Origin of the sequence: Streptomyces sp. NPDC049970, from assembly GCF_040660235.1 — a bacterium.
Lineage (GTDB): Bacteria > Actinomycetota > Actinomycetes > Streptomycetales > Streptomycetaceae > Streptomyces.
Genome location: NZ_JBFALP010000021.1, coordinates 1 through 57,459 on the forward strand (window position 1 = coordinate 1; position 57,459 = coordinate 57,459).

At 71.9% G+C, this 57,459-nt stretch carries 48 protein-coding genes (1 of these 48 only partly in view); 17 read left to right on the forward strand and 31 right to left on the reverse strand.

All coding sequences use genetic code 11. The annotated features are described in order from the left end of the window. Nucleotides 1–832 (reverse strand): acyl-CoA dehydrogenase family protein (locus AB0I83_RS27190; RefSeq protein ID WP_363306495.1); only part of this gene is annotated, 832 nt, incomplete at its 3' end. A gap of 89 nt (nt 833–921) precedes the next feature. On the opposite strand from AB0I83_RS27190, the gene AB0I83_RS27195 reads away from it, so the two are divergent. Further along, a complete protein-coding gene (locus AB0I83_RS27195) occupies nt 922–1,569 on the forward strand; it encodes a TetR/AcrR family transcriptional regulator (RefSeq protein WP_363306496.1) in 648 nt (215 codons plus the stop codon). A gap of 41 nt (nt 1,570–1,610) precedes the next feature. On the opposite strand, the gene AB0I83_RS27200 is transcribed toward AB0I83_RS27195, so the two are convergent. From AB0I83_RS27200 to AB0I83_RS27225, 6 genes are all read right to left on the reverse strand, one after another. Continuing rightward, complete coding sequence (locus tag AB0I83_RS27200) at nt 1,611–2,690, reverse strand: Zn-dependent alcohol dehydrogenase (protein WP_363306497.1); 1,080 nt, start codon at nt 2,688–2,690, stop codon at nt 1,611–1,613. Nucleotides 2,691–2,721: 31 nt separating this feature from the next. After that, a complete protein-coding gene (locus AB0I83_RS27205; RefSeq protein ID WP_356536075.1) occupies nt 2,722–4,116 on the reverse strand; it encodes an aldehyde dehydrogenase family protein in 1,395 nt (464 codons plus the stop codon). 274 nt (nt 4,117–4,390) lie between these two features. Next, nucleotides 4,391–5,638, reverse strand: a complete 1,248-nt coding sequence (locus AB0I83_RS27210) for an MFS transporter (RefSeq protein WP_363306498.1) — start codon at nt 5,636–5,638, stop codon at nt 4,391–4,393. Further along, complete coding sequence (locus AB0I83_RS27215) at nt 5,638–7,068, reverse strand: citrate:proton symporter (RefSeq protein ID WP_363306499.1); 1,431 nt, start codon at nt 7,066–7,068, stop codon at nt 5,638–5,640. The genes AB0I83_RS27210 and AB0I83_RS27215 overlap by 1 nt, the downstream gene beginning before the upstream one ends. 121 nt (nt 7,069–7,189) lie before the next feature. Continuing rightward, complete coding sequence (locus AB0I83_RS27220) at nt 7,190–9,370, reverse strand: molybdopterin oxidoreductase family protein (protein ID WP_363306500.1); 2,181 nt, start codon at nt 9,368–9,370, stop codon at nt 7,190–7,192. 376 nt (nt 9,371–9,746) lie between these two features. Next, nucleotides 9,747–10,337 (reverse strand): TetR/AcrR family transcriptional regulator, encoded by a 591-nt coding sequence (locus tag AB0I83_RS27225; RefSeq protein ID WP_356536071.1) that lies wholly within the window; start codon nt 10,335–10,337, stop codon nt 9,747–9,749. A 159-nt stretch (nt 10,338–10,496) separates the two neighbouring features. Between AB0I83_RS27225 and hmgA the strand changes: the two genes are divergently transcribed. From hmgA to AB0I83_RS27245, 4 genes are all read left to right on the forward strand, one after another. Further along, nucleotides 10,497–11,816, forward strand: coding sequence for a homogentisate 1,2-dioxygenase (gene hmgA / locus AB0I83_RS27230; protein ID WP_363306554.1), 1,320 nt, complete (start codon nt 10,497–10,499; stop codon nt 11,814–11,816). A 43-nt stretch (nt 11,817–11,859) separates the two neighbouring features. Continuing rightward, nucleotides 11,860–12,636, forward strand: coding sequence for a GntR family transcriptional regulator (locus AB0I83_RS27235; protein WP_363306501.1), 777 nt, complete (start codon nt 11,860–11,862; stop codon nt 12,634–12,636). A gap of 67 nt (nt 12,637–12,703) precedes the next feature. Next, nucleotides 12,704–13,933, forward strand: a complete 1,230-nt coding sequence (locus tag AB0I83_RS27240; RefSeq protein ID WP_363306502.1) for a type ISP restriction/modification enzyme — start codon at nt 12,704–12,706, stop codon at nt 13,931–13,933. A 73-nt stretch (nt 13,934–14,006) separates the two neighbouring features. Beyond that, nucleotides 14,007–15,242: a CaiB/BaiF CoA-transferase family protein gene (locus tag AB0I83_RS27245; RefSeq protein ID WP_363306503.1), complete on the forward strand. Its 1,236-nt coding sequence runs from the start codon at nt 14,007–14,009 to the stop codon at nt 15,240–15,242. Nucleotides 15,243–15,252: 10 nt separating this feature from the next. On the opposite strand, the gene AB0I83_RS27250 is transcribed toward AB0I83_RS27245, so the two are convergent. After that, the gene (locus AB0I83_RS27250) at nt 15,253–15,516 is read right to left on the reverse strand and encodes a hypothetical protein (protein WP_031099622.1); all 264 of its coding nucleotides are present in this window, start codon (nt 15,514–15,516) and stop codon (nt 15,253–15,255) included. Nucleotides 15,517–15,833: 317 nt separating this feature from the next. Beyond that, a complete protein-coding gene (locus AB0I83_RS27255) occupies nt 15,834–16,640 on the reverse strand; it encodes an SGNH/GDSL hydrolase family protein (protein ID WP_363306504.1) in 807 nt (268 codons plus the stop codon). A gap of 296 nt (nt 16,641–16,936) precedes the next feature. Between AB0I83_RS27255 and AB0I83_RS27260 the strand changes: the two genes are divergently transcribed. After that, nucleotides 16,937–18,031, forward strand: coding sequence for a DUF5925 domain-containing protein (locus tag AB0I83_RS27260; RefSeq protein ID WP_356536066.1), 1,095 nt, complete (start codon nt 16,937–16,939; stop codon nt 18,029–18,031). Between the two features lie 19 nt (nt 18,032–18,050). Here AB0I83_RS27260 and AB0I83_RS27265 read toward each other — a convergent pair whose 3' ends face one another. After that, nucleotides 18,051–18,425, reverse strand: coding sequence for a GntR family transcriptional regulator (locus AB0I83_RS27265; protein WP_363306505.1), 375 nt, complete (start codon nt 18,423–18,425; stop codon nt 18,051–18,053). A gap of 93 nt (nt 18,426–18,518) precedes the next feature. Here AB0I83_RS27265 and AB0I83_RS27270 point away from each other — a divergent pair, with 93 nt between their 5' ends. Next, nucleotides 18,519–19,439, forward strand: a complete 921-nt coding sequence (locus tag AB0I83_RS27270) for a GNAT family N-acetyltransferase (RefSeq protein WP_363306506.1) — start codon at nt 18,519–18,521, stop codon at nt 19,437–19,439. Then, nucleotides 19,420–19,989, forward strand: coding sequence for a DUF402 domain-containing protein (locus AB0I83_RS27275; RefSeq protein ID WP_363306507.1), 570 nt, complete (start codon nt 19,420–19,422; stop codon nt 19,987–19,989). The genes AB0I83_RS27270 and AB0I83_RS27275 overlap by 20 nt, the downstream gene beginning before the upstream one ends. A gap of 47 nt (nt 19,990–20,036) precedes the next feature. Here the strand turns inward: AB0I83_RS27275 and AB0I83_RS27280 are convergent, their stop codons facing one another. The 4 genes from AB0I83_RS27280 to AB0I83_RS27295 form a co-directional block, all read right to left on the reverse strand. Beyond that, on the reverse strand, nt 20,037–21,515 hold the full coding sequence (locus AB0I83_RS27280) for a methyltransferase domain-containing protein (RefSeq protein WP_363306508.1): 1,479 nt from the start codon (nt 21,513–21,515) through the stop codon (nt 20,037–20,039). A gap of 34 nt (nt 21,516–21,549) precedes the next feature. Beyond that, on the reverse strand, nt 21,550–23,037 hold the full coding sequence (locus AB0I83_RS27285) for a tripartite tricarboxylate transporter permease (protein ID WP_363306509.1): 1,488 nt from the start codon (nt 23,035–23,037) through the stop codon (nt 21,550–21,552). A 3-nt stretch (nt 23,038–23,040) separates the two neighbouring features. After that, nucleotides 23,041–23,586 (reverse strand): tripartite tricarboxylate transporter TctB family protein, encoded by a 546-nt coding sequence (locus AB0I83_RS27290; protein ID WP_356536079.1) that lies wholly within the window; start codon nt 23,584–23,586, stop codon nt 23,041–23,043. Between the two features lie 86 nt (nt 23,587–23,672). Beyond that, on the reverse strand, nt 23,673–24,656 hold the full coding sequence (locus tag AB0I83_RS27295) for a tripartite tricarboxylate transporter substrate binding protein (protein WP_356843506.1): 984 nt from the start codon (nt 24,654–24,656) through the stop codon (nt 23,673–23,675). 90 nt (nt 24,657–24,746) lie between these two features. Between AB0I83_RS27295 and AB0I83_RS27300 the strand changes: the two genes are divergently transcribed. The 3 genes from AB0I83_RS27300 (at nt 24,747) to AB0I83_RS27310 (ending at nt 28,366) form a co-directional block, all read left to right on the forward strand. Beyond that, complete coding sequence (locus tag AB0I83_RS27300) at nt 24,747–25,487, forward strand: response regulator (RefSeq protein ID WP_363306510.1); 741 nt, start codon at nt 24,747–24,749, stop codon at nt 25,485–25,487. Between the two features lie 128 nt (nt 25,488–25,615). Then, nucleotides 25,616–27,190: an alkaline phosphatase D family protein gene (locus AB0I83_RS27305; RefSeq protein WP_356843502.1), complete on the forward strand. Its 1,575-nt coding sequence runs from the start codon at nt 25,616–25,618 to the stop codon at nt 27,188–27,190. 153 nt (nt 27,191–27,343) lie between these two features. After that, a complete protein-coding gene (locus AB0I83_RS27310) occupies nt 27,344–28,366 on the forward strand; it encodes a lytic polysaccharide monooxygenase (RefSeq protein WP_363306511.1) in 1,023 nt (340 codons plus the stop codon). Nucleotides 28,367–28,409: 43 nt separating this feature from the next. Here the strand turns inward: AB0I83_RS27310 and AB0I83_RS27315 are convergent, their stop codons facing one another. The 3 genes from AB0I83_RS27315 to AB0I83_RS27325 form a co-directional block, all read right to left on the reverse strand. Further along, nucleotides 28,410–29,294, reverse strand: a complete 885-nt coding sequence (locus AB0I83_RS27315) for an alpha/beta fold hydrolase (protein WP_363306512.1) — start codon at nt 29,292–29,294, stop codon at nt 28,410–28,412. Nucleotides 29,295–29,592: 298 nt separating this feature from the next. Beyond that, on the reverse strand, nt 29,593–30,591 hold the full coding sequence (locus AB0I83_RS27320; RefSeq protein WP_363306513.1) for a hypothetical protein: 999 nt from the start codon (nt 30,589–30,591) through the stop codon (nt 29,593–29,595). After that, complete coding sequence (locus AB0I83_RS27325) at nt 30,588–34,169, reverse strand: DNA polymerase III subunit alpha (protein WP_363306514.1); 3,582 nt, start codon at nt 34,167–34,169, stop codon at nt 30,588–30,590. The genes AB0I83_RS27320 and AB0I83_RS27325 overlap by 4 nt, the downstream gene beginning before the upstream one ends. A gap of 105 nt (nt 34,170–34,274) precedes the next feature. Between AB0I83_RS27325 and AB0I83_RS27330 the strand changes: the two genes are divergently transcribed. The 4 genes from AB0I83_RS27330 to AB0I83_RS27345 all read left to right on the forward strand — a co-directional run bounded on the left by AB0I83_RS27330 (nt 34,275) and on the right by AB0I83_RS27345 (nt 37,451). Continuing rightward, complete coding sequence (locus tag AB0I83_RS27330; protein ID WP_363306515.1) at nt 34,275–35,330, forward strand: DUF3533 domain-containing protein; 1,056 nt, start codon at nt 34,275–34,277, stop codon at nt 35,328–35,330. A gap of 304 nt (nt 35,331–35,634) precedes the next feature. Continuing rightward, on the forward strand, nt 35,635–36,135 hold the full coding sequence (locus AB0I83_RS27335; RefSeq protein WP_363306516.1) for a phospholipase: 501 nt from the start codon (nt 35,635–35,637) through the stop codon (nt 36,133–36,135). A 252-nt stretch (nt 36,136–36,387) separates the two neighbouring features. Beyond that, nucleotides 36,388–37,248 carry a helix-turn-helix transcriptional regulator gene (locus AB0I83_RS27340; protein WP_356843495.1) on the forward strand — a complete coding sequence of 287 codons (861 nt, stop codon included), beginning with the start codon at nt 36,388–36,390 and terminating at the stop codon, nt 37,246–37,248. Then, nucleotides 37,245–37,451, forward strand: coding sequence for a DUF397 domain-containing protein (locus AB0I83_RS27345; protein WP_363306517.1), 207 nt, complete (start codon nt 37,245–37,247; stop codon nt 37,449–37,451). Before AB0I83_RS27340 ends, AB0I83_RS27345 begins: the two co-directional genes overlap by 4 nt. Before the next feature lie 76 nt (nt 37,452–37,527). Here the strand turns inward: AB0I83_RS27345 and AB0I83_RS27350 are convergent, their stop codons facing one another. Continuing rightward, a complete protein-coding gene (locus AB0I83_RS27350) occupies nt 37,528–38,706 on the reverse strand; it encodes a S1 family peptidase (protein WP_363306518.1) in 1,179 nt (392 codons plus the stop codon). 330 nt (nt 38,707–39,036) lie between these two features. Between AB0I83_RS27350 and AB0I83_RS27355 the strand changes: the two genes are divergently transcribed. Next, nucleotides 39,037–39,936 (forward strand): alpha/beta fold hydrolase, encoded by a 900-nt coding sequence (locus AB0I83_RS27355; RefSeq protein ID WP_363306519.1) that lies wholly within the window; start codon nt 39,037–39,039, stop codon nt 39,934–39,936. Between the two features lie 71 nt (nt 39,937–40,007). On the opposite strand, the gene fxsT is transcribed toward AB0I83_RS27355, so the two are convergent. The 5 genes from fxsT to AB0I83_RS27380 form a co-directional block, all read right to left on the reverse strand. Next, entirely contained in the window at nt 40,008–43,943 is a 3,936-nt protein-coding gene (gene fxsT / locus AB0I83_RS27360; RefSeq protein ID WP_363306520.1) for an FxSxx-COOH system tetratricopeptide repeat protein, read from the reverse strand. Continuing rightward, nucleotides 43,940–45,286, reverse strand: a complete 1,347-nt coding sequence (gene fsxC, locus AB0I83_RS27365) for an FxsC protein (protein WP_363306522.1) — start codon at nt 45,284–45,286, stop codon at nt 43,940–43,942. The genes fxsT and fsxC overlap by 4 nt, the downstream gene beginning before the upstream one ends. Before the next feature lie 131 nt (nt 45,287–45,417). Further along, a complete protein-coding gene (gene fxsB / locus AB0I83_RS27370; RefSeq protein WP_363306523.1) occupies nt 45,418–47,679 on the reverse strand; it encodes a radical SAM/SPASM protein FxsB, inactivated metallohydrolase extension form in 2,262 nt (753 codons plus the stop codon). Nucleotides 47,680–47,707: 28 nt separating this feature from the next. After that, complete coding sequence (gene fxsA / locus AB0I83_RS27375) at nt 47,708–47,875, reverse strand: FxSxx-COOH cyclophane-containing RiPP peptide (RefSeq protein ID WP_356536044.1); 168 nt, start codon at nt 47,873–47,875, stop codon at nt 47,708–47,710. Between the two features lie 450 nt (nt 47,876–48,325). Beyond that, nucleotides 48,326–49,036: a hypothetical protein gene (locus AB0I83_RS27380; RefSeq protein WP_356536043.1), complete on the reverse strand. Its 711-nt coding sequence runs from the start codon at nt 49,034–49,036 to the stop codon at nt 48,326–48,328. A gap of 307 nt (nt 49,037–49,343) precedes the next feature. Here AB0I83_RS27380 and AB0I83_RS27385 point away from each other — a divergent pair, with 307 nt between their 5' ends. Beyond that, a complete protein-coding gene (locus tag AB0I83_RS27385; protein ID WP_356536042.1) occupies nt 49,344–50,273 on the forward strand; it encodes a DUF4231 domain-containing protein in 930 nt (309 codons plus the stop codon). Between the two features lie 107 nt (nt 50,274–50,380). Here the strand turns inward: AB0I83_RS27385 and AB0I83_RS27390 are convergent, their stop codons facing one another. From AB0I83_RS27390 to AB0I83_RS27425, 8 genes are all read right to left on the reverse strand, one after another. Next, complete coding sequence (locus AB0I83_RS27390; protein ID WP_356536041.1) at nt 50,381–50,860, reverse strand: hypothetical protein; 480 nt, start codon at nt 50,858–50,860, stop codon at nt 50,381–50,383. A gap of 183 nt (nt 50,861–51,043) precedes the next feature. After that, a complete protein-coding gene (locus tag AB0I83_RS27395) occupies nt 51,044–51,946 on the reverse strand; it encodes a S1 family peptidase (protein ID WP_363306524.1) in 903 nt (300 codons plus the stop codon). A 311-nt stretch (nt 51,947–52,257) separates the two neighbouring features. Next, entirely contained in the window at nt 52,258–53,064 is an 807-nt protein-coding gene (locus tag AB0I83_RS27400) for a DUF1684 domain-containing protein (protein WP_363306525.1), read from the reverse strand. A gap of 4 nt (nt 53,065–53,068) precedes the next feature. Further along, entirely contained in the window at nt 53,069–54,388 is a 1,320-nt protein-coding gene (locus AB0I83_RS27405) for an NtaA/DmoA family FMN-dependent monooxygenase (RefSeq protein ID WP_363306555.1), read from the reverse strand. Between the two features lie 5 nt (nt 54,389–54,393). Beyond that, a complete protein-coding gene (locus AB0I83_RS27410; protein ID WP_363306526.1) occupies nt 54,394–55,470 on the reverse strand; it encodes an LLM class flavin-dependent oxidoreductase in 1,077 nt (358 codons plus the stop codon). Between the two features lie 16 nt (nt 55,471–55,486). Next, complete coding sequence (locus tag AB0I83_RS27415; protein WP_363306527.1) at nt 55,487–56,461, reverse strand: ABC transporter substrate-binding protein; 975 nt, start codon at nt 56,459–56,461, stop codon at nt 55,487–55,489. A 66-nt stretch (nt 56,462–56,527) separates the two neighbouring features. Continuing rightward, nucleotides 56,528–57,280 (reverse strand): amino acid ABC transporter ATP-binding protein, encoded by a 753-nt coding sequence (locus AB0I83_RS27420; protein ID WP_356843522.1) that lies wholly within the window; start codon nt 57,278–57,280, stop codon nt 56,528–56,530. Nucleotides 57,281–57,312: 32 nt separating this feature from the next. Next, on the reverse strand, nt 57,313–57,459 hold the final stretch of the coding sequence (locus AB0I83_RS27425; protein ID WP_363306528.1) for an amino acid ABC transporter permease. Its footprint extends 756 nt past the window's final position; only the last 147 of its 903 coding nucleotides appear in the window; its start codon lies beyond the right edge, outside the window; the stop codon is at nt 57,313–57,315.

The following is a 57,459-nucleotide window of genomic DNA, read 5'->3' on the forward strand; positions in this document are numbered from 1 at the left end:
GGTGGGCGATGCTCTTGCCGAACTGCTCGCGCTCCCCCGCGTACTTCACGGCCGCGTCCAGCGCGGCCTGGGCTATGCCGACGCAGCCGGCGGCCACCGACATCCGCCCCTTGGCGAGGGCGGACATGGCCACCGAGAAGCCCTTGCCCTCGGGGCCGAGCATCGCGGAGGCGGGCACGCGCACGTCCTCGAGGACCAGCTCGGCGGTCGCCTGGCCGCGCAGGCCCAGCTTGCCGTGGATGGTGCGGCGGCTCAGGCCGGGGGTGTCGGTGGGGACGAGGAAGGCGGAGATGCCCTGGTGGCCGGGGGCGTCGGTGGACCGGGCGAAGAGCAGCACCACGTCGGCCCAGGTCCCGTTGGTGATGAACATCTTGGTGCCGTTGACGACGTAGTCGTCGCCGTCGCGCACCGCCCGGGTGGTCAGGTGGGCGGCGTCGGAGCCGGTGCCGGGCTCGGTGAGCCCGAAGCAGCCGACGTACTGCCCGCTGGTCAGGCCCGGCAGCCAGGTGCGCTTCTGCTCCTCGCTGCCCCAGGTCGCGATCGTCTTGGCGACCAGGCCGAGGGAGACGGAGACGATGCCGCGCACGGCGGAGTCGCCGCGGCCCAGTTCCTCGGTGACCAGGCAGTAGGCGAGGTGGTCGCCGCCCGAGCCGCCGTAGGTCTCGTCGATGGTCAGGCCGAGGAAACCGACCTCGCCGAGCTTCTCGACGATGCCGCGGTCGACCTCCTCGGCGCGGTCCCAGGCGGCCGCGTACGGAGTGATCTCGCGCTCGACGAAGTCCCGGGCCAGCTGCCGGACCGCCTCCTGCTCCTCGCTCAGCTCCAGGTTCACCACGCGTCACCCCACCGATGCCAGATCTTGAAAGTCACAGATTTTAATTATCACTGCTAGTTTTTGCGCGCAGCCCTACTATGTGCGCCATGGCCCGACCGCGCAAGCCCCTGCTCAGCACCGACCGCATCGTCCAGGCGGCGCGGGATCTCGTGGACGCGGAGGGCCTCGCGGCCGTCTCCACCCGGCGTCTCGCCGCCGAACTGGGGGTGAGCGGGCCGTCGCTGTACAACCACTTCCGCACCAAGGACGAGATCCTCGAGGCGGTCGCGGACTCGGTCAGCGCCCAGGTGGATCTGTCGATGTTCGAGGACGGCCGGGACTGGCGGACCGCGCTGCACGACTGGGCCGTCTCCTACCGGGCCGCCCTGCGCGACCACCCCAACATCGTGCCGGTGCTCGCCCGCGGCCCCGGCCGCCGGCCCGCCGCGCTGCGCCTCGCCGACGCGGTGTTCGGCTCGATGGTGGACGCGGGCTGGCCCCCGGCGCAGGCCACCTCGATCGGCGCGCTCATGCGGTACTTCGTGATGGGGTCCGCGCTCGGCTCCTTCGCCGGCGGTTTCGTGAACGACGCCGGCGCCTACGACCCGGCCGACTATCCGCACCTCGGCCAGGCGCATCTGCTGGCCGAGCAGCAGGAGAAGATCGACGAGCGGGCGTTCGAGACCGGGCTGAGGGCACTGCTGGACGGACTGGAGCAGCAGTACCGGCAGATCGTGCGGCCCGCCTCGGGCTGAGCCGCCCGGGCGGGCCGTGACCTGTCGCGCAGCACCCGGTCTCAGAACACCACCAGGGACCGGCCGCCCTTGCCCGCGATCATGTTCTCGAAGGCCGCGGGGATACCGTCCAGCGCGATCCGCTCGGTGACCAGCATGCCCAGGTCCAGGCGGCCCGCGCGAACGTGCTCGGCGAGCACCGGCAGGTCGCGCGCCGGGTCGCTGTTGCCGTAGACACAGCCCGTCAGCGAGCGGCCCCAGTGGAAGATCTCCAGGGCGTTGAAGGACACCACCTGGTCCTTGCCGCCGATGCCGACGACCGTGGCTCGGCCGCCCCGGCGGGTCGACTCCCAGGCCGCCCGGATCGTGGCGGGCCGCCCCACGCACTCCACGGCCACGTCCGCGCCCTGTCCCCCGGTGAGCTTGCGGACGGCGCGCGGCGTGGTGTCGGACGCGACGACGTAGTCGGTGGCACCGGCCCGGCGGGCCAGCTCCTCCTTCTCCGGTGACACGTCGACGGCGATGATCTTCGACGCTCCGGCGATCCGGGCGGACTGCAGGACGGCGAGGCCGACCCCGCCGATGCCGAAGACCACGACGCTCTCGCCCTCGCGCACCCGGGCGGAGTGGTGGACGGCCCCGTATCCGGTCAGCACCGCGCAGCCGAGCAGAGCGGCGTCGTCGAGCGGGATGCCGGCCGGGGCGGGCAGCACACAGTTCGCGGCGACGACGGTCTCCTGGGCGAAGGCGGCGACGTTGAGACCCGGGTGCAGCTCGGTGCCGTCGGCGGTACGGGCGTGGATGTTCGCCGCGCCCTTGAGCGCGTCGGCGCAGAGCCAGACCTCGCCGATCCCGCAGTGGAAGCACGCACCGCAGGACGGCGCCCAGTTGAGGACCACCGCGTCACCCGCGGCGACGTGGGTGACGCCCTCGCCGACGGCGAGCACCGTGCCGGCGCCCTCGTGGCCGAGCACCGCAGGGACCGGCAACCGCATGGTGCCGTTGGACAGGGACAGGTCGGAGTGGCAGACACCGGCGGCGGCGAGCCTGATGCCCACCTGGCCGGGGCCGGGCTCCGGGAGTTCGATGTCGGTGATCTCCAGCGGAGCTCCGACGGCGGGCAGTACAGCGGCGCGGACCACGAATTGACTCCTCGGCGGATCGGCGTGGGACTCAGAACTGGAGGGACTTGGTCTGGAGGTACTCGGAGAGGCCGTGCGGGCCGAGCTCACGCCCCACCCCCGACTGCTTGTAGCCGCCGAAGGGCGCGAGGGGGTTGAAGCGTCCGCCGTTGATGTCGACCTGTCCGGTGTCCATGCGCCGGGCGAAGGCCACCGCCTCGGCGTCGTCGGCGCCCCAGACCGCTCCGGCGAGGCCGTACACGGTGTCGTTGGCGATCCGCAGGGCGTCGTCGACGTCCTCGTACCGGAGGATCGAGAGCACCGGGCCGAAGATCTCCTCCCGCGCGATGGTCATCTCCGGGGTGACGTCGGCGAAGACGGTGGGGCTGACGTAGTAGCCCTGCTCCCTGGGTGCCTCGGCGCCCCCCGCGACCAGGCGGGCACCCTCCTCGACACCCTTCTCGATGTAACCCCGCACCCGGGCCTGCTGCTTGGCGTTGACGAGCGGGCCGACCCGCTCCCCCGGTACGTACTTGGCGACGGCGGTGGCCGCGAGGGCCACGGCCTCCTCGTACCGCTCGGCGTCGACCAGCATCCGGGTCCAGGCGCTGCACGTCTGGCCGGAGTTGGACATCACGTTGGCGACGCCGACGTTGACGGCCTTGGCGAGGTCGGCGCCGGGCAGGATCACGTTGGCGGACTTTCCGCCGAGCTCCAGGGCGACGCGCTTGACCGCCGCTCCGGCCGTGGCGCCGATCTGCCTGCCGACGGCGGTGGACCCGGTGAACGAGACGAGGTCGACCCCGTCGTGCTCCGCGAGCGCCTGGCCGGCCACGGCGCCGATGCCCGTGACCAGGTTGAAGACACCGGCCGGCAGACCTGCCTCCTGGGTGGCCTCGGCGAAGAGCTGCGCGGTGAGCGGGGTGTCCTCGGCGGGCTTCAGGACGACGGTGCAGCCGGCGGCGAGCGCCGGGGCGACCTTGGCGACGATCTGGTGCAGGGGGTAGTTCCAGGGGGTGATCGCGCCGACGACCCCCACGGGCTCCAGCAGGACGGTGGAGTTGCCCAGCTTCTCCTCGAAGGAGTGGGACGCGGCCAGTTCGGCGTACGATCCGGCCACCAGCACCGGTAGTCCGGCGTGCACCGCCTGCGACAGCGGCAGCGGCGATCCGAGCTCGGCGGTGACGGTCTCGGCGATCTCGTCCTTGCGCGCGGCGAGTGCGTCGCGCAGCGCGGTGAGCCTGGCGGCGCGCTCGGCGGGCGGGGTGGCCGCCCAGCCGGGGAAGGCCGCGCGGGCGGCGCGTACCGCGGCGTCGACGTCCTCGGCGGTGCCGGCCGGGACGTGTCCGATGACCTGCTCGTCCGCCGGGTTCACGACCGCGATCGCGTCCCGTCCGGCGGCGGGCCGCCACTCCCCGCCGATGTACATCCCGTCATGCGCCTTCATGGCCGTTCCTCCCGGGCTCGCTGTGCCTGCCGCCGAAGCCGTGCGTCGTACGGACGGATGCCGTTCGGCCCCAAACTAGCGCTGTTAGTTTTCCGGCGCCAGGGAACCGCCGGAGACACAGGTCACGCACGGCCGGTGCGACAGGCGCCCGCCGCCCCGGAATGTCCCCGGGGCGGCGGGCGGGGTCGGCGCGCACAGCTCACAGGGCACAGCGCGCACAGTGGTCGGCGGCTCGACGGCCCGGCGGCCCGGCGGTCGGGACGACGAGCCCTCGTCAGCCGGAGTTCCGCCCGGCGCGGGGGCGTCGGCTCGGTGCCGGTGTCGCGGGGGTCGGGTCGGCCGCGCCGCGGACCCCGCCGCGCAGGCCGAGCCCCGCGGCAGCGACCAGCAGGGCGCCGAGCATCACGAACGGCGCCGCCGTGCCGGCGAGTCCGGCGATCAGCCCGGCGGACGCGGGGGCGGCGACCTGGCCGAGCCGGTTGCCGGTGAGCCTGAGCGCGAGCGCGGTGGAGCGGGCGGCGGCCGGGGCCGCCTGGACGACCGTGGTCATCGAGAGCGGCTGGCCGACCCCGAGGCAGAAGCCCAGCACGGCGAGCACGACGGCGAGCGCCCACACCGGGAGGGGCAGGGCCACGGCGGCGCACAGCAGGCCCCCGAGCAGACAGGTCACGGAGAGCAGGGCCGCCCGGCCGACCATGCGCAGCATCGGTGTCATGACCAGCCTGCAGGCGATGGTCGCGGCGGCCCGCAGGCTCAGCAGCAGGCCGACGGTGGCGGGCGCGATACCGCGCTGCTCACCGACGACCGGCAGGTAGGCGGTGAGGATGTCGGTGGCGCTCAGCACGGCGAGGCTGATGAAGATGCCGGCCGGGACCCCCCTGGTCCGCAGGATGCCGCCGACCGGCACCTTGCGCGCCGCCCGGCGGTTCGGACCGACGGTCCTCGCGTGCTCGATCCGCCACAGCGAGGTGAGGGAGACGGCGGCCACGGCCGCCGAGACGAGCAGGGCGACGGCGCTCGTACGGGCCATCGCCCCGTCCCGCTCGGAGATGAGGTAGCCGGCGGCGATCGGCCCGATGAGCTGGCCGAGTGAGGCCCCGATGGTGAAGTGGCCGAAATTTCGGTCCTGTTCGGCCGGTGACGACTGCCGGGCGACGAGCGACTGAGCGCCGATCACGAAGCAGAGGTGGCCGAGGCCCATGATCCCGCTCCAGGCGGCCAGTGCCGGAAGTGAGTTCGCGCCGCCGCCGAGGGCACAGCCGCCACCGATCAGGACGACGCCGACGGGCAGCAGGGGTGCGCACCGGCCGTGGTCGGTGCGGCGGCCGAGCGGCACGGCGGCGAAGAGTGGCAGCAGCGCGTACACGCCCGTGATGACGCCGATGGCGCGTTCGTCGGCGCCGAGCGAGAGGGCCCGGTAGGAGACGGCCGGCCGCGCCATCGACACCGCCCCCTGCGCGAACGCGAAGGCGATGACGAGGCGCAGCAGCCAGCCCCTGCCGGGCCGGGGTTCGACGGGCATCAGATGATCCCGAAGAGGATCCCCGCGCCGAGGACCACGAGCGAGGTCAGCACGGCCCATTTGACGGTGAAGCGGGTGTGGTCGCCGAACTCGACCTTGGCCATGCCGACCAGGACGAAGACGGCGGGCACGAGCGGGGACGACATGTGCAGCGGCTGTCCGACGATGGACGCGCGGGCGATCTCCAGGGAGGAGACCCCGTGGGCGGCCCCGGCCTCGGCGAGTACGGGGAGGACTCCGAAGTAGAAGCCGTCGTTCGACATGAAGTAGGTGAGCGGGAGGCTCAGCAGGCCGGTGACGAGGCCCATGTGCGGCCCCATGGCGTCGGGGATCGCGCCCACGAGCCAGTCCGCCATGTGGTCGACCATGCCGGTGCCGGTGAGCACCCCGGTGAAGACGGCGGCGGCGAAGACCATGCCCGAGACGTTGAGGACGTTGTCGGCGTGCGCCGCGATCCGCGCCCGCTGGTCCGGCATGTGGGGGAAGTTGACGGTGAGGGCGAGCGCCGCGCCGAGCAGGAAGAGCACCGGGATGGGCATGAGCTCCATGATCATCGCGGTCAGCAGGGCCACGGTGAGGCCGGCGTTGAACCAGTAGAGCCTGGGGCGCAGGGTGGACCGGTGGGGGTCGAGCCCCTGGAACTCCTCCTCCCCGGCGCCGGCTTCGGCGCCGTCCGCCGCGCCCTCGCCACCGGCGCCGGTGGTCTTCGGCGCCTTCGTGAGCCGGTCGCCGCCGCCCGCCCCGACGAGTACCGTCCCGGATCCACCGACGAGGACCGTCTCGGGTTCGGTCACCAGGGCCTCGTCGAGGGTGAGCGTGCCGAGCCGCCTGCGCTCACGACGGCCGAGGACGCAGGCCAGCAGGAGGACGGCGAGGAGGCCGACGGCCAGCGCCGGGATCATGGGTACGAAGATGTCGGCCGCGTCCACCTTGAGCGCGGTGGCGGCGCGTGCCGTGGGGCCGCCCCAGGGCAGGGTGTTCATGACGCCGTTCGCCGTGGCGGCCACCCCGGTGAGCACGACGAGGCTCATCTTCAGGCGCTTGTAGAGCGGGTACATCGCCGAGACGGTGATCATGAACGTGGTCGAGCCGTCGCCGTCCAGCGAGACGATCGCGGCCAGCACCGCCGTGCCCACGACGATCCGCATCGGGTCGGCCTTGCAGAAGCGCAGGATGATCCGGACGACCGGGTCGAAGAGGCCGACGTCGATCATCACGCCGAAGTAGACGATGGCGAACATCAGCATCGCCGCGGTCGGCGCGAGGGTGCCGACCCCTTCGATGACGTAGTCACCGAGGTGGGCGCCCTGTCCGACGGCCACGCAGAACAGGGCGGGGATCAGGACCAGCGCCGCGATCGGCGACATCTTCTTCGTCATGATCAGGACCAGGAAGGTCGCGATCATGGCGAAGCCGAGGACTGTCAACATATGGGCTACCTAACGTTCACCTTTGAACTCTCACCGGTGCCGGCGGTCCGGATGACGTTAGGGGCCCCGAAGCAGGGTTAACAAGATGTTGACGTGTGAGCAATACGAGCAAAACCCCAGGTCAGCGAGTTGGTGTTACGGAGACGGGGACGGCGTTGAGTACCGAGGTGCCGGACAGCGGGTCCAGGAGGGTGCCGTCCAGGAGCTGGTTCACGTTGACTCCGGGCTCCGCCCCGGCGACGGACATCCGGGTGCCCGGACGGCTGTGACCCCAGCCGTGCGGAAGGCTCACGACCCCGGTACGGACCGAGTCGGTGATCTCGGTGGGGGCCTCGACCTCGCCGCCCGCAGCGGTGATCCGGGCGGTGTCGCCCTCGGCCAGTCCGATACGGGCCGCGTCGTCGGGGTGGATCTGCAGGGTGCAGACGTTCGAACCGCCGCGCAGTGCGGCGACGTTGTGCATCCAGCTGTTGTTGGACCGCAGATGGCGGCGGCCGACGAGGACCAGCCCGGCGGGCCGCGCGCCGAGCGACGCGCGCAGCCTGGGCAGGTCGGCGGCGATCGGGGCCGGGAACAGCTCGATGCGTCCGCTGCGGGTCCTGAGCACCTCGGGAACCCGCGGCTTCAGCGGGCCGAGGTCGATCCCGTGCGGGTGCGCGAGGACCTGCTCCAGCGTCAGGTCGTACGGACCCAGCCGCAGCATCAGGTCCAGGCGCCGCTCGGGCCCCGTGGTCCCGGTGAGTTCGGCGGTGAGAGCCTCGGGGGCTCCGGCCCGCGCGAGCGCGGTACCCACGGCCAGGTCGTCGACGGTCCGCGGCGGCGCCCCGTGCATGCCGCCGACCGCGAGGACGAGCCGGGCGAGGATCTCGCTCTCATCCATCCTGTCCGCCTCCAGGGGCACGGCGGGACGGCCGTAGCGGACCTGGTTGCGCACGGCGAGGGCGTTGAACGCGAAGTCGAAGTGGGCGCTCTGCGAGGGCGGCGGCGGGGGCAGCACCACGTCGGCGTGGCGCGCGGTCTCGTTGAGGTACGGATCGACGCTGACCATGAAGTCGAGGCCGTCGGCGAGCGCCCGGTCCAGCCGGTCGCCGTCGGGGGCGGACAGCACGGGGTTGCCCGCGATGACGATCAGGGCGCGGATCCGCCCCTGTCCCGGCGTCTCGATCTCCTCGGCGAGCGCGGCGACGGGCAGTTCGCCCTTGGCCTCGGGGTGCCCCGAGACCCTGCTGCGCCAGCGGCCGAGGGCGAAGCCCCTGCCCGGAGCCGCGGCGCGCGGCGCACGCGCGGTGGCGGAGAGCGGGAAGAGCGCGCCGCCGGGGCGGTCGAGGTTGCCGGTGAGGATGTTGAGTACGTCGACGAGCCAGCTGGCCAGCGTGCCGTGCTCGACGGTGCAGCTCCCGATGCGCCCGTAGACGGCCGCGGCGGGGGCGGCGGCCAGCTCGCGGGCGATCGTACGGATCGTGCCGGGGTCCAGGTCGCACGCCCCGGAGACCGCCTCGGGTGTGAAGTCCGCCACGGCCTCGGCCAGTTCGTCGTAGCCGTCGAGGTGGTCGGCGAGCGCACCGGGGTCGGCGAGCTTCTCGTCGAGGAGGACCTGGGTCAGTGCGGCGAGCAGCAGGGCGTCCGTGCCGGGCCGGATGGCGGCGTGCCGGTCGGCCAGGCGCGCGGTGCGGGTGCGGCGGGGGTCGATGACGGTGAGGGTGCCGCCGCGCCGGCGCAGCGCCTTGAGCTTGCCGGGGAAGTCGGGGGCGGTGCAGAGGCTGCCGTTGGACTCCAGCGGGTTGGCGCCGATCAGCAGCAGGTGCCCGGTGCGGTCCAGGTCAGGTACGGGAATGGCCTGGGCGTCGCCGAAGAGCAGCCCGCTGGAGACGTGCTTGGGCATCTGGTCCAGGGTGCTGGCGGTGAACACGTTGCGGGTGCCGAGCGTGGACAGGAGCATCGGCGGATAGAGCGCGCCCGCCATCGTGTGCACGTTGGGGTTGCCGAGGAAGACCCCGACCGCGTCCTTGCCGTGTTCCTCGACCAGGGCGGGGATCTTCGCGGCGATCGCGTCGAAGGCCTCGCTCCAGGTCGCCTCACGCAGCACCCCCTCCTCGCGGACGAGCGGGGTGCGCAGCCGGTCGGGGTCGGCGTCGAGCCCGCCGAAGGACGCGCCCTTGGGACAGATGAAGCCCTGGCTGAAGACGTCGTCGCGGTCACCGCGGGCACCTGTGACGGTGGTCCCCTCGATGGTGAGCGTGAGGCCGCAGGTGGCTTCGCAGAGCGGGCAGACGCGCAGAGCGGTGCGGGAATCGTGGGACATGGGCCCTCCCCGGGGCGGCAGCGGTGACGCGCGGGCGTGGTCCGGCGTCCCACGGCCCGCACGGCGGGCGCGGGTTCCCGGCCGGTCCGAGCATACCGACCGGTACGGATGGTGGCGAGGCATTCGAACCAGCGGTGTTCGAAGCGGCCGGACTCGGACCGGCCGGATCCGGACCGGCACCAGGGACCGGCGGCACCCGGACCGGGGCAACCGGCCGACCAAGGCGGCCCCGAGGTCATCGGCAGGCGGGGCCGGACTCCGAGGCCACCGGCAGACGGGAGGCCCCGCCCCGGGGCCGGCCGGCCGACGGTGCCGACTCCGGGGCCACCGGCCGACGGCGCCCGGCCCGGACCACGCCGGCCACCCGCCGCTCCGGCTACCCCAGCACCTCCCCGAGATAGGCCCGGAGCAGGACCCGGGTCTCCGCTATCAGGTCCGGGTCGCCCTCCGGGTCCGCGCGGAAGGCGAGTTGGAGCAGCGCGTCGGCGGCCTGCACACAGACCAGCACCGTGCGGAGCAGCACGGGGTCGGCGGCCGCCGCGTCCCGCTCCCGTCCGAGGTGGCCGGAGAGCAGTTCCGCCAGGCGGCCCGCCACGAGCCGGTTGACCTCGTCGAGCGGACCCGCGACGGGTGCGGGAGGGCCGAAGTCCACCAGGGCGAAGCCCGGCACGGAGCGCTTCATCGCCAGGTACTCGTCGAGCACGGCGTCGATGGCCGCACGCCACTCCCGCTCCGGGATCCCCGCGAGCCGGCCGGTGACGCGCTCGGCGTAGAGCTCCAGATTGCGCTCGGCCAGCGCGTCGACGAGCGCCCGCTTGTTGGGGAAGAAGCGGTAGACCGAGCCGATGGGCACCCCGGCGCGGTCGGCGACCGCCCGGGTGGAGAGCTGCTCGTAACCGCTCTCGTCGAGCAGCCCGGCGCCGGCGTCGAGGATCCGGGCGAGGCGGTCGGCGCTGCGCTGCTGCACGGGGACACGTCGGAGGTTCGCATGAGCTCGGGACACGGCCCCATGATGCCGGTATGGCGTTGACGGGCGGCGTTTCGATTCCTACGGTGATCCATAGGATTCTTCGTCAGGGGGTCCTTCGGGGGATCCATGCGATTCCTTATCCACCGGGAGCACATGATGAGCGGCATCGAGCAGGCGAGGAAGACGGCGGACCACCTCGACCACCTGTCCGGCTTCGGTAACGAGCACAGCTCCGAGGCCGTTCCCGGGGCGCTGCCGCACGGCCGCAACTCGCCGCAGCGCGCGCCCCTCGGGCTGTACGCCGAGCAGCTCAGCGGCTCGGCCTTCACCGAACCCCGCGCCCGCAACCGCCGCTCCTGGCTCTACCGGATCCGCCCCTCGGCCGCCCACCCCGCCTTCGTGCGCGTGGACAACGGCACCCTGCGCACCGCCCCCTTCACCGAGACGGTCCCCGACCCCAACCGGCTTCGCTGGGACCCGCTCCCCGAACCCGGCCCCGGCACGGACTTCCTGACCGGCCTGTGGACGCTGGGCGGCAACGGCGACGCCGCGCGGCGTGAAGGGATGGCGGTGCACCTGTACAGCGCGAACTCCTCGATGACGGACCGGGTGTTCAGCGACTCCGACGGAGAGCTCCTGATCGTGCCCGAGCGCGGCGGCCTGCTGCTCCGTACCGAACTGGGCATCCTTCGTGCCGAGCCGGGCCAGGTGGCCCTGATCCCGCGCGGCGTCCGCTTCCGCGTGGAGCTGCTGGACACCACGGCCCGCGGGTACGTCTGCGAGAACTACGGGCAGCCGTTCGTCCTGCCCGACCTGGGTCCCATCGGCGCCAACGGCCTCGCGAACGCACGGGACTTCCTGGCGCCCGTCGCCGCGTTCGAGGACCGCGAGGGGCCCGTCGAGGTGGTCAACAAGTTCTGCGGGAACCTCTGGTCCGCGACGTACGACCACTCGCCGCTCGACGTCGTCGCCTGGCACGGCAACCACACGCCGTACGTCTACGACCTGCGGCGGTTCAACGTCATGGGGACCATCAGCTACGACCACCCCGACCCGTCGATCTTCACCGTGCTGACCTCGCCGTCCGACACCCCGGGGCTCGCCGGGGTCGACTTCGTGGTCTTCGCGCCGCGCTGGCTGGTCGGCGAGGACACCTTCCGCCCGCCGTACTTCCACCGCAACGTGATGAGCGAGTACATGGGCCTGATCGAGGGCGCGTACGACGCCAAGGCGGACGGCTTCGTGCCGGGCGGCGGCTCGCTGCACAACATGATGTCGGCGCACGGCCCCGACCGGGAGACCTTCGACCGGGCGAGCGCGGCCGAGCTGAAACCGCAGCGGGTCGACGACGGCCTGGCGTTCATGTTCGAGACCCGCTGGCCGGTGACCGCGACCGCGCAGGCGGCGGAATCCGACCGTCTCCAGCGCGGATACGACGACGTATGGCAGGGTCTGAGCCGCAACTTCCGGCCGTGAGTCCGCACGGCCGGCCGCAGCGCAGAGAGCCCAGGTGAACCGGATGAACCAGGTGAACGAGCTCCGCCACACCCCCGGCTTCGCCCCCGACTCCCTGGTGCTGAACCGGAAGCTGCCCCTCTGGTACCAGGTCTCGCAGTCCCTCCGTGCCTCCATACTGGGCCGCCCGCAGGACGCCTCGACACGGCTGCCGACCGAGGAGCAGCTCGCGGCGCACTACGGCGTCAGCGTCCTCACCATGCGCCAGGCGCTCAAGGAGCTGGAGAACGAGGGCCTGATCAGCAGGCACCGGCGGCGCGGCACCTTCATCGAGCCGCGGGCCCGGCGGGTGTCGCCGGTCCGGCTGCTCGGCTCGATCGACGCGATCGTCGCCCAGCAGTCGGGCGAGCGGACGACCGTGCTGGACCACGGCACGACACCGGTCCCCGGCGACCTCGCGGAGTTCTTCCCCGACTGCCCCGAGGTGGTCAGCTACCGGCGGCTGCGCCGCGACGAAGGGACCGGCGAACCCACCAACTGGGCGGAGAACTGCCTGCGTCCGGAGATCGCGACGCGGCTCGACGTCGCCGATCTGGAGCGGTGGCCGATGACCAAGGTGCTGCGCGACGCGGTCGGCGTGCGGATCTCCCGGATCACGGACACCGTCGAGGCCCGCCTCGCCGACCCCGCCACCGCCGAACTGCTCCAGGTGCCGCTGCTCAGCCCGATCCTGCACTACACCGGCGTGACGTACGACGAGGACGGGACCGTGGTGGACGTGGCTCGGATCCGGTACAGGGGCGACCGCTTCTCCTTCTCGGTGACGGTGGACGCGCACTGACGGCCCGCGGCCCGCGGTCGTTACGATGCCGGGAGCGGCGGACGCGGCGGCGGGGGAGGACGACACGGTGGCAGCACGGGTGGCGGCCGGAGCCGGCGGGGGCGACGCGCTCCCGCGGCTCGACGACCTGATGCCCTGGTCGGTGCGGCCCCTGAGGTCGGGGCGCCCGTGGGTGACGGCCCCGGACGCGGCCTCGCTCCGGGCTCGCTGGGATCTGCTGGCAGGGGCCGAGGGTGCCGAGCAGGAGCGGTTGTTCGAGCCCAGCAGGTTCCGTACGCCGCTGAAGGCCGCGGCGGCGCTACCGGGCAGGAGCACCGGCACCAGCGCGTTCGCCCGGGATCCGGGCCCGTATCCCGAACCCGTGCGCATCCTGCACGGCCCGTTCGACGAACAGTGGATGATCCCCGACCAGCGCCTGCTGGACGCCGCCCGCCCGGAGCTGTGGCGGGTCGCCGACGGACGTCAGCTCTTCGCCGTGGAGCACGGATACCTCCCGCAGGACACCGGACCGGCCCTGTCCGCGACGGCCCTGCTGCCGGACGGCCACTCCCCCGCCGGGCGCCCCGGCCGGATACGGCCGCTCTACCGGCGCCCCGGCGGGCAGGAGCCCAACCTGGCGCCGGGGCTGTCCGCCCTGCTGGCATCCCGCTACGGCACGTCCGTCACCGCGGAGTGCGTCCTGGCCTGGACACTCGCCGCCGCGAGGCCCTCCCCCACAGGTCCTCTCGTCCCGCTGCCCGCCGAGGGTGACCTGTGGGCCGAGGGGGTGGAGCTGGGCCGGGAGCTGCTGCGGACGCAGTCGCGCGGGGCACGCGGCGGGGAACGGCCCCGGCTGCCGGGCGGCCGGCGCCCGTACGTACGCGCCACGATCCCGTCCCTGCCGGACGGGATGGGCTACGACGCGGCCGGCGAGGCACTTCTCCTCGGCGAGGGGCGCGTCTCGCCGGTACCCGCCGAGGCCTGGGACTTCCGGGTCAACGGGGTGCGCGTGCTGGACCTCTGGTTCGAGCGGCGTACCGCACGGGGCGGGGTGGAGGGACTGGCCGCGCTGGGCCCGCGCGGGTGGACGCCGGAGCGGACCTCTGACCTGCTCGAACTGATCACCGTCCTGGCGCTGCTGGGAGGAGCGCGGCCGAGGCAGGAAGCGCTGCGGGACCGTCTCGAACGGTCGGCCGTCCTGAGCCGGGACCGGCTGCACGCGGCGGGCGTGCTCCCCGTGCCGGTGTCGGCCCGCCGGCCCGCGTCCGTCCTGGACCACCGGGAGGAGGGCCCGGAGGGGCAGTTCGCCCTGCTGTGACCAGTGGTCCGCGATCCGCCGTCCGCGTGCCCGGGGTGACAGAACGGCCGCGCACACGGTAAGCACGCTGCTCATGAGCAGCAGCACACAGCCCCTCCCGCTGGACGGCGTCACGGTGGTGGCGGTCGAACAGGCCGTCGCCGCACCCTTCGCGACCCGTCAGCTCGCCGACCTCGGCGCGCGGGTCGTCAAGATCGAGCGTCCGGACGGCGGTGACTTCGCGCGCGGCTACGACACGGCGGCAGGAGGCCTCGCCTCGCACTTCGTCTGGTGCAACCGGGGCAAGGAGTCCGTCGCCGTCGACCTGAAGGATCCGCGCGGCCTGGACGTGGTGCTCCGACTCGTCGCCGGAGCAGACGTGTTCGTACAGAACCTGGCGCAGGGGGCGGCCGCGAGGCTCGGCCTGGACGCCGCCTCGCTGTGCGCCGCGCATCCCCGGCTCGTGGCGGTGGACATCTCCGGATACGGCGCGGACGGCCCCTACGCGCACAAACGGGCCTACGACATGCTCGTCCAGTGCGAGGCGGGCCTGGTGTCCGTCACCGGGACACCGGAGCAGCCGGTGAAGGCGGGGGTGCCGGCCGCCGACATCGCGGCGGGGATGTACGCGTTCTCCGGTGTGCTCGCGGCCCTGCTCAGGCGGGCCACGACGGGACTCGGGGGCCCGGTGGAGATCTCGATGCTGGACTCGCTGGCCGAGTGGATGGGGCACCCGCTGCACCACGGGATGCACGGGGGCGAGCCCCCGGTCCGTACGGGGCTCGCGCACGCGGTGATCGCCCCGTACGACGCCTACGCCACGGCGGACGGGGAACAGCTTCTGCTCTCCGTGCAGAACGACCGGGAGTGGCGCCGCCTCGCGGAACAGGTCCTGGAGCGGCCTGGGCTGGCCGACGATCCGGACTTCGCGACGAACACCTCGCGTACGGCCAACCGGGAGCGGACGGACGCGGTGGTGGGCGGTGCGCTGGGGGGACTGACCGGCGGGGAGGCGCTCGCCAGGCTGGACGCGGCGGGCATCGCCTGCGCGAGGCTGAACACGGTGGCGGACGTGGCCGCCCACCCTCAGCTGGCGGCACGGGACCGGTGGCGGGAGGTCGCCACCCCGGTCGGCGCGTTGCGGGCCCTGCTTCCCCCGATCACGCTGCCGGGCGGGGCGCCGGCGCCGATGGGTGCCGTACCGGCGCTGGGGGAGCACACCGACGCAACGCTGCGTGCCCTGGGGATGACGGAAGGGCAGACAGCAGCACTGCGCCGGGACGGAGTGATCGTGGACGCGGCCCAGGGCGGAGGGCCGGACCGGTCGTGACAGCCGTCGGTCAGCGGCGGCTGCCCAGGAGCGAACGCCGCAGTCGCCGCAGCGGGGCGAAGAGCGAGACACGCGCGCTCCTGCTCCTGCGGGTGTGCGCCGCGTCGCGCGAGGTGAGCTCGAGCATCAGCAGCGTCGCCTCGGCGGACTCGCGCTGCGGGACGGCGGGGCCGCCAAGCACTGCGAGATGGCGGTCGAGGCGCGAACTGGTCGCACCGCTCCCGCATGTGATGGCAGGCACACGCGGCCTGCTCCGCACCGTTATCTGTTCCATGTCACTCCCCACCCGTACGAGGGCACCCGGCCCGGGCAGGTTAACCCTATCGTCCCGCGATGACACTCGTGTATCCCGGCCGAAGGATTGCACTCCCGTGTACGGGTGTTGACGGCCCGTTACCGTGACCGGCCGGTCGCGGAAGGGCTTGGGCACGACCGGCCGGGACGGCGCGGTCCCGCCGGGGAGGCGGCCCCGGGTGAGGGGGCCGCCTCCCCGGCGGACGGCCGGGACGGCGCGCCGCGCGGCCGGAGCACGGCGGGCGGCCCTCCGAGCCGCCGACCCTTCGAACTCCTTGTAGGGCCTTCGAGCCGCTGTCAGGCCTTCGAGCTGAGGACGGGCAGGTAGCCGCCCGACTGCCCGGCGGCGGTGGGGTGGTAGGACTCGCCGATGTTGAGCCAGTTCACACTGTGCAGCCAGGCGCTGCCCGAGCAGATCTCGTGCCCGGTGAAGGTCGAGGCGACGTCACCGAAGGTGAAGCCGTGGTCGGCCGCGCGCTTGGCGGTGGCCGCGTTCAGGTAGTCGGAGGCGCTGTTGATGGCGGTGCGCTCGTTCTCGCTGAGTCCGGCGATGCAGCTTCCGCCGAGCTTGTAGAAGCGGGGGTAGCCCAGGACGACGACGCGGGCGGAGGGCGCCTTGGCGCTGATGGCCGAGTAGACCGAGTCGAGCTTGCCCGGGAGGGTCGAGTCGACGTAGGCGCGCGCGGTGGCGATCCGGCTGAGACAGGTGGACTCGGACTGCAGGACGCAGGTGGTCATGACGTCGGCGAAACCGGCGTCGTTCCCTCCGATGGAGATCGAGACGAGATCGGTGGCGGAGCTGAGGGGACCGAGCTGACCGGCCGTGACATCACCGGTCCTGGCGCCCGAACACGCGGTGAAGGCGAACGACGCGGGGTTGTTCGCGGCCTTCCAGAGGGCCGGGTAGGCGCGGGTGCTGCGCTTGCAGTCGCCGCTCGCGCTGTCGTAGCTGCCGGCACCCACTCCCGACGAGTACGAGTCACCCAGGGCCACGTAGTCGACGGCCGCGGCCTCCTGGGCCTGAGCGACGCCCACACCGGCCAGAGCGAGGACGGAGCCGAGCAGGAGAGAGGACGAGAACGCCACGAGTCTGGATATTTTCATGGGACCTCCTTGGGCAGGATCTCTGCCTACTACGTAGTAGCAGCACCGGCCGCAATTCCGGAAGTGTCCATGCCAAAAAGCTTCAACAAGCGCTGTTCGCAGCCCTTCCGACGCGACGTCATCCCAAAACCGACATCAGGTACGCCGGGTGGCGAAGTCCCCCGCGGGGATCGTCCTGGCGGGACGGGTCCGGCCAGGACGATCCCCGCGGGGCCTTCGCCCGAACGGGCCACCAGCCCCCGGCAGCTCGCGAAACCCGGGTGCGTGCGGTGCCGCCGTGGCGGATCATGTGCGCCATGTCTGCCAACCCCGAGTCCGCGCTGCCGATCCGGCTCAACGTCGATGACAGCGACTCGCCGTCCGACGTCGTGGACGCGCTGTTCCTGGGCCGCTTCGCGACGGGCGAGCAGCCCTTCTCGCACAGCTCCTCCCTCGACCGCGTGAAGTCGGGGGCCACTCTGCTGCCTTCCGCGGCCAAGGTGCTCCGGGCCGCCAGAGACGACGACCGGAGCGCGACACTCGCCGAGGGCGACGGCTGGACGGTGCTGGTGTCGCGGTGGAACCGCGGCGCCGACGTCACCGTGACCGCCGCGACCCCCGAACTCGCCGAGAGGATCCTCTCCGAGGCGACCGACGGCGCGCAGGACGAGCCGGAACCGCAGCCCGACAACGTGACCATGGGCTTCTGGTACGTCTCCCCGCGGCGTGGCCCGCACCGCACCACCCGGCAGATCGCCGCAGGCACCTGGGACGAGGTCCGGCCCAACTACACGGCTCCGGTGGCCGATGCCATGGACCGGCTGATGAAAGTCACCCCCGACGACATCTCGGGCCGGCTCCTGCTGCTGCACGGGCCGCCCGGCACCGGCAAGACGTCCGCGCTGCGTACCCTCGCCCGCTCCTGGCGGGACTGGTGCCAGGTCGACTGCGTACTGGACCCGGAGCGGCTGTTCAACGACGTCGGCTATCTGATGGACATCGCCATCGGTGAGGACGACGGTTCGGCGAAGGGGCGGTGGCGGCTGCTGCTCCTGGAGGACTGCGACGAGCTGATCCGCGGCGAGGCCAAGCACACGGCCGGTCAGGCGCTGTCCCGGCTTCTCAACCTGACCGACGGTCTGCTGGGGCAGGGGCGCAACGTGCTGGTGGGCGTGACGACCAACGAGGACCTGGAGCGGCTGCACCCCGCCGTCGTCAGGCCGGGCCGGTGCCTGGCCCGCATCGAGGTGGGCTCGCTGACCCGCGCGGAGTCGGTGTCCTGGCTGGGCAGCGAGGAAGGGCTCGGCAGGGAGGGCGCCACCCTCGCCGAGCTGTACGCGCTGCGCCGGGGCAGCGGCCCCGCGTCGGTACCGAAGCAGGACGCGGGGACGGACGCCGGGCTGTACCTGTGAGCCGCCGGGCCCGCGTGCGCTATCGCGTGTAGGCCGCCCGCACCGCGTCCTCGGCCACGGCGAGCGCCTCGGACCTGGAGAGGCCGAGGCGCCGCGCCTGTTCCGCGTACTCCTGCGCCGCCGTCGCCGCGTGACGGGACGCCGCGTCACCGGCGGCGGCGACGAAGGTGCCGTTGCGGCCCCGCGTCTCGATCACGCCGTCGGCCTCCAGCGCCCGGTACGCCTTGGCGACGGTGTTGGCGGCGAGGCCCAGTTCCCCGGCGAGGCCCCGCACGGTCGGGAGCCGGTAGCCCACGGGCAGGGCTCCCGAGCGGGCCTGTTCGGACAGCTGGGCGCGCAGCTGCTCGTACGGGGCGGTGGCGGATTCCGGATCAACGGCGATCTTCAGGGTCACCCGCCGATTCTCCCCCACCACAGGTCCCGGCAGCGGCCCCGCCGCCGGAAATCCGGAGGCGGCCGGGTCCGCCCGGCGCGTACGGTCCCGCACATGACGCTACTGGTGCGCGACTTCCTTCCCGCCGACGCGGAGGCCTGGGTGCGGGTGCGCCGTGCCGCGCTGCCGTACATGGTGACGACTCCGGAGGGGGTCCTCGGAGACCTCGCCTCGGCCCATCCGGACCGGCGCCTGCGGCTGCTGGTCGCCGAGCAGGACGGTGAGCTGATCGGGACCGCCCAGGTGGGCATCGCCCACGAGAGCCCGAAGCCGGGCCAGGGCTTCTGCAACCCGTACGTCCGTCCGGACAGGGTGGGGCGGGGTGCGGGTTCCCTGTTGCTCAGGAGGGGCGAGGAGCACCTCGCCGACGCGGGTGCGACCGAGGTCTACTCCTGGGTGCTCGACGAGCCGTCCAACCGGGCCTTCGCCGAGAAGCGCGGGTATGCGCCACGCCGGGCCGCACACTTCCTCCGCCTCGATCTGGCGAACGGGCAGCTCCCGCCCCTTCCGGATCCGCCCGCCGGGGTCGGGCTGCTGAGCGGCGCCGACTTCGAGGACGATCCACGCCCGCTGTTCGAGGCGGACGCCGAGGTGACCGCGGACGAACCGAGCGACGTGACGGCGGAGTTCGGCGACTACGAGGACTGGCTGGCCACTACCTGGCGGCGGCCGGGCTTCGACCGCGCGCTCACGACGGTGGTGACGGTGGACGGGCAGGTCGCGGCGTTCAGCGCGGCGGAGACCGACGGTCGCACCCGCTACTGGTCGGCCATGACCGGCACCCGTCGCGCCTACCGCGGCCGCGGGCTGGCGAAGCTCGCGAAGTGCGACTCGCTGCACCGGTCCCGGGCCGCCGGATTCACGGACGCGTACACCGGCAACGACGCGGGCAACGGCCCGATGCTGGCGGTCAACCGGTGGTTCGGCTACGAGGTCTGCGCCACGGAGGTACGACATGTCCGAAGCCTCGGCTGACGCCGCGGCCACCCTGACGGTGGCGCTGGTGAAGGCGGGCCGCACCAAGATCCGTTACCCCGCGCAGCGGGTCCACGACGACGGGACGCGGATCACCGTCCTGGCACCGTGGGCGGCCCCGGGTGCCAGGGACTTCGGGTTCGTACGGTTCGAGCCCGGGGACGTCCTGACGGAGCACTACTGGCGGGACAGGTGGTACGCGGTCAAGGAGGTCCGCACCGGCGGCGGGGAGCTCAAGGGGTGGTACTGCGACATCACCCGGCCCGCCGTGCTCCGGGGCGCCGAGCTGCTCGTCGAGGACCTGGACCTCGACCTGTGGGTGTCCGCGGACGGCTCCGCCGTACTCCGGCTGGACGAGGACGAGTTCGCTGAGAGCGGTCTGGCGGGCCTGGACCCGCAGGCGGCGGAGGCGGCCGTGCGGGCCCTGGACGAGCTCGAACGACTCGCCCGCACGGACGGCCTCGCCGCACTCACCGGCGGGCGGTACTGGGCGGGTCCGGAGGTCACCGCCGGAGGCGGGAGTGCCTCCGGGCGGACGCGGTCCGGGTGAGCCGAGGGCCGTCCCGTCGTCCGTGGCGGATCGGCGCGGCGTCGCCCTCAGGGCGCGACCAGCTCCACCTCGTATCCCGCCGCGTTCTCCAGGTACGCCGCGTAGTGCCCGCTGCCGCCGGCGTACGGATGGCTGTCCGGGAAGAGCAGCCGCCAGCCGTGACCGGGGGCGCGCGCCACCAGGGCGTCCAGGGCTGCGCGGTCCCGGACATGGAACGCCAGGTGGTTGAGGCCGGGGCGCAGCCGGTCGTGGGTGTCCCGCGTCAGATCCGGTGACCGTTCGACCACGACATAGGTGTCGCCACGCCGCCAGCTGCGGCCGTGCGCCCACCGCTGGTACGGGACGTGGCCGAGCTCGCCGAGGAGCCAGCCCCACTGCGCCTCGGCCTCGGCCAGGTCGGGTGCCCACAGCTCGATGTGGTGCAGCCGGCCGGTGGGGGCCGGGGCCACCGGCAGCGGAACGGCCCGGCGGGTCCCGTCCGGGGTGTACTCGACGGAGTCGCCGTCCTCGTGCCAGTGGATCAGGAAGCGCTCCTCGGCGCGGTACCCGTCGAGCCCGGCGCGGCAGTACGCCACCATGTCGTCCGGCAGTGCGTCCAGCGGGAACCAGGCGAGCTCGGAGCACTTCTCCGGTTCCGCGTTGCGGGGCGGGCGCGCCGGGTCGTACTCCGCCTCGAAGAACCAGCCCATACGCGGGTTCCCGCCCGGTCCTCTGTGCTGCATGACCAGGGCCACCCGGAGCTCGTCCGGGTCGAGGGCGACGCCGATCTCCTCGGCCGTCTCACGGATCACCGCCTCCCGGACGTCCTCGCCGTCCTCCGCGTGGCCGGAGGGCGCGTGGAGCAGCCCGTCGGCGTATCCCGTCCCGGCCCGCCGGGCGAGCAGCACGTCCGGGCCCCTGCGCAGGATCAGGTGGACATCGACGACCTCGCGGTGCCTGCGGGGCGGCTCCAGGCGGGCCACCAGGGTGTACCGCTCGTCGTCGACCTCCCCGCCCCAGAGCAGTGCGTCCCCGGAGAGGGGCTCGTGGTGGATGCGCTCCGTGTGGGGGGTGAGCAGGGCGGTGAGGCGGTCCGCGGAGAGCCCCGTCCCGCCCCACACCCCTTCGATCAGGACCAGCCTGCCGCCCGGCCGCAGCAGGGAGACCCAGTGGCGCAGCACGGCCTCGGGGTCGGGCAGCAGCCACATCACGTGCCGCGCGAGGATCACGTCGAACCGACGGCACCCGACCGGGGGCCGCTCGGCGTCGCCGACGAGCACCTCGGTACCGGTCCCGGCTAGCTTGGCCCGTGCCTGCTCGACCATGCGCGGCGACCGGTCGACGGCGGTGATCCGGTGCCCCTGGCCCGCGGCGAGGAGGGACAGGCTGCCCGTGCCGCAGCCGAGGTCGAGCACCTCGGAGCGCGTGGTGGGCAGCCAGGTCTGCATCCGCTGTGCCCAGGCGCCGCGGACGACCGGATCGAGGAGCCCGTGGTCGGGCTCCTCGTCGAAGGAGTCGGCGGCGGCGTCCCAGTCGGTCGTGGTCATGGGACCGATCCTGTCAGCCGCCACCGACAGTCCCTCAGCGCCGAGGTCGCACCACCAGCTTCCTCACCGGTGGCCACAGCAGGATCAGCGCGACGACGGCGTACACCGTCACCGAGAACGGGGTGTTGACGAGACCCGTCACACTGCCGTCGCTGATCTGCAGGGCGCGCCGCAGCTGTTGCTCGGCGGACGGGCCGAGGATGACGGCGATGATCGCGGGCAGCACCGGCAGCCCGTACCGCCGCATCCCGAAGCCGATCACTCCGATGACCAGCAGGATCACCAGGTCGACGGCCTCCCCGCCGACCGCGTACGCGCCGACGGCGGCGAAGAAGAGGATGCCCGCGTAGAGGTAGGGGCGCGGGATCCGCAGGAGCTTCGCCCACAGCGGTGCCAGGGGCAGGTTCAGCGCGAGCAGCAGGACCATGCCGACGAACAGCGAGGCGATCAGGCCCCAGACCAGCTCGGGTTCGCGCTCGAACAGCAGCGGGCCGGGTTGGATGCCGTACTGCTGGAAGGCGGCCAGCATGACGGCGGCGACGGCCGTGGTGGGCAGGCCGAGCGTGAGCATGGAGACCAGGGTGCCCGCCGCGGAGGCCGAGGCCGCCGACTCGGGGCCCGCGACGCCTTCGATGGCGCCCTTGCCGAACTCGTCGCGGTGCTTGGAGAGCCGCTTCTCGGTGACGTACGACAGGAACGTGGGGATCTCCGCGCCGCCCGCCGGTATCGCCCCGAACGGGAAGCCGATGAGGGGGCCGCGCAGCCAGGACTTCCAGGTGCGCCGGACGTCGTCCCTGCCGAGCCAGGGACGGCCGACGGGTATCGGCTTCCCGCTGGAGCGGCGCAGATGGGCGGCGACCCAGAGGGCCTCCCCGATGGCGAAGAGCCCGACGGCCACGATCACCACGTCGACGCCGTCGGCCAGTTGGAGGGAGCCGAACGTCAGCCGCTGCTGTCCGGTCATCTGGTCCAGGCCGACGAGGCCGATGGTGAGACCGATGAGCAGGGAGGCGAGACCGCGGATCCGTGAGGAGCCGAGCACGGAGGTGACGGCGATGAAGGCCAGCACCATGATGGCGAAGTAGTCGGGGGCGCCGATGTCCACGGCCAGCGAGGCCACCGTCGGGGCGAGGACGACCAGCAGGATCGTGCCGATCATGCCGCCGGCGAAGTGGCCGATCGCGGCGGCGGCGAGCGCCTGCGCACCGCGTCCCGCCTTCGCCATCGGGTTGCCCTCGATCGCGGCCACCACGGCCGCGCTCTCCCCCGGGGTGTTGAGGAGGATGGAGGTGGTGGAACCGCCGAACATCGCGCCGTAGTAGATGCCGGCGAACATGATGAAGGCCCCGGTCGGTTCGAGTCCGTACGTCACCGGCAGCAGCAGTGCCACGGCCATGGCCGGACCGATGCCCGGGAGCACGCCGATCGCCGTGCCGAGCAGGACACCGATCGCGGCCCAGAGCAGGTTGACCGGCGTGAGCGCAGTGCCGAAGCCGTCGATGAGGGAGTTGAGGGAATCCATCGGTCAGAGCACCCCCATCAGCGGGCCGCCCGGGAGGGGCACCCCGAGCAGGTTGTCGAAGACGAAGTAGGTCGTCAGGGAGAGCCCGGCCGCGATGAGCGGATCGCGGTCGTGGTGGCGGCTGCCGAGCGCGTACGCCGAGCCCCAGAAGAGGAGGGCGCCGGAGATGGGGAAGCCGAGCGGGCCTATGAGGGCGGCGAAGGCGAGGAAGACCGCGGTGAGCAGGGCGACGGTACGCCGGTCGGCGGGTTCGTCGAGGTCGACGTCCTCGCCGGCCTCCGCCTCGCCGCGACCGCCGCGCAGGACGTCGACGGCCAGCAGTACGGCGACGACCAGCAGCCCGACGCCGACGGCGACCGGGACGGTCCTGGGACCGACCGGGCCGCGCTGGGTGATGTCCACGCTCATTGTCAGGGCGTCGGTCAGCACGAGGACGCCCAGCACGAGCAGCAGTACGCAGACGCCGAGTTCGGAGTGCTCGCGCAGCCAGGAGCGTGCGGTGCCGGACCGGGAGGGGGCGCTACCGCCGCTCGCGGCCTCGTCGCTCACGGTCCTGCCGCCCCCGCCCGTGTCGCGCGCGGTCTCGTCGCCCGCGGTCTCGTCGCTGACGCCCTTGTCGCGCGCGGTCTCGTCGCTCACAGTCCCAGCTCCTTGAGGACGGTGGCGACACGACGGTCCTGACCGTCCAGGAAGTCGCCGAAGTCGTCACCGGTGAGGAAGGCGTCGTCCCAGCCGTTCTTCCGCATGGACTCGCGCCACTGCTTCGAGTCGTGCAGTTCACTCACCAGCCCGACGAGCTTGTCGCGCTCCGCGTCGGAGAGCCCGGGCGGGGCGACGATGCCGCGCCAGTTGGTGAAGTCGGTGTCGAGACCGGCCTCGCGGAGGGTGGGCGCGTCGAGGCCCGGGACCCGCTTCGGGCCGGTGACGGCGAGGAGGCGCAGCTCACCGGCCTCGATCTGGTCGAGGTACTCGCCCACTCCGGAGACACCGAAGCCGACCTTGTTGCCGAGGATCGAGGCGAGCAGTTCGCCGCCGCCGTCGAAGGGGATGTAGTTGACCTGCCTGGGTGCGATCCCGGCGGCCTTCGCCATCAGCATCGGCGCCAGGTGGTCGGGCCCGCCGGGCGATGACCCGCCGCCGACCGGGATCTTTCCCGGATCCTTCCTCCACGCGGTGAGCAGCTGGTCGATCGTCCTGTACGGGGAGTCCTCGGCGACGACGACGATGTCCTGCTCCTCGGTGAGCCGGGCGATCGGGGTGGTGTCCGCCAGGGTCCTGGGCGAGTTGTTGGTGCGGACGGCGCCGACGACCCCGAGCCCCATGGACATCGCGAGCTTGCCGTTGCCGTGCTCGGCGACCAGCCGGGTCACCCCGACGGTGCCGCCCGCGCCCGGCAGGTTGAACACCTCGATGCCATGGGTGAGTCCGGCGTCCTCGGCGTTCTTCGCCGCGGTGCGCGCGGTGATGTCGTATCCGCCGCCGGGTGTGTTGGGGACCATGAAGCGCAGTCCGGGAATCTGCGTGCCGGTGTCGGAGCCGCTGCCGGTGGAGAGCAGCGGTGGCCCGACGGCCACCAGCAGCGCTGCCCCGAACAGGGCGAGTGGAGTGCGCAGTCGCACCGGGTGCCGCCTTTCGGGCTTTACGTGGACGGGTGTGAGGTGGCCCACATGCTGCCCGCGCGTCGAGCGGCTGTCGCCGTTCCGGAACCAATGGACGTTGTGGTCGTTGTGGTCGCGCCCTACCGTGTCGGCGTGACGAAAGTGCTGGTGGTGGACGACGACTTCATGGTCGCGAAGCTGCACAGCCGTTACGTGTCCGCATTGGACGGTTTTACGGTCGTCGGGGTGGCCCACACGGGCGCCGAGGCCCTGCGCGCGGCGGGCCGGCTGCGTCCCGATCTGGTCCTGCTCGACGTCTTCCTGCCCGACATGGACGGCATCCAGGTGCTGCGGGAGCTGCGCGCTGCGGAGGAGCGGGCCGGGGGCACGCACAGCGCGGACGCCCTCTTCATCACGGCGGCGCGTGACGCCGGGGTGGTCCGGGCGGCTCTGCGCGCGGGCGCCCTGCACTATCTGATCAAGCCGTTCCACCGTTCGGCGCTGCAGGAGCAGTTGCAGCACGTGGCCTCGCTGCGCAACCGTCTGGACGCGTTGGACGAGGCCCGGCAGGAGGCCCGCCAGGAGGACGTGGACCGCATCTTCGGCACGCGCCCTCCGGGCTCCCGCGAACTCCCGAAGGGTCTGGCCGCGCACACGGCGGAGCTGGTGGAACGCGTCCTGCGTGAGCACCCGGCGGGCCTCTCGGCCTCCGAGTGCGCGGAGGCGGGAGCCCTGTCCCGGGTCAGCGCGCGCCGCTACCTCGAGTACTTCGCGGAGACCGGACGGGCCGAGGTGTCACTGCGGTACGGAGGGACGGGGCGGCCCGAGCGCCGCTACCGGGCCGTGTCCTGAGCAGCTCCGCGGCCGCTTGGCCGCGGTGTTCACGTACCGCTCGGCGCCCGGCCACGCCCTGCGCGTGAGCATGACATCCACCCCCGGCAGCGTGTCCGGCGTCGGCACAGAGCTACCGAGGAGGACCCGTGGTCGCACAATCCGTGTCCCGCAGGCAGATGTTCGGATTCGGCGGGGCCACGGCCGCCGCTCTGATGCTCGGGACGGGGGCGTGGGAGGCGCAGTCCGCGTTCGCCGCACCCGCGCTGAAGGGCGACCCGTTCACCCTGGGTGTCGCCTCGGGCGATCCGACGTCGGACGGCGTGGTGCTGTGGACACGCCTGGCACCCGATCCCTTCGCACAGGACGGCCTCGGCGGAATGCCGGCGAAGCCCGTCCGCGTCGCGTACGAGGTCGCGGCCGACGAGCGGTTCCGCCGCGTCGTGCGCCGGGGCAGCGTCGTCGCGAGCCCCGAACTGGCGCACTCCGTGCACCCGGAGGTGCACGGGCTCGCCCCCGACCGCACGTACTGGTTCCGCTTCCGGGCGGGCTCGGCGGTCTCCCCGGTCGGGCGTACGCGCACGACCCCGGCGCCCTCGGACTCCCCGCGCCGGCTGAAGTTCGCCTTCGCCTCCTGCCAGGCCTGGCAGGACGGCTACTTCACGGCGTACCACCACATGGCCCAGGAGGACCTGGACCTGGTGGTGCACCTCGGTGACTACCTCTACGAGTCCGGGGTCAGGACGAACAAGCGGGGCGTGAGCACGGACCCGAAGTTCCACACCGAGACCGTGGACCTCGCCCGCTACCGCCTGCAGTACGGCCTCTACAAGTCGGAGGCTCCGCTGCGCGAGGCGCACGCCGCCTTCCCGTGGATCATGACGTTCGACGACCACGAGGTGGAGAACAACTGGGCGGACGAGACCTCCGAGAACGACGAGGACCCGGCGACGTTCCTGCTGCGCCGGGCCGCCGCCTTCCAGGCCCTGTACGAGCACGCGCCGCTGCGCCGCGCGCAGTTGCCGAAGGGGCCCGACGTACAGATGTACCGCAGGCTCCCCTACGGCAGGCTCGCCGACTTCACGATGCTCGACACCCGGCAGTACCGCGACGACCAGGCGTGCGGTGACGGCACGTCGGCCGACTGCGCCGAGCGCTTCGACACGGACCGCACCCTGCTCGGGGCCCGTCAGCGGGACTGGGTCCTCAAGGGCTTCAGCCGCTCACCGGCACGCTGGCAGATCCTCGGCAACCAGGCCCCGATGGGCCAGACCGACCAGGACCCGGGCCCCGGCACGACGGTCTGGACGGACCCGTGGGACGGTTACGTCGCCGAGCGCAACCGGCTCCTCGCGGAGGCGGGCACCCGCGGTGTGCGCAATCTGGTCGTCATCACGGGCGACCGGCACCAGAACTACGCGTGGGACCTGAAGCGCGACTACTCCGACCCGGAATCGGCGACGGTGGGTTCGGAGTTCGTGGGGACCTCGGTGACGAGCGGCGGCGACGGCGCGGACATGACGGCCCAGGGCGAGACCCTCCTCGCGGCGAACCCGCACATGAAGTTCTTCAACAGCCGGCGCGGCTACGTGCGTGTGACGGTGGAGCGGGAGCGCTGGACGAGCGACTTCCGGGTCCTGCCCTTCGTGACGAAGCCGGACGCGGGCATCAGCACACGCGCCAGCGTGGTCGTGGAGGACGGCACCCCCGGAGTGCAGGTCTGAGGCCCTCGGCGGGGGCTTCCTGAGCCCCCGCCTAACCACTCCTTAAGGGCGCCATAACGATCACCACCTGCGGCTTCTCACACCCGGATCCCCTTCCGGCGGCGGCTAGTTTGCTGATCACCCAGACGTGTCCGCCGAAGGAGAACCACCACCATGGCCGTCATCACCACCGCCCGCCGCAGGGTCGCGGGAACCGTCGTCGCACTCGGCGTCGCACCGCTCGCGCTGGCCGGGCTCTCCGCCGCTCCGGCCGCCGCCCACGGTTCGCTGAGCGATCCGGTGAGCCGGGTCTCCGCCTGCTTCGCGGAGGGGCCGGAGAGCCCGCGGTCCGCGGCGTGCCAGGCGGCGGTGGCGGCGGGCGGCACCCAGGCGCTGTACGACTGGAACGGGGTGAACATCGCCAACGCCGCCGGCAACCACCGCGAGCTGATCCCGGACGGCAAGCTGTGCAGCGCGGGCAACGACAAGTTCAAGGGGCTCGACCTGCCGCGGGCCGACTGGCCGTCCACGCCCATGGAGGCGGGCAGTCACACCTTCCGGTTCCGGGCGACCGCTCCGCACAAAGGCTCGTTCGAGCTGTACCTGACCAAGGCGGGCTACGACCCGACGCAGCCCCTGAAGTGGTCGGACCTTCAGGAGAAGCCGTTCGCCGAGGCCACCGACCCGACGCTGGTGGACGGTTCGTACGTCTTCGACGGCGCCGTGCCGCAGGCGTCGGGGCGGCAGTTGGTCTACACGGTCTGGCAGCGGTCGGACTCCCCCGAGGCCTTCTACGCCTGCTCCGACGTGGTGTTCGGCGGCCAGGGCGGTGCGAGCGGTTCCGGTTCCGTCGAGGCCGCCCCGGCGCCGGAGGCGTCCGCCCCGTCCGAGGCGGACATCGACGAGGGTGCCGGCAAGTCCTCCGTCGAGCACGCCGGCCACGGTGACGACGACGCGGCCACCGGTGCCGAGGTCACCGAGGCGGCTCCGGCTCCCGAGGCCACGGAAGCCTCGGCGAACGCTCCGGAGCCCAACGGCGTCAGCGCCTCGCCCGCGGGCGACGTCCTCGCCGAGACGGGTGGCAGCGCGGCCACCTCGTACCTCACGGTCGGCGGGGCCGCCGCGCTGGCGCTCGGCGCGAGCGCCCTCTTCGTCTCGGTCCGCCGACGGGCCGCCGGCGGCGCGCACCGTCGCTGACCGGACGGCTGCCGGACCCCGGCGCGGGGTCCGGCAGCTCGTCTCAGCCGACGGCCGAGGCGCAGGTGGTCGGCGTGGCGTGCGCCGGGTCCAGGGCGTTGACCACCTCGTGGAAGGCGATCCGGTCGATGGTCCCGATCGCGACGTGCTCGGACAGGTCGACCGGGCACAGGTCCTGGAGCAGGACGTTGCGTACGTTCGGACCGCTCAGGTACTGCGTGCGGTACGGGGTCACGACCTCGTCGAACTTGGTGGCGATGACGGTGTAGCGGACCCCGGGCACGGTGTCGCCGCCCGCGTTGAGCTTGGTGATGAAGGCGGATCCCGCGACCTGGTCGGCGAGACCGGGGGTGTTCATGGTGAGGAGGTCCTCGACGCCGGGGAAGTACGGCAGCAGCCGCGTGAGGCCGAGGAGTGTGGTGCCGTGGTTGTCTGGGGCGATCCCGACGAGGGCGTTCACCTTGGCGGCGCCGCCGAGGAACTTCAGGTAGTAGTTGGGCATCATGCCGCCCTGGGAGTGGCCGACGAGGTCCGCCTTGGCGGCGCCGGTGGCGCCGAGCACCTTGTCGACGAACACGTCGAGCTGTCCGGCCGACTTGTCGATCGGACCGAGGCCGTTGAAGAGCGGGACGCCCGGGAGCTGGCCGTAGTCGAGCGAGAAGACGCAGTAGCCCCGGTTGACGAGGTACGGCGCGAGGACCAGCCAGTTGTCGATCGAGTTCCCGAAGGTCCCGTGGACCAGGACGACGGGGCGGGGATGAGCTGCGGAGGGCTTGCAGGAGTAGTCGTTCCAGCCGCGTGAGGGTGCGGCGGCCCCGGTGGTGGCGGCGTTGGCGGTCACCGTGGGGGCGGCGACGAGCGCGGTGAGGGTGAGGAACAGGGCGGCGAGCGTGCGGCGTGCGCGTGGAGGGCGGGTCCAGGGCAGCATCGGGTGGTCTCCTTGCGGCTCAAGGGAGTTGTGATGTCGGTGCGCCCTGCGGTCCGGACCACAGTGAAGTGCTTTTTTCAACGTGCTCATGCCAAGTTACGCATGGGTAAGGTTGTGAGGGAAGTTACGCGTCGGTAAAAAGTTCCGAGCGGGCGGCACGAGGTCGGGCAGACGGCCCGCACGAGGTCGGCCGGGCGCCGACCCGGCGTCGGGCACACGGCCCGCACGACGCCGGGCACGCGGCACCACGACGCCAGGCACACGACCAGCACGACATCGGACGAGCGGCACCACGACGTCAGGCGGCGAGCCGCCCCGGCTTCACGGCCTGCGGGCCGAACCTGGCGCGCAGCCGGTCGGACACCGCCTCGATCCGCCGCGCCCGCTCGTCCACCGGGTCGAAGGTGAGCTGGTGGGAGGCCCCTTCCGCACCGTGCAGCCCCTCCGCCCGCAGCCCGATCCCCCGCACCCGCGCGCGCTGCAGGGCGAAGGAGTCCTGGATCCGGTACGCGAGCGCGGTGAGCGCCGCCGAGTGGGCGGTGGGCTCCTGGAGCGTACGACTGCGGGTCAGCGTCGAGTATCCGCTCCGGTCGGCGTAGCGCACCGAGACCGCGAGGGAGCGGCACACCTGCCCGTCTCCGCGCAGCCTGGCCCCCAGCTCCTCGGTGAGCGAGAGGAGTGCGCGTCGGTGCCGCCCGGGGTCCAGTTCGTCCCGGGGGAAGGTGCGTTCCGCGGCGACGGACCGGGCGGCGGCGTCGGATACGACCCGCGTACGGTCGATGCCGTTGGCCCGCTCCCACAGTTCGCGCCCGGCCCGCACCCCGGTGATCCGCTGCAGGGTGGCGAGCGGTGCCGCGGCGGTCCGGCCGATGGAGTCGAGTCCGTATCCGCACAGGGTGCGCGCGGTCGCCGCCCCGACACCGTCCAGGGCCGCGACGGGTTTGGACGCGAGGAAGCCGGCGGCCCCTCCCGGGGGCACCACGAAGGTGGTCCCGGGTGCCGCCTGCCGCGCCGCCATCCGGGCCAGCATGGGGTTGGCCGCCGCCCCGATCGCGCAGTCCACCCCGTGCAGGGCGAGGGCACGCACCCGGATCACCGAGGCCAGACCCGTCACGTCCTGCCCGAAGTAGCGCAGCGCGCCGCCCACATCGGCGAGCGCGGCGCCGGGCGGGGCCGCCTCGACGACCGGGGTGAAGGCCCCGAGGAGGGCGAGCAGTCCCTCGTGGTCCGCACTGTCCGGCAGCCCTCCGCCGATCCGGCGGAACCGCAGGTACAGGACGGTCGGTTCGTCGCTCATCCGGCACTCCCCGGGCTCCGGTGCCACAGCTTCCTTCCGGTGGGCGCTCCTTCGCCGGGCGGCTGGAGGTCGGCCCAGGGGTTCATCTCGTAGCCGGTCGGCAACTGGATGCGGCGGCCGGGCTCCTCGCCCTCCGCCCCCTCCTCCTCGGCACCCGGCACCTCCGCCAGCCGCGCCGCGACGGCGTCGAGACCGCCGGTGCGCCGCAGTTCGGCCAGCTCGGCCAGGTTCCAGGCCGCGGACCCGACCACGCTCATGCTGCGGGGGCCGCGCCGCTGGACCACCCCGCGCACCAGCAGCAGCCAGGAGTGGAAGACGGTGTGCGCGCAGGCGGCGTGGCTGTCGTCGAAGAAGGCCAGGTCGACCAGGCCCGTACCGTCGTCCAGGGTGGTGAAGATGACCCGGCGCCCGGAGCGGACCGGTGGGGTCTGGGTGGCCGCCTTGGCGCCCGCGACCAGCACGGTCTCCCCGTGCCGTGCCTCCCTCAGCCGCTTGGCGGATACCGCGCCCAGCTCCTCGAGGAAGGCGTGGTGATCACCCATCAGGTGGCGTGAGACGTCCATGCTGAGCACGCCGAGCTCGGCGCTGAGACGTTCGGCGTCGTTGAGGTCGGGCAGCCCGATCGTGCCGGTCCGGTGTCCGCCGCCGAGCGGGAGCTGGGCACCCGCCGCGCCGGAACCGGAGCCCCGCTGGGCACGGTGGAGCTCGGACAGGTGCAGCAGCAGATCCCGGCGGTTGGCGCCGAAGGCGTCGAGCGCGCCGACCTGCGCGAGCCGTTCGGCGGCGGGCTTTCCGGGCCTGGCCCGCTGCCAGAAGTCCAGCAGGGACGCGTAGGGCTGTCCGGCCTCGATCCGGGCCACCTCGGCCCCGCTGATGCCGTGGACGTCCGAAAGGGCAAGCCTCAGGCCCCATTTGCCCCCACTGTCACCAGACACCAGTTCGATTCGATGGGCTGCCGCCGACAGGTTCACGTCCAGCGGCAGCACCGGGACCCCGCGCCGCCGCGCGTCCGCGAGCAGCAGGCGCTTCGGATACATCCCCGGGTCGTGCGTGAGCAGCCCGGCGTAGAAGGCCGCCGGGTGGTGCGCCTTGAGCCAGGCCGACTGGTACGTCGGCACGGCGAAGGCGACCGCGTGCGCCTTGCAGAAGCCGTAGCTGCCGAACGCCTCGATGATCTCCCAGGCGCGGGCGATCACTTCGACGCCGTACTTCCGCTCCGCCGCCCGCCCCGCGAACCAGACCCTGATCCTGTCCTGCGACCCGGGATCGGAGAGCCCGCGCCGCACCCGGTCGGCCTCGCCGCGCCCGCAGCCCGTCATGATGTCCACCATCTCGATGATCTGTTCGTGGAAGACGACCACGCCGTAGGTGCCCCGCAGGGCCTCCTCCAGGTCGGGATGCGGATAGCGCACGGGGGCGCGCCCGTGCCTGGCCTCGATGAACGGCCGCACCATGTCGGCGGCGACCGGACCCGGCCGGAACAGCGAGATGTCGACCACCAGGTCGTGGAAGGTGGCGGGCTGGAGCCGGCCGACCAGATCGCGCTGTCCGGGTGACTCGATCTGGAAGCAGCCCAGCGTCTCGGCGCTCCTGATCAGCCGGTACGTCTCCGGGTCGCCCTGCGGCACGGCGTCCAGGTCGACCTCCCGTCCCGAGGCCCGCTTCAGCTCGGTCACGGCGTGCGCCATCGCCGACTGCATCCGCACTCCGAGCACGTCCAGCTTGAGCAGCCCGAGGTGCTCCACGTCGCCCTTGTCGAACTGGGACATCGGGAAGGGGCCGCCGCCCGTGCCGTCGGGGCCGTGGGGGATCTCGCCGCTGGTGGGCACGACCGGGGTACGCCGCAGCAGCGAGGCGTCCGAGAGGAGCACCCCGCACGGGTGCATGGCGATGCCGCGCGGCAGTGCGTCCAGCGACTCCACCAGGTCCCAGAGCCGGCCGTACCTCTCCTTCCGCCCCGCCACGGCGCGCAGTTCGGGCAGTTCCTCCATGGCGGCGCGGGCGTCCCTGGCCCGGATGTGGGGGAAGGCCTTGGCGAGCCGGTCGGTCTCGGCCGGGTCCATGGAGAGCGCGGCGCCGACGTCGCGGATGGCGTGGCGCACCCGGTAGGTCTCCGGCATGGAGACGGCCGCGACCCGCTCGGCGCCGAAGCGGCCGATGATCGTGCGGTAGACGTCGAGACGGCGGGCGGACTCCACGTCGATGTCGATGTCGGGCAGGACGAAGCGCCGCTTGGACAGGAAACGCTCCATGAGCAGCCCGTGTTCGAGCGGGTCGGCGTGGGCGATCCCGAGCAGGTGGTTGACCAGGGAACCGGCACCGGAGCCGCGCGCCGCGACCCGTATCCCCATCCCCTTCACGTCGTCGACGACCTGAGCGACCGTCAGGAAGTAGGTGGCGAAACCGTGGTGGGCGATGATGTCCAGCTCGTGGTGCATCCGCTCCCAGTAGCCGCGGCTGCGGTCGTAGCCGTGCCGCACCATGCCGGCGGCGGCGCGTGAGGCCAGCACCCGCTGGGCGGTGCGCCGCTCCGCTCCGACGAGATGCGGCTCGGGGAAGTGGACGCTGCCGAGGCCCAGGTCGTCCGACGGGTCGACGCGGCAGGCGTCGGCGGTGTTCCGGGTCTCCGCGAGCAGCCGCTCCCCCGCGCCCTGCCCGAGCCCCGCGGCGGAGGCGATCCGCCCGGCGGTCTCGCGCATCGCGCGGGCGTCCTTCAGCCAGCGCTCCCCGGTGTCGAGGGGGGACCGCCGCGGATCGACGGGCACGAGCCTGCGGGCCGAGTCGAGTACGTCGGCGACCGGGCCCTGCCCGGGATCGGCGTAGCGGACGGCATTGGTCAGCACGGCCCGCACCCCCTGCTCGGCGGCGAAGCCGACGGTGCGCGCGGCGAGCCGCAGCGATCCGGGCCCGGTGCCCTCACGGCCGTGGTGGACGGCTTCGAGGCGCAGGGCGTCGCCGTAGACCTCCCGCCAGGGGGCGAGCAGCGCGGCGGCCAGGTCGGGACGGCCGGCGGCCAGCGCCGCACCGACCTCGGAGGCGGGCCCGAGCAGCACGGTGAGCCCTTCGGCGGGCAGCGCGGACCGGGCGAGCAGAGGCCGCCCGGCGCCCGGCGGTCCGGCATCCGGGGCGCGGGCGTCCAGGGCACGGGCGTCCGGGGCGTGGGCGGCGGTGACCAGTCGGCACAGTTCGGCCCAGCCGAGTGCGCCGTCGCGGGCGAGGAAGGTGACCCGGGGTGCGGATTCATCGACGAAGGCACCTCCGCGGGCCGGGGTGCGCGGCCGGCGGGAACGCACCTCTCCCCCTCCCGGCCGCCGCGCCACCGCGAGCTCCACCCCGAAGAGCGGCCGTATCCCGGCCCCCTCACAGGCCCTGGCGAAGCGCACCGCGCCCGCGAGGCTGTCGCGGTCGGTCAGCGCGAGGGCGCCCATACCCCGCTCGGCGGCACGCTCGGCCAGCCGCTCCGGGTGCGACGCCCCGTACCGCAGGGAGAACCCGGAAACGGCATGCAGATGCGTGAACCCTGACACCCGCACCTCCTGGACCGATCCGTACTCGCCACCCCCCTCGCTCTCCACCATAGACCAAGCTTCGAACATTCGTACGATAACCGAGGCGCGGCGACCCTTGCGCCATTCGGCCCGGCCCCACCTGCGCGAACGCCGGACTCCCCGGACCGTGGGGGCATGAATTTCGCTGACGAGGTGAAGAACGCCGTCACCGCACGGGCCGCCCTGCTGGTCATCGGCGTGCTGGGGCTGCAGCTGCTGTTCATCGCCTCCTACGTCGGTGCGCTGCACCGGCCGGACCCGACGGACGTCCCCTTCGGAGTCGTCGCCCCACGGCAGGTGTCGGAACAGCTCGTCACCCGGCTGGGCGACCTGCCGGGCGACCCCCTGGACACGCGCGCGGTCTCCGACGCGGCCGAGGCGCGCCGACAGATCCAGAACCGCGACATCGACGGCGCACTGATCGTCAGCCCCACCGGGGCGACCGACACCGTGCTCGTCGCCTCCGGCGGCGGCACCGTACTGGCCAGCTCGCTGGCCCGGATCGCCAAGGAGGCGGAGGGGCCCCGGCAGCGCGCTGTGCGCACCGTGGACGTGGCCCCCGCGTCCCCGGACGACTTCGACGGGCTGTCGTCCTTCTACCTGGTCGTGGGCTGGTGCGTCGGCGGGTACCTCTGCGCCTCGATCCTCGCGATCAGCGCGGGCACCAAGCCCGCCAACCGGCAGCGCGCGGTGATCCGCACCGCGGTCATGGCGCTGTACTCGATCGCGGGCGGGATCGGCGGCGCGGTCATCATCGGCCCGATCCTCGGCGCGCTCCCCGGCAGCGTGTGGGCCCTGGCCGGGCTGGGTGCCCTGGTCGTCTTCGCGGTCGGCATGATCACGCTCGCCCTGGAGGCCCTCACCGGAATCGTCGGCATCGGCCTGGCCGTCCTGATCATCGTGGTCGCCGGCAACCCGAGCGCGGGCGGCGCCTTCCCGCTGCCGATGCTGCCCGACTTCTGGCGGGCGATCGGCCCCGCCCTGCCGCCAGGCGCGGGGACCTGGACGGCGCGCTCGATCGCGTACTTCAACGGGAACGCGGTGACCGGCCCGCTGCTGGTGCTCTCCGCCTGGGCGGTCGCCGGCACGGCCATGACGCTGCTGCTGTCGATGCGCCACCGGACCACGGACGGGGACACCCCCCGCCGTCCGGCAACCACTACCACCACCGGCGGATCGAGCCCCGCCTGAGCCACGGCCCCTGCCCCTGCCCCTGCCCCTGCCCCTGCCCCTGCCCCTGCCCCTGCCCCATGATCCCGGGGTGGGGGCAGGGGCGTGTCGGCGCCGATTCGGGCACAGGCGGCGCGACGCCGGCCGCAGGGTAACGCACACCCGCGCACACCGGCGCGCCATTCGCCGGCAACAGGATGTTCCACCGACAACCGGCGACACAGGCTAGGCCTGGCAGGTTCATGACGTCATTCTGGAGCGGCCTCGTGAGACCCACGAGGAGCACGGTCGGTTCAACTCCCCCTCACCCGCCCGGAGGTTGCTCATGCGTCGCCGCTTCGCCGCTCCCCTCACCGCGATCGCCCTGTCGCTCCCGCTCGTCCTGATCCCCGCCGCGACCGCTTCGGCGGCACCGTCCGACAAGCCGCAGGTCCTCAGCTCCTGGACCCAGACGAGTGCCTCCAGCTACAACGCGTGGAACTCCGCCCGCAACAACCAGGGCTCCTGGTCCGCCTACGGCTTCGACTGGTCGACGGACTACTGCAGCAGCTCTCCTGACAACCCGTTCGGCTTCCCCTTCCAGACGGCCTGCGCCCGCCACGACTTCGGCTACCGGAACTACAAGGCCGCGGGCACCTTCTCCGCCAACAAGTCCCGCATCGACTCCGCGCTCTACTCGGACCTCAAGCGGGTGTGCGCCGCCTACTCCGGCGCCACGCTGACGGCGTGCAACAGCACGGCGTGGACGTACTACCACGCGGTGGACATCTTCGGCGTGACTCCCGCCAAGGCGGCGACCTCGGACAGATCGCTCCAGAACGCCTGACCGCAGCCCGGGAACGGGCCTGACGGCGTGACCTCGACACGACGGTCACGCCGTCCCTCTTCGTCCGGGCCAGGAAGAACGAGTGCCGCCGGCGCCCACGCTCGCGCGAGTGACCGGGCTCGCCCCCGACCGGTTCCCGCCTTCGGCGAACGTCCCACAGCTTGTACGGACGTTGTACGGGTTCGGGGCCGTGACGCCGGAATCCCGCCGCGGTTGAACCATGTCCAGCCGTAGTGCGGTGGCCGGAAGGGCGTGAGGGCAGTGCGGGAGACGGGTAACGGGCGCGCGACCAAAGCGAAGGCGAAGGAGGACAGCGAGCTGCCGGGGGTGTGGGTGGCGTACGGAACGCTGCTCCAGCACCTCCGCAAACGGACCGGGCTGAACCAGCAGGCGCTGGGTGAGGCCATCGGGTACTCGATGGAACAGGTCGCCTCGGTCGAGCAGGGGCGGCGGGCCGCCAAGGCGACGTTCACGGTCGCGGCGGAACGGGTGCTGGGGGCGGGCGGCGTACTGGACGTGCTCCAGAGCGAGGTGGACCGGGCGAAGCTCCCCCGGTTCTTCCGCAACTTCGCGCTCATCGAGGCGGAGGTGCTGAGCCGCTTCTCGTACGACCCGCTGCTGGTGCCGGGGCTGTTGCAGACGGAGGCGTACGCGCGTGCGGTATTCGCCGGCCACTGCCCGCCGTTCGGCGAGGAGATCGTCGACCAGCACACGGAGGCTCGGCTGGGACGGCAACGACTGCTGACCCGGGACCCGATGGCGGAGCTGTCGTTCATCATCGGGGAGGAGGCGCTGCGGAACCCGGTGGGCGGTGCCGAGGTGGTACGCGGACAGTGGCGACACCTTCTCCAGGTGGGCACCTTGCGCAACGTGGAGGTGCAGGTGATGCCTGCCGGGGACGGCTTCCATACCGGCCTGGACGGCCCGTTCGTCCTGGTGGAGACGAACACACTGCGTCGCCTGGGATACATCGAGTCCCAGGAGATCGGGTGCATCGTCAGTGATCCGGAGGACGTCAGCGGCTTCGGGCTGCGATATGGCAAGCTGCGATCGCAGGCCCTGAACGCCCATGAGTCTGCGCGGCTCATCGAACGGCTGGTGGGAGAGACATGAGCGTGAAGCAGGTACCCGGCAACGTGGACGGACTGCGGTGGTTCAAGAGCAGCCACAGCGGATCGGGCGGCGGCGACTGCGTGGAAGTGGCTGCCGGTCACGAAGCGGTCCATGTGCGGGACTCGAAGGCCGCGGGCCTCGGGCCGGTGCTGCGGATCAGCCGTGGCGAGTGGGCGGCGTTCGTGTCACTCGCGCGAAGGTAGCCCGGCCAAGCGGGGACGGCCGACGGCCCGTCCGCCTCCTGCGAGGCGGACGGGCCGTCGGGGTGTCGAGCCTGCGTCAGCCGATCTCGGCGCCGAACGCGGCCAGCGCCTCGGGCACCGGCTGGAAGAAGGTCTCGCCACCGGCGGAGCAGTCACCGCTGCCGCCCGAGGTCAGGCCGAGCGCGGTGTCGCCGGAGAAGAGCGAGCCGCCGCTGTCGCCCGGCTCGGCGCACACGGTCGTCTGGATGAGGCCGTTGACGATGTCGCCGTTGCCGTAGTTGACGGTGGCGTCCAGGGCGGTGACCTCACCGTCGTGGACCTGGGTGGTGGAGCCGCTGCGGGTCACCGTCGTGCCGACGGTGGCGTCGCCCGCCTTGGTGATCGCCTGGGTGGAACCGTCGTACAGGTCCACCTCGCTGGGGTGCGCCACGTCGGACGTGTACTTGACCAGGCCGTAGTCGTTGTCCGGGAAGCTCGACCCCTCGTTGGCGCCGATCTCACCGCCGCCCTGGGAGTCCGACCAGCTGGTGATCGACTCGGTGCAGTGCCCGGCGGTAAGGAAGTACGGCTCGCCGCCCTTGACCACGTTGAAGCCCAGGGAGCAGCGACCGCCGTTGCCCCAGATCGCGTCGCCTCCGGCGATGAGCGGCTTGAACTCACCGGCCGTCTTCGTGAGCTCGGCCTTGGAGCCGAGAGAATCGACGACCTTGCTGAGCTTCGTCCAGGCGGCACCGTCGACCGTGCGGTCGGCGGTGACGACGATCTTGTTGCTGACCGGGTCGACGGCCCAGGAGGTGCCCGGGATCGTCGCCTTGTCGGAGAGGGTCTGCCGGGCGGTCGTCAGCTCGGCCAGCGTGTTCTGTACCAGTCTGGCCTTGCCACCGGCCTGGCGGACCTGCTCGGCCGCCGCGTCGTCGACCACGTTGACCACGAGGTTCTTGGACTTGGCGTCGTAGTACGAGCCGGCCGCGTCGCCGCCCAGGGTCTTGTCCAGGGTGGCTGCGAGACTTCCGGCCGAATGGGCGTTGAGGGTCCGTGCGGTGAACACGGGCACGTCGTCACTGGCGTTCGCAGTCTGGAACGTCGCTCCTGCTGCGACCAGGGCGAGGACGGCCGATCCGGCCATCGTCACGCTCTTCCTGGATATGCGTCGGTGCGTCAACTTGGACCTCCTGTGGGGCCGTGTACGGACAAGTGGGGTGCCCGGAACACGGAGGATGGGGCGCCCACTATTCCGACGCGGCGGATAGCACACAAGGTCGACTTCAGGACGCGCACACGACGCCGACCGTTCACTCCCGGCTTGTTCACAAGTCGGGTTTCGCACCACGTCGGTTACGTTCGCGAACACCCGGTGCGATCACAGGTCGGCAGCGGGTGAGGACTAGTCCTGTCCTGTAATCGCGCCCGGAGTCCGCATGCTGTGGAGTGCGTCGCTGAAGCCGAACACCACCGAACGCTCCCGTAGGTCCCGAACACCACCGGTTCGCCCCGACGGGGAGTGCCGGTATCGCCTGCGATAGGTCATCATCGAACAGGCAGTACACACAGAGCAGTTGAGTACCGGACGAGCGGAGGACGCGGCGTGCGAAGTCGGGTGCGTGCGGCGGACGGACGGCATCTGATGGTCGAGCGCCGGGGGGATCCGCGAGGCAGACCGGTGTTCCTCCTGCACGGGATGCCGGGCAGCCGGCTGGGTCCCGCTCCGCGCGGGATGGTCCTCTACCAGCGCAAGACACAGCTGATCACGTACGACCGGCCGGGCTACGGCGGCTCGGACCGGCTGCCGGGGCGCCGGGTGCGGGACGTCGCGGAGGACGTGCGGGCGATCGCCGACTCGCTCGGCCTGGAACGCTTCGCCGTGGTCGGCCGCTCGGGCGGCGCTCCGCACGCCCTGGCCTGCGCCGCGCTGATGCCCGACCGGGTCACCCGGGGCGCCGCGCTGGTCAGTCTGGCCCCCTGGGACGCCGAAGGGCTCGACTGGTTCGACGGGATGGCAGCCTCGAACGTGCTCGCGTACTCCACGGCGGCCGCGGACCCGGACGGTCTGGCCGAGTCCTTCATCAGCCGCTCCGCGGAGATCCGCCAGAACCCGGTCCGGCTCCTGGACGACCTGCGCCGGGAGCTGACCGACTCCGACCGGACGGTCGTCAACGACGCCGGCATCCGCACGATGCTGCTCGCCAACTACCGCGAGGGACTGCGCACATCGGCGTACGGCTGGATCGACGACGCGATCGCGTTCTGCCGGCCGTGGGGGTTCGACCCCGCGGACATCAAGTGCCCCGTGATGCTGTGGCACGGTGTCAAGGACGTGTTCTCCCCCGTGGGCCACTCCCGCTGGCTCGCCGGGCAGATCCCCGGCGCCACAGCCGTGCTGGAACCGGCGGCGGCACACTTCGACGCGCTGGCCGTGCTCCCCGGGATCCTCAACTGGCTGCTGGACGACGGCCCGGAGGCGGTGGCCGAGGCGGCGGCCTGCTGAGGCCCGGGCACGGCGGGGCCACCCCCGAACCCGCGGGCTCCGGCGCCCGGAAGGCACCGGAGCCCGCCGACTCAGACCGACATCGGTTCCAGCTCCCGCTGGAACCGTTCCTCGTCCCTCGCTATCCGGGTCAGCGGATGGTCGTCACCGAGCTGGCGTGCCAGCTCGTCCCCTGTCTCCGCCCGCACCCTCAGCGCCTCGTCGGTGCGGCCCATGGCCCCGAGGGTGACCGCGAGGTTCGAGGTCATGGCCAGGGTCTCCGGGTGGTGTGCCCCGAGTACCTCGCTGAGCTGGCCGGCCACCTGCCTCTCCGTCTCCAGGACGATGTCGAACTCGCCCAGCTCGGCCGTCGCGTTGGCCAGGTTCATCACACTGAACAGGGTGTTCGGGTGCTCTCGTCCGAAGACCTCGCGCATGGTGGCGACCACCCGCTTCAGGAGCTGCTCCGCCTCGTGGGACGCGCCCGCCCCCGAGAGGTAGACGCCGAGGTTGTTCTGCGCGGCGAGGGTGTACGGGTGCCGCTCCCCCGGCACCTTCATGTACTGGTCGACCACGTCCTGCGCGGTGGTCCTGGCCTCGGTGGCGTCCCCCGCGGCGAACTGGTCGGACGCCAGGTTGAGGTCGCAGGCCAGCGACTCGGGGTTGGCCGACGTGTACTTGGCCCGGTACCTGGCCCGGGTGGCCACCGTCAGCCGCCGCGCGTCCTCCAGCTGTCCCGCCCTGCGCAGCGAGACCGCCAGGCTCTTGGCCGCGCTGAGCGTGGTGGGGTAGGTCCGGCCGAGGGTGGCCTTGAGACTGCCGTAGGTGCGGCTGAGCAGCGCGACGGAGTCCTCGTACCGTCCGACCTCTCGCAGGTCCCGAGCCAGGTTCAGCGCGGAGGAGAGGCTGTGCGGATGCTCCTGGCCCAGCACCTCGGACCGCAGGTCGTAGCAGTCCTGGTCGATCTCCCGCGCCCTGGCGTACTGCCCGACGCTCCGCAGGTTCAGGGCGAGGTTGTTGGCGGCGGCGAGCGTCCGCGCGTGCCGCTCGTGGAAGATCTGGTTGAACCCGTCGTGAGCCTCGGTCGCCAGCTCGATCGCCCGGCCGTAGTCGCCGAGCAGCCCCAGGTCGATGGCCAGGCTGCTGGTGGTCATGTACGTGTGCGGATGCTCCGGGCCCAGTACCTCCCGCTGGAGCCGCAGAGTGAACTCGTCGAGCTCCTTCGCCTCCACGTACCGGCCGCGGGTGCGGAGGATGTTGGAGAGGTGGAAGCAGAGGTAGAGGTACTGGATGTCTCGCTCGCCCAGCATCTCCAGCCACGCCTCGCGCAGTTCCTCCCCCAGCGTCGCGGCGGTCCGGACGTCACCGCGCTTCCAGAGGTAGCGCACCCGGTCGATCAGCAGTCTGCGGGTCTCGTGCTCCCTGCAGTAGCGGGCGTCCGACGGGCCGAGGTGCGGCCAGATCGTGGCGAAGCGCGGCCATGTGGCCGGGTTGTCGATCGGCTCGGTGTCGTCGGGCCGGGCTCCCGCCAGGATGAGGTGGACGACGTGCCTGGCCTCCGTCTGCTCCTCCTCGCTGAGCTGGGCCCTGATCACCGCTTGTACGAGGCGGTGCACCTGGATGGAGTTCGACACCTGGTCGACCTTGGCGAGGGCGAAGCGGCCGATCTCCCGGATGACCCGGCCGAGCACCAGCTTCTCCTGGAGCGAGGAGTCGTAGGGCTTCAGCGCCTCGATCATCTCCTTGCTGTAGAGGAGGTTCGCGGAGATCGGCTCGGGCGCGAAGAACGCGCAGAGCTGGAGCAGCCGCACCGCGGCGGGCGAGCGCTCCTTGAGCCGTTCGATGGAGATGTTCCAGGTCGCTGCCACCGGTTGCGGATAGCCGGCGGGCTGGTTCAGGGCCAGGACCCTCGGAGCCTGCTGGGCGAGCTGTTCCAGGTAGGCGTCGATGGGGGTGGCGGTCTCGGCGATCCACGCGGCCGCCTGCTCGACCGCGAGAGGGAGGTCGCCGACGGCCGTGGCCACCTGTGCCGCGTCCTCGGCGCTGAGTCCGGGGGCCCTGCGCTGCAGGTGCTCGATCGACTCCTCCCGCAGGAAGACGTCGACCGGGAGCGCGTCACCGTGCTGGGACCACGCCTGGTTCCTCGACGTGACCAGAATGTGGCCGGAGCCGCCCTGCGGGAAGTAGCGCCTGAGCCGCTCGGGATCGTCGGCGTTGTCGAAGACCAGGAGCCACCGGTCCGAGGGCACCCCACGCCTCAGCAGGTCCACGGCCTCCTGGGAAGCCGCCGCCATGTCGTCGCCGCCCTGGGCACCGAGCCGCACGGCCAGTTCGGCGAGTCCCGCGATCACGTCGTCGGTCTGCTCGGACGATATCCACCACACCAGGTCGTAGTCCGCCATGAAGCGGTGCACGTACTCGAGTGCGACCTGGGTCTTGCCGACGCCGCCGAGACCGTAGAGGGTCTGCGGCTGCGGCAGCACCACGGCCATACCGCCGCCGAGTTGGTCACGCATCCGCTCCAGGACCAGGGAACGCCCGGTGAACCCGGGATTTCGGGGCGGCGCGTTCCAGATCCTGGGCACCGCGCCGGGGAAACGGGGGCCGGGCGAGACCCCGTCGCCGAGCTGCACGGGCCGGTCAAGGGCGCGCATCAGCGCGGTGGTCGCGTGGACCTCGTCCAGCCGGAACAGGTCGACCGGGTTGCGGTCGATGTACGGCGCGGACAGGCGCACGTCGCTGATCCTGAGCGGGAGCAGCCGGCGCCGCCCGCCGCCGGGGTCCTCGGAGACGGCACGTTCCCAGAGGTTCACGGCGCGCTGGGACTTGAGATAGGCGCTGGAGAGCAGCACGACCGTACGGGCCGCGTTCTCCGGAGTGGTCTGTGCGGGGTGCGTCGGACCGCTGTCGGCAGAGGCGTCACGCGGGACCACCCGGAATCCGGCCCTGCTCAGGACTGATTCGACCCAGTCCGCCCACATCCGGTTCTCCGCCACATAGCTGAGGAAGAGGTCCGCGGGCAGCGCGGGCCTGCGCCGGGTGAAGGCGTCACGGATGCGCAGCCGGACCTCCTCCCCGACCGGGGGCATGGAAGTGACCTCCTGCCCGGTGACGACCGCGGTGAGGCGCTCGAAGGCGGACAGCAGGGAGTTGCTGAGCCCAGCCGCGTCGCCGAAGGTGGCAAGCGTCTCCTCGTAGGCGTAGTAGGGGCGGTACGGGATCTCCACCGCGCCCCAGTAGGCGGTGAGTTCGTCGCCGGAGAGATCACGGGGCAGCCGGTCGAACTTGAGCCGTGCCAGGGCACGTCCGGCGTCCGCCTTCTCCTTCTCACCCTCGTCGATCCGCATGGGGACCGGGAAGATGGAGATGGGCCTGCCCGTGTAGCGTTCGGCGATCTGCCGGGCGACGGAGGCCGCGCCGTCGATGGACTGGTCGCTGAGGGTGAAGCAGTCGACGAGTACGTCCGGCAGGTGGACGGTGCAGATGTCCGCGATGTCGCTGAGGCCCGTACGGCTGTCGATGAGGACGTAGTCGTAGTTGGCCTTCATGTCGTCCCGCAGGGCGTCGAAGAACAGGCCGCCGCCGAGCCGGTCGTAGAAGTTGTCCCAGTCGAAGGTGGAGACGGTCGCGGAGTACTCGCGGTTCTGCCGGCCGGCGGAGACGAAGTCGAGCGTGCCGCCCCGCGGGAACTCCCAGCCGAGGGCCTCGGGGTTGAGCGAGACCGCGTGCGGCTGGATCCGGGCGTAGTCGCGGTGCCAGTCGTCGGCACGCTGGGCGGGGTTCGTCGCGGCCCAGGCGTATTCGGTGATCAGGTCGATCACACCGGTGGTGGCCCCGAGCGTCGCGGGGGCGAGGAAGGGGTGGAAGAAGCGGTGGAGCCCCGGCGCCTCCAGGTCCCAGTCGACGGCAAGCACCCGCTTGCCGTTGGCGGCGAGGATCCAGGCCGTGTTGGCGAGGGCCATGGTGCGCCCCGTGCCACCCTTGTAGGAGTAGAAAGTGACGACGCGTCCGTCACGCCCGGCTGTCATACGTCCTCCGCATTCGTCGCAGGGTCGTGCCTGTCGGGTATGAACTGTGTGTCACCCATCGGGCCCATCAGCCGCTTCCGTTCGCTCTGCCGTCCGCCGGCGGCGGGCGGATAGACCGTGGCGTGCCTCAGGTACTGCTGCGCGGCCACTTCGACCACCTGCGGGAGAACCTGCCCGAAGGCCTCCATCGTCGGCACTCCCTTCGCGGCCGCCCGGCAGAAGGCCCTCCCCTGCCGCATCTTCGTCGGCATCGTCTGTTCGAGCTTCTCGGCCAGTTCGGCCTCGGCTGCCCTGCTCTGACGGTCGTCACGGCACCAGGGAACGACCATGGTCACCCACGGCCTGTTCTCGGCGTCGAAGGCTGCGAGCCGGCGTCTGAGGTCCTCGTCCCGCAGGGCCCAGCGGTCGACCAGGAGTATCTCCGGCGTGGTGGGGGGCTGCTTGCCCTCCCTCTGTCCGGTGTCCTCGTCGAACGGCGCGATGAAAGCCTGGTAGTTGAGTGAGCGGACCAGTTCCTCGGTGACGTAGGCCAGCGGCTTCGCGGCAGCCGGGTGATAGGGGTTCCAGTCCTGCGGATGGTCGCCGTAGTAATCGGCTGCGCGCCCTTCCGGAAGGTCGTGGCGCGTGGGTGCGGCGACGGTGATCCGCATCGGCCGGGGCGCTCCCACCCCACTGCTCGGGGACCCGAAGGCACTCGGCGCGAGCCGGTAGTCCACCGGTCTCCCGGTGTCTATGCGCACCGTGTCGGCGACGCTGACGATGCGTTTGGCCAGTTCGTACACCGCTCGTTCGTATTCCTGGCCGAAGAGCCTGAGCTTGATCAGCCCGTAGAGCCCGTCACTGACGTAACGCTCCCCGAAATCACGGTGGTTGAACTGCAGACGCTCGGCCGAGCCGGGCATTTGATGAGGCGGCACCGGAACCCAGAGCGCGGGAACGATGGCCTCCGCGGGCTCGTTCGAGCGCGCCCGGTGGTGGATGGCCCGCTGCTCGAACGCGTACCACTCCTTTCCGCACATCTCGCTGGCGAAATAGCGTGGCGAGAACAGCGGAACGAAGACACGGCAGGTGGCGAGGACTCCGCCCAGGCGTTCCGACCAGCCCTCGCCGGAGCGCATCTCCCGGTCCATGAAACCGGCGGACGCACCCGCCGGCAGATCGGTCATGGCCATCACATGGCCGCAGAGATCTTGGAATAGCCGTTCGACCCACATATCGGGGTCCGTTCCACCGCCGTACCCCGGTGTGTGTGCGTAACTCAGAAAGAAGTACGGCCGATGGTCCGCCGCTCGCTGCTGCGTCGGTGCGTGCACACGACCCCCGTCCTGTGTGAGCACTCGCATCAGGGAGTGGAACGATCGATGCGAGCGAATTCATCATTACGGAGCGGACCGCACTCCACCCCCCTGCCGTTCGGTCATTCACCGTTGCTTTTCAGACATCCATCCCCACGTGCGGTCAGCGCTGCCCTTGATCAGGAAAGGTCTTGCAGTCGTTCTTTCCCGGATGCTCCCCGTACGCCCTCGATGATCTCCTTTCGGAGTCCACCCAGAATCCGCGCTCCGTCGATGGTCAGTTCGGGAGCCGATTCGATCGCGTCAAGTGCCTGGCGGACCCCGGTCAGGAGCGTCGGCGCGAAGAGTCCCGCACCGACCCGTTCGAAAGTCTCCGAGAGCGCACGGGAGAACGGTACGGATTCCGGATTCCACGGCAGCCGGTAATTCCACGCCCCGTCCGAAGCGAAAAGATCCGTCACTTCGACGAGCGCCTGGAACTTGGTGCGGCGGAATCCGCGCAGCAGCGCGAGCGCCAGCTCCTCGTCGCCGCCGTCGGCCCCGATGCCCAGCGCTCCGTAACCGTGCCGTCCGGCACGGGTGGGTCCGGTGGCGAGAGGGGTCAGGGTCACGAGGACCTCGGCAGCCTCGGCCGCCTGCCCGGGCACCCTTTCCCGCAGCAGCTTCCAGGCCAGGGCCAGTCGCGTCCCCCAGTCCTCGGCCTCCCGCGCGGTGAGCCGCGGGAGCGCGGGAGCGTCGAAGCACTGGCGGTGCGGATCCAGATCGTCGAGTACGAGGACGGGCACGCCGTCGCCCCCCGTCCGCCGGAGTGGCAGCCAGTCGGGGCCGTCCGCCGTGGTGGAGGAGACGCGTCGCCCCGCTCCGGCGTCCGCGCCGAGGACCAGGAACCCCTCGCCCTCCGGCCGCACCAGGACACGGCCCCGCTCGCCCGGGGCACCGAGCCGCAACTCGCCGAGCGTGGGCAGGAAGAGCACGCCGTCGGTGAATCGGACAGGGACGGTGAGGGCCAGCCGCGCACGGACGGCCGCCGCGGCCACCGACACGGCGAGCCGTCCGGCCGCCCGGTCCACATGGACGGGATCGTCCGGCGCGCTCCTCGCCCCGCGGAGCCAGGTGCGGGTGAAGGGATGGGCGAGCACCTCGTCCAGGGCGGCGGCGCCCTGCTCGGTCCGTTCGACCTCGGCCGCCAGGCCCCAGGCCTCCCGCCAGCCGTCGTGGTCGCGTGCGCCGAGCCTGGTGTGCAGTCCGGCGAGGAGGGTCCTGTTCACATCGAGCCCCGCCGCCCCGAGCTCCGCGGGGTCGTCGACCACGGCGGATCCGATGGACACAGCGGCGCGTTCCTCGATGCCGCGCACCAGCGCGGCGAGGTCGGCGCAGTAGACGGAGGGGTTGTCGAAGTCGTTGGACGACCGGTAACGATGCGTGTAGAGGCCGCCTCCGCACGAACGTACGACGGGGCACGAACGGCAGGTCTCGCTGACGCCGGCCAGCCCGAGTTGGCGGGACCGTACCCCGGGGTGCGCGGCGACGTCGTCGAAGGAGTTGCGGAACACGTCGAAACCGGTGGCCGCGGCGCCCTCGTAGGCACTCTTGAGCGAATCCACCTGCTCCAGCTGCCCGTCCGTCTCGATGACGACGAGGTCCGTGGGAGCGAGTCCGAGCGATTCGGTGAGGCTGGGGCCGCCGCTCAGGGTGGACAGGACCGAGGCGAAGAGACGCACCGGGACCTCTTGGCCGCGCTCCGTCCAGCGGTCGTAGACCGCCAGGAGCCAGTCGGCGTAGGCCGTGGGTGAGCCGTTGGGCCGCGGCGGAGGTTCGTCCCAGGTGGCGTGCGGAAGAAGGAAATCCACCCGTGGTGGTCCGAGACTCGCGAGCGCGTCGAACACCGCGACCGGATCGTTGCGGATGTCGATGGTGCACAGCAGCCCGAGGTCCAGATGCCGGTAGCGGTCCTGCCGCAGGAGTTCGACCGCCCTGAGGACCTGGGGATGGCTGGTGCGGCCGTTGGCGAACAACCGGTGCCGGTCGTTCGCGGCGCGGTCTCCGTCGAGGGAGATGCCGACCCTGACGCCGAACTCGTCGAAGAGGTCGAGATAGCGGGGGCTGAGCTGGACGCCGTTCGTATGGATCCTCAGGTCCAGCTCAGCGATACCGTCCAATGCCGATGTGAGCTCCTCGCAGACACGGCGCAGTCGCGCTGGGCCGGCCAGGAGCGGCTCGCCTCCGTGCAGGATCACTGACATCGAATCGAGCGCATGCTCCGACGCATGCTCGGCCAACCTTCGAGCCGTCCATGAAATGGCTTCGTCAGAGATGGACTTAGGACGGGTACGCCAGCTCTGATCTGCGTGTTCATAGATGTAACAGTGGTCGCACGCGAGATCGCATCTGCTGTGAACCTTCAGCACGACCTCGCGAAAGGGGACCAGGGGTCCTGTCATTCCCCCAGTCTAGCCATCGGCCCTCGTCTCAGAGTGCAGAGCTGAAGGTCGAAATCTCGGTGGGGCGACTCGTGGAGGTACCGAATACCCGCCCGATCTTCCTCGAGGCGTCGGCGCCCCGTGCGTCGATCATGGCGAGCGGTACACGGCTCTTCTTCGCAATGGCGAAGGAGGGGGAGGTCTCGTAGGTCTTCACGGGCCGTCCTTGATGGATTGTTTCTGGACTGTTCCTGGACACTGGATCGCAGCCGGTACCTGCGTATTCGCAGTGCCCGGCGGCACGACTTTACCGCCCGCGCAGGCCGTCGCAAACGCCGCCGTGAGACGAAAACCCGCGTTTAAGCCGAATTGCGATGACCGAAATTCTGACGCCGATTGAGCCACGCGGGTGAGTACCCGCCGGGCGAGCCCGCACCGGCGCCGGGGCCCGAGGTACGACGGGGGCCTCACCACCTCGTGATTCTGCTTGCGAACAGCCGTTTCACCCTTTTCTCTCGCGTCGTACCACCACGAGTCGCGGGGCCACCCGAACAGCAGCACCTGGCCGCACCGGAACCTCCTGCGCCAACAGGCCTCCGCAGAAGCAGCGTTCACCCGTCCGGCGCTCAGGCACCCTGTGTCGCGGCGGTCGCGGCCGGCTCGGGGGTCAGTCGAGGGAGGCGGAAGCCGTCGCCCTCGCCCCTCTCAGGCAGTCCCCGACGCGTTCATGGCTGTCCCCGACCACGTCGACCACCCGGACCCGGGTGTAGAGGGCGTCGACACGCTCCACGCACTTCTTCGAGAAGGCTCCCACCAGCACCGTCTCGTAGCTACCGGTGCCCACCAGAGGGAATCCCGTACCCATGTCGATCAGCTGGAAGTCCTCGGCGACCGCCAGGCCCAGAGCCGTCAGCTCGGCCGCGGCGCCGTTCAGATCGGTCCATCCGGCGCGGTCCGGGGCGCCCGCCCCGGCCGGAACCACCAGGAAGTCGTACGACTCGACGGCGGCGATGTGCTGACCGCCGTTCAGTATGCCCACTCTCCATGCCTGGACGTCCCCTTTGAGGTGGTCCTTCACCCAGGAATTCCGCCAGCCCAGGTAGGGGCGCACCGTACGGGCGTACTGGGCCCGCGCCAGGACCGCACCGGCCGCGACGGCCAACAGGCTCCCGAGGGCCTCCATGTCGAGCAACTGCAACCGCCAGGGCCACTCACCCGACGCCGCGGGCCCGACGTTGGCACGTACGGACTCCCACAGGAGGACCAGCACCAGCAGCGCGAGCAGCACCAGGGGTGCGGTGAACAGCAGCGGACTCCGCCGCACTCTGCGCTGGGCACCCGCCAGGGGCGCGGCGCCTCCCGAACTCGCTCCGACCACTCGGCCCTCCCCGGCCCGACGTACAGGGAGTTGCCCGGCGGTGCCACAACTCCCTTACAAAGCAATGCTGTTGCTCGATCCTCGCACAAGGGCACGCGCCGCACGAGAGCGCCCTGCGGGGCCCTTCGCGCATCGGGAGACCGCCGAGGCGCCATTGCCGTCGACGGAGCCGCGACCTACTCTCGTGGCCCCGGTAGGCGGCCGCCGCGCCCTCCGAGCCCCGGGCAGCACCGATCGGACCCGGCTCCGGCAGCCGGTCCGGCCGCACGACCCGACAGGTAAGCCACAACTGCAGACGGGGGTGAACATGCCAGCGATTCCCGGACCGCTGCGGAGCATGGTCTTCAGGAGCGCCGATCTGCCCGCGCTCTTCCACCACACCGACGCCGTCGCCGTCGCGCGCCGGCGTGAGGCGGTCAACAGCACCCGCGCGCAGTTGGCCCTGCTCGTCCTGGGCACCGTACCCGCCGCACTGCCCTGGCACGTCGAAGTCGGTGACTCGATCCAACTCCTCGACGCCGTAGCGGTGTCGGCGTACCTCGGCGTCCTGGTCGCGACCTACCTCACCTCACGGCGCAAAGCGAAGTCGCACTGGCAACTCAACCGCTCCGCAGCGGAGTTCATCAAGTCGAACTGCTGGCGCTACGCGGTCCACGGATCCCCCTTCGACACCGGCGTCCAGCACCCCGAGGCGGTGTTCGCGAGCCGGCTCGAGGAGGGACTGCAGGAGTTGCGCAAGGTGGGGTGGGACGACCCCAGGGAGGAGCTGGCGGACTCCGGTGGCGGGCTGATCACCGCCTCCATGCGGGAGTTACGGGACAAGGCCTTCACCGTACGCAAGGAGACGTACATCAGGGACCGGCTCATCGAGCAGCGGCGCTGGTACCGCAGGCGCATGCTGGTGTCGCGGCGCGGGGCGCTCGTCTGGTCGAGCACCGTCGCCGTGCTGACGCTGCCCGCCCTCGTACTCGCGGTGCTGCAGGCGTTCGGAGGCGCCGGTTCCCTGGCGTTGACGGGGACGTTCTCCGCGGCGGCGGCCGGCTGCCTCGCCTGGAACGAGATGCGACGCCATCACCCTCTGGTGTCGGCGCACTCTCTGGTGGAGGAGGACCTGGAGAGCATGCAGGCGGCGATGGAGACCACCCTCACCGAGCGGCAGTGGGCCGCCGCGGTCTTCGAGACGGAGCGGATCGTCTCACCCGAGCACACGGACTGGCTGGTCAGACACCGGATGTGACGCCTTGTGAGATCCGGGCTACGGGGTGGGGGCCGGATACCGCGCGCGGGCCCGCCACTGGATGTGACGCCCTGCGGGTCCGGCTCGGGGTCGCACGCCGAGCGGTGTCAGCCGCGCTCCACCCCCTCGCGCCAGATGACGGTGACCGGCCGGCCGAGGGTGCGGGCGTACGTCACGATGTCGCCGGTGCCGCCCAGGCCCCGCGCGGGCCGGCCGTCCCAGACCGCGAGCAGCCGGTCGCAGTGGTCGGCGATGTAGGCGCCCGCCGCGTAGTAGGCCTCGTCGGTGGAGTGCGGGAAGTCCAGCCGCACCTCACGTGTGGCACGGGCCCTCAGCATCCGGTACCGAGCGAGGTCGGCCCGGTCGGGGAACCCCGACTCGTAGTCCCCGCTGGGGATGACCACGGTCAGCTCCGCGCCGTGGGCCAGCGCCAGGTCGGCGAACAGGGTGTCGGCCCCGACCGCCAGGCTGGAGAGGGCCTCCAGGGAGCCTTCGTGACCGCGGAGCGCCGCCCTCATCCCCTCCAGCACCTGGGCCCGGGCCTCCGTAGGAATGGAGCGGTGACCGGTCACTCCGATGCGTTTCACGGACCTGGAACCCCCTGGTGTCTGCGGGGGCCGCAGGGCATCCCTCCGGAGCGCACAGCGGTAGCCCCCCGTGATGCCAATGCGACCGACCGTACCCGCATCCTCTCAAAGGCCCAGGGCGGAACGGGAGCCCCCGCCGGGAATCGGCGGGGGCTCACGGGGGTGCGAAGGTGACCGGACGGGTCAGTACACGCTCACCCCGTACGCGCTCAGCGCTTCGGTGACCGGCTGGAAGTAGGTCGTACCGCCGGAGGAGCAGTTGCCGCTGCCGCCGGAGAGGATCCCGATCGCCCGGGTACCGGAGTAGAGAGGGCTGCCGGAGTCACCGGGTTCGGCGCAGATGTTGGTGCGGATCAAGCCGTGGACGACGTCCCCGTTGCCGTAGTTGATCGTGGCGTTGAGAGCGGTGACGATGCCGCTTTGGATACCGGTCGTCGACCCCTGGCGGGTGACGGCCATGCCGACGGTGGCGTTGGCGGCGCTGGTGATGTCCTGGCTGCCCACGGTGCCGGACTTGACGACCGAGGTGTTGGTGTAGCGCACGATGCCGTAGTCGTCGGTCGGGAAGCTGGATCCCGTCGTGGTGCCGAGGACCGTGGTGTGGGCAGCGTCGGCCCACCAGGTGTCCGTGCCTTCGGTGCAGTGGCCGGCGGTCAGGAAGTAGTAGGTGCTGCCGCTGCGGACGTTGAACCCGAGGGAGCAGCGCCCGCTCGACGAGTAGACGGCGTCACCGCCCGATATCAGCTTGCTGAACCTTCCGGGGGTGTGTTCGATGCGCAGGGCGCCGGCGTCGGCCCCGGCCGCCTTCCTGATCCTCGCGATCTCGGCCTGCGACACGGTGCTGTCCGCGGTGACGACCAGCCGCCCGGTCGCGGGGTCGGTGTTCCAGGCGGTACCGGCGACGTCGGCCTCGAGTACGGCCGCTCCTGCCGCGTCGAGCTGCTTGGCGCTGTACGTTCCGGTCCGCTCGGCGTTGGCCGAGGGGACCGCGAAGGCCGCGACAGCGACGAGGCCCGTGACGACGGCCGTGATCCGGCCGCGTCCCGCGGTGCTGCCGCCGAGGGGGTTGGTGCGTTTGATCCTCACTTCTCGTTCCTCCCGAGGGGAATCGGGGGCCCGCAGGTGGGGTGGCCGGACCCGTGAGGCGCGGTCAGGGGCGCACGCATACCGAAAGCGTGCGAATCGGGGAGAAGGCGCAGACCTGACGAGCGCTGCTCGGGAGTATTCGGGGCGTCGACTTGCCGCGCAAGGGGGCCTTTCGGCCGCCCGGCGCGGGCAGTGCGGTCGGCCCGACGCCCCTGTGGCCGCAGGGGCGGACAGGGGCCGAAGGGGCTGACGCGGCCGCCCGGCCCGGAGGGACGGGAGGGCGCGGAACGGTGACGCGGGGCCGGGCCGGGTCAGCCGTCGATGCGGTTCCGCTCCCCCGCCGGTACGGCCGCCGTGAGGGTGTTGCCGGGCGGTGGGAAGGGGCAGATGAAGTGGTCGGCGAAGGCGCACGGCGGCAGCAGTGCGCGGTTGAGGTCGACCCGCACCCTGCCGTCCTCGCCGGGCGCCGCGGGCCTGAGGAAGCGGAACCGGTAGCTGGTGTCCCCGCTGGTGGCGTCGGCGAAGACGGCCCAGAGCGAGCCGTCCGGTTCGACCGCGACCTGGAGGGTGTGCTCGGTCCCGTCCAGGGTGAAGGCGATCTCGCCCGAGAGGCCGAGGCCCCGCTCGCGCCCGTCGGCGTTCTCGACCCGGATGCTCTTCTCGGTGTCGTACGGCCGGAAGGTGCCGTCCACCGACCACCGGGCGTCGTACGGAGTGGCCTCGATGGTCCGGAAGGCGTGCCGTGCCGGTGAGAGCGGGTCGAAGTCCCTTACCGCCCAGAGGCCTTCGCGGCGCAGCACGACCAGCCTGCGCTCCGTCTGCGCCACCCTCGACGTGTCGATGGCGCCCCGGTCGGCGCCCAGGCGTACGTCGCCGGTGAGCGGCTTCGCGTCGACGGTCAGCCCGTCCTCGGGGGTGGCGGTGAGCACCACCTCGTCGCCGTCCTCGCGCCACAGCCCGGGTACGCCCGGAATCCGCCCCTCCGGGTGGTCGGCGAGCCAGTGGGTGCCGGTGAGGGCGAGTGGGCCGTGCGGCGCGGCCACCGCGACGATGCGCCCCTCGTGCCAGCGCTGCCAGGCGTGGAACTCCTCGCTGTCCTGCTGTGCGTCCGTGCTCATGCGGTCAACCTTTCCACACCGGCTCGGCCAGGCCCAGGTGCGACCTCAGCGTGGAGCCGGTGTATTCGGAGCGGAAGGCTCCGCGTTCCTGGAGGAGCGGGACGACCCGGTCGACGAAGTCGTCGAGGCCGCCAGGAGTGAGGTGCGGTACGAGGATGAAGCCGTCGGCCGCGTCGGCGGCGACGAAGGCCTCCAGTGCGGCGGCGACCGTCTCCGGGGAGCCGATGAAGGACTGCCGGGCCGATGACTCGATGACCGTCCGGCGGATGGAGAGCCCCTTGGCCTCCGAGAGCGCCCGCCACTTCGCGGCGACGGCGAGCGGGTCCGCGACCCGCACCCGGCCCTGGACCAGGCTCGACGCGGGATCCGGGTCGATGTCGGGGAGGGGGCCGTCGGGGTCGTACGAGGAGAGGTCGCGGCCCCAGACCTGTTCGAGGGCGAGGATGGCGTTCTGCGGGGAGACCTGGAGACTGCGGATCTCGGCGGCGTTGTGCTGGGCCTCCGCGTCCGTGTCGCCGATCACGACGGTGACACCCGGCATGATCTTCAGGTCTCCGGGCTGCCTGCCGTGTTTCGCCAGGCGGGCCTTGACGTCGGCGTAGAAGGCCTTCCCGGCCTCCAGGGTGCCGTGCCGGGTGAAGATGACGTCGGCTGCGGAGGCGGCGAACTCCCTGCCCGCGTCGGAGTCCCCTGCCTGGATGACGACCGGGTGCCCCTGGGGTGAGCGCGGGACCGTGAACTCCCCGGCGATGTCGAAGTGCTGTCCGGTGTGGGCGAACGGCCGCGATGTGCCGTCCGGCGTCCAGGAGTCCCACAACTCCCGTGCCGTGGCGACGAATTCCGCGGCGCGGGTGTAGGGGGTCCCCTCTGTTCGAGCGGAGTCGGGACCTTGGGGCAGGCCGCTCCGGTCGAGGTAGCCCCCGCGGCGGAAGTTCTCCCCGGTGAAGGCGTCGGATGAGGTCACCACGTTCCACGCGGCGCGGCCGGCGCTGAGGTGGTCGAGCGTGGCCAGGCGGCGGGCCAGTTCGTAGGGCTCGTTGAAGGTGGCGTTGACCGTGGCCGCGAGCCCCAGCCGCTCCGTGACCGCGGCGAGGGCGTTGAGCACGGTGAGGGATTCGGGGCGGCCCACCACGTCCAGGTCGTGGATCCGGCCGTTGTGCTCACGCAGCCGGAGCCCCTCGGCGAGGAAGAAGAAGTCGAACTTCCCGCGCTCCGCCGTCCTGGCCAGGTGCTCGAAGGAGGCGAAGTCGATCTGGCTCCGGGACCGGGGATCGGTCCACACGGTCGTGCTGTTGACGCCCGGGAAGTGGGCGGCGAGGTGCATCGGCTTCATGACTTCCCCCCGGAGGCCGCGGCGGCTGCGAAGCGGCTGGCCGGCCTACTCAGGCCGAGGTGCTCGCGGAGTGTCCCGCCCGGGTGGAAGGAGCGGAACAGGCTCCGGTGCTGGAGGAGCGCGACGGTCCCGTTGACGATCCGCTCCAGGTCGCGCTCCGGGGTGATCGGGGTGAGGTGGAAGCCGTCCACGGCCCCTCCCCGGTGCCACCGGGTGATGAGTTCGGCGAGGTCGACCGGGCCGCCCCGGAAGTAGGTCCCCCGCCCGGCCAGTCGCGGACCGCTCGTGAGGCCGGGTTCGGGCGCCGTCTCCGCGTCCCCGAGGTCGACGGTGAGCGAGACCAGCACCCGGAGGGTGTCCGGGTCACGCCCGTGGGCGGCGGCTCCTCGGCGCAGGTCGTCGCGGAGCGATTGCGCCTGCTCGGGCGAGGTCGCGCGTACGAGGACGACGTCGGCGTGCCGGGCGGCGGGCTCCCTGGCCGGGCCGCTCGTGCCGTCGATGACGGTGACGGGCCGCCCCTGCGGTGGCCGGGGCACGATGGCAGGGCCCCGTACGGAGAAGTGGCTGCCCTCGAAGTCGACGTAGTGCAGCTTGGCGCGGTCGACGAAGCGGCCGGTGGCGACGTCGCGGATCTCCGCGTCGTCCTCCCAGCTGTCCCACAGCCGGGCACCGACGTCGGCCACCTCACCGGCCTCCTGCCACAGCTCGGCGGCGGGTGCGGCGGCGCGACGGCCGAACAGCCGTGCCTCGGCCCCGGTGGTCGAGACGTCGGCCTGCCAGCCCGCGCGTCCCCTGCTGACCCAGTCGAGGGTGGCGACGGCGGACGAGACGTGGAAGGGCTCGGTGTGCGTGGTGGTGACGGTCGGTACGAGGCCGATCCTGCTGGTGGCCGGGGCGACGCGGGCGAGTACGGCGAGGGCGTCGGGGCCCGGCCGGGCGAAGGAGTCGTTGAGGGTGACGAAGTCGAGCGCGCCCCGTTCGGCGAGGCGGGCGAGCGCAACGTGGGCGTTCGCGTCGTAGCGGGGCGGGCCGCCGATCTCGGCGGCGAGGTGGAGTGGCCTGGTGGCGGACATGCGGAACCTCTCGGGGTCAGTTCTTGGTCTTGGGGAGGCCGGGCGGGTTGATCTCGGACTTCTCGACGGCCTCGTCGGAAAGGCCCCAGCGCCCCAGCGCCTCGGCGTAGGAACCGTCCTGGATGATGTGGTCGATCGCGGCGCCGTACGCCTCCACCAGCCCGCTGTCCTTCTTCGTGGTGGCGGCGATCTTCCCCTGCACGCCGTCACCACCGCCCGAGAGCGTGCCGATGATCTCGGACTGTCCGGCCGAGGCGACGTGGTAGTTGGCCGAGGGGCTCGGGCCGAGGTAGGCGTCGATGCGGCCCGACTGGAGGGCCAGGTAGTAGTCGGTGTCCTTCTGGAAGTACTTGATGTCGACCGGCTTCCGGCCCGCCTCGACGTTCTGCTCGTTCCAGTCGACCAGGATCTTCTCCTGGTTGGTGCCGGAGGCCACGGAGATCGTCCTCCCCGCCACGTCCGCCGGGCCCTTCACCTTCCAGCCGGAGCCCTTCTCGGCCTCGAAGGCGATGTTGTCGAGCCGGTAGGTCGCGAAGTCGTACTTCTCCTTGCGCTCCTCGGTCACGGTGACGTTGGACAGGACTCCGTCGAACTTCGAGCTGTCCAGACCGACGAAGAGGTTCTCCCAGGAGACCTCCTCGAACTCGGGCTCCAGACCGAGGGTGTCCGCTATGAGGGTGGCCAGGTCGATCTCGCTGCCGATCCGGGTCTTGTCGTCGGTGGCGTAGAAGCCGAGCGGGGGCGAGGCGTCGGCACTCGCACCGAGCCGGAGGGTGCCGCGCTCGCGGACGGCAGCCGGCACCTTGGCCGCGATGGCGTCGACCTTCTCACCTCTGATCCGGTTCTGGTCGGGGCCGATGTTGACACCGGTGTCCTTCCGGCCATCGGCACGGATCACGTCGTCGGCGACGTCGGTGCCTCCGCACGCGGTGAGCAGCCCGGCGGCGGTGAGCGTGGCGAGGGCGGCGGTGAGGGTGCGGCGGACGGGCACGTGACTGCTCCTTGATCGCGGGGACGGTTGCGGGGACGGTGGTGAGGACGGCCGCGGGGACACGGCTCAGAGGACCTTGGAGAGGAAGGCGCGGGTGCGTTCCTGGACCGGGTGGTCCAGGACGTCGGATGGCGTGCCCTGCTCGACGATCCGTCCCTCGTCCATGAAGACGACGGTGTCGGCGACCTCGCGGGCGAAGCCGATCTCGTGCGTGACGACGATCATCGTGGTGCCGCCGTGTGCGAGGTCCTTGATGACGTCGAGGACCTCACCGACGAGTTCGGGGTCGAGCGCCGAGGTCGGCTCGTCGAAGAGGAGCAGCTTCGGTTCCAGGGCGAGGGCACGGGCGATGGCGACGCGCTGCTGCTGGCCGCCGGACAGTTGCTTGGGGTACGCCCCGGCCTTGTCGGCCAGTCCGACGCGGGCCAGGAGCCGCTCCGCCGCCGCGACGGCTTCCCTGCGAGGGCGGCCGAGGGCGGCGACGGGCGCCTCGATGACGTTCTCGAGGACGGTGAGGTGCGGAAAGAGGTTGAAGTTCTGGAAGACGAAGCCGATCCGGGTGCGCTGGCGCAGGACCTCGCGCTCGCGCAGCTCGTACAGCTTGTCGCCGGACCTGCGGTAGCCGACCAGGGTGCCGTCGACGCTGATCCAGCCCTGGTCGACCTTCTCCAGGTGGTTGATGGTGCGCAGCAGCGTGGACTTGCCGGAACCCGACGGGCCGAGGACGACGGTCACCTCACCGGCCCGGACGGACAGGTCGATGCCCCGGAGCACCTGCAGCGAGCCGAAGTTCTTGTGTACGGAGTGGATCTCGACCATGGCTTCGGTGCCGGTGGTCCTGGCGGGTGCGCTCATCGCACGGCCCCCTTGGCGTAGTGACGTTCGACGTAGTGCTGGAGGACGGAGAGCACGGTGGTCAGGAGGATGTACCAGACGGTGGCGACCATGAGCAGCGGCACGACCCTGCCGTTGCGGCCGTAGACGACCTGGACCTGGTA

Excerpts from the sequence above, each read along its gene's own strand:
- AB0I83_RS27195 (WP_363306496.1), top strand. The coding sequence starts at position 922 with ATGGCCCGACCGCGCAAGCCCCTGCTCAGCACCGACCGCATCGTCCAG.
- AB0I83_RS27205 (WP_356536075.1), bottom strand. The coding sequence starts at position 4,116 with ATGAAGGCGCATGACGGGATGTACATCGGCGGGGAGTGGCGGCCCGCC.
- AB0I83_RS27210 (WP_363306498.1), bottom strand. The coding sequence starts at position 5,638 with ATGCCCGTCGAACCCCGGCCCGGCAGGGGCTGGCTGCTGCGCCTCGTC.
- AB0I83_RS27215 (WP_363306499.1), bottom strand. The coding sequence starts at position 7,068 with ATGTTGACAGTCCTCGGCTTCGCCATGATCGCGACCTTCCTGGTCCTG.
- AB0I83_RS27220 (WP_363306500.1), bottom strand. The coding sequence starts at position 9,370 with ATGTCCCACGATTCCCGCACCGCTCTGCGCGTCTGCCCGCTCTGCGAA.
- hmgA (WP_363306554.1), top strand. The coding sequence starts at position 10,497 with ATGAGCGGCATCGAGCAGGCGAGGAAGACGGCGGACCACCTCGACCAC.
- AB0I83_RS27235 (WP_363306501.1), top strand. The coding sequence starts at position 11,860 with ATGAACCAGGTGAACGAGCTCCGCCACACCCCCGGCTTCGCCCCCGAC.
- AB0I83_RS27245 (WP_363306503.1), top strand. The coding sequence starts at position 14,007 with ATGAGCAGCAGCACACAGCCCCTCCCGCTGGACGGCGTCACGGTGGTG.
- AB0I83_RS27250 (WP_031099622.1), bottom strand. The coding sequence starts at position 15,516 with ATGGAACAGATAACGGTGCGGAGCAGGCCGCGTGTGCCTGCCATCACA.
- AB0I83_RS27255 (WP_363306504.1), bottom strand. The coding sequence starts at position 16,640 with ATGAAAATATCCAGACTCGTGGCGTTCTCGTCCTCTCTCCTGCTCGGC.
- AB0I83_RS27260 (WP_356536066.1), top strand. The coding sequence starts at position 16,937 with ATGTCTGCCAACCCCGAGTCCGCGCTGCCGATCCGGCTCAACGTCGAT.
- AB0I83_RS27270 (WP_363306506.1), top strand. The coding sequence starts at position 18,519 with ATGACGCTACTGGTGCGCGACTTCCTTCCCGCCGACGCGGAGGCCTGG.
- AB0I83_RS27275 (WP_363306507.1), top strand. The coding sequence starts at position 19,420 with ATGTCCGAAGCCTCGGCTGACGCCGCGGCCACCCTGACGGTGGCGCTG.
- AB0I83_RS27280 (WP_363306508.1), bottom strand. The coding sequence starts at position 21,515 with ATGACCACGACCGACTGGGACGCCGCCGCCGACTCCTTCGACGAGGAG.
- AB0I83_RS27285 (WP_363306509.1), bottom strand. The coding sequence starts at position 23,037 with ATGGATTCCCTCAACTCCCTCATCGACGGCTTCGGCACTGCGCTCACG.
- AB0I83_RS27300 (WP_363306510.1), top strand. The coding sequence starts at position 24,747 with ATGGACGTTGTGGTCGTTGTGGTCGCGCCCTACCGTGTCGGCGTGACG.
- AB0I83_RS27310 (WP_363306511.1), top strand. The coding sequence starts at position 27,344 with ATGGCCGTCATCACCACCGCCCGCCGCAGGGTCGCGGGAACCGTCGTC.
- AB0I83_RS27315 (WP_363306512.1), bottom strand. The coding sequence starts at position 29,294 with ATGCTGCCCTGGACCCGCCCTCCACGCGCACGCCGCACGCTCGCCGCC.
- AB0I83_RS27320 (WP_363306513.1), bottom strand. The coding sequence starts at position 30,591 with ATGAGCGACGAACCGACCGTCCTGTACCTGCGGTTCCGCCGGATCGGC.
- AB0I83_RS27325 (WP_363306514.1), bottom strand. The coding sequence starts at position 34,169 with ATGGTGGAGAGCGAGGGGGGTGGCGAGTACGGATCGGTCCAGGAGGTG.
- AB0I83_RS27330 (WP_363306515.1), top strand. The coding sequence starts at position 34,275 with ATGAATTTCGCTGACGAGGTGAAGAACGCCGTCACCGCACGGGCCGCC.
- AB0I83_RS27335 (WP_363306516.1), top strand. The coding sequence starts at position 35,635 with ATGCGTCGCCGCTTCGCCGCTCCCCTCACCGCGATCGCCCTGTCGCTC.
- AB0I83_RS27345 (WP_363306517.1), top strand. The coding sequence starts at position 37,245 with ATGAGCGTGAAGCAGGTACCCGGCAACGTGGACGGACTGCGGTGGTTC.
- fxsT (WP_363306520.1), bottom strand. The coding sequence starts at position 43,943 with ATGACAGCCGGGCGTGACGGACGCGTCGTCACTTTCTACTCCTACAAG.
- fsxC (WP_363306522.1), bottom strand. The coding sequence starts at position 45,286 with ATGCGAGTGCTCACACAGGACGGGGGTCGTGTGCACGCACCGACGCAG.
- fxsB (WP_363306523.1), bottom strand. The coding sequence starts at position 47,679 with ATGACAGGACCCCTGGTCCCCTTTCGCGAGGTCGTGCTGAAGGTTCAC.
- AB0I83_RS27385 (WP_356536042.1), top strand. The coding sequence starts at position 49,344 with ATGCCAGCGATTCCCGGACCGCTGCGGAGCATGGTCTTCAGGAGCGCC.
- AB0I83_RS27400 (WP_363306525.1), bottom strand. The coding sequence starts at position 53,064 with ATGAGCACGGACGCACAGCAGGACAGCGAGGAGTTCCACGCCTGGCAG.
- AB0I83_RS27405 (WP_363306555.1), bottom strand. The coding sequence starts at position 54,388 with ATGCACCTCGCCGCCCACTTCCCGGGCGTCAACAGCACGACCGTGTGG.
- AB0I83_RS27410 (WP_363306526.1), bottom strand. The coding sequence starts at position 55,470 with ATGTCCGCCACCAGGCCACTCCACCTCGCCGCCGAGATCGGCGGCCCG.
- AB0I83_RS27420 (WP_356843522.1), bottom strand. The coding sequence starts at position 57,280 with ATGGTCGAGATCCACTCCGTACACAAGAACTTCGGCTCGCTGCAGGTG.